The organism is Pseudoruegeria sp. SK021, from assembly GCF_002119405.1.
GTDB lineage: Bacteria > Pseudomonadota > Alphaproteobacteria > Rhodobacterales > Rhodobacteraceae > Meridianimarinicoccus.
The window spans coordinates 1-56938 of the sequence record NZ_MTBG01000016.1 but is presented as its reverse complement, the minus strand read 5'-3'; the positions used below and the strand labels follow the sequence as shown (position 1 = coordinate 56938).

Sequence of the window (56938 nt, the reverse complement as noted above, 5' to 3'; positions counted from 1 at the left end):
GCCGATTACAATTAATGCGGAAAAGACGAAGCCGGGAAACCGTGCTTCGACTTTTTCTGTGTCGTGACGGCCACGGCTGCACCCAGACTGAAATTGGGCAGATTTATTTATCTTAAATCGAGTAAATCTTTGATTTCAGATGATAAAAACAACCACTCTCGGATTCGGTCGATTTGATTCACAGTGTCAATACGATTGATCTGTTGCGCAGATTGAAGCCGGATTGCTAATGTCAGCAAGCGATTCACATCGTCTTTGGGGGACATGAGATACGCGCTTCTTGCAGACTCTGGCCGGTTGCACCCAACCAGCCCGAGCAATCACGACATCTGCGCAGGAAGCACTGTGTACGTATCGGAAACACGAGGGGCAATTCGTGTGTCCGAAATCTGTCTGGTCAGGCTGTCCTGATCCGACAGAGCATGTCCAATTCTCCGCTGTCAGCGGGGCTGCGGTTCTGAGGGATACCTCTGCCGCGCCACGTTTGGCGACAGCACGCGTTAAGTCTGTTTGGACGTAGGGGCACCCGGCTCTTGCGCACAAACAAGGCGTGCCGCAAGGAGGTCCCCCCGAAGATGGTCGTGGACCGAGGCACACAGGGGCAAGCCGGCGATCTTTTTGGGCCGGAAATTTGGATGAGCAGGAATGACAAACGACACTTGGGGGGAGGTTCAGGACGCGCTTCTGAAATCCATGGGCGAAGACAACTACAAGACCTGGATCCGCCCCCTGAAATTTGATGCCTGCGAAAATGGCGTTGCCATGTTCAATGTTCCGACAAATTTCATTGGCACGTGGGTGAACCGGAATTACGGCGACCAAATTCTGCGCCATCTGCACAAGGCTGGCGCCGATGTGCGCCGCATCCAGTTTGAAGTCTCGACCGAACCCCGGCGGCGCGAGTCGCCCGCAGCGGCCCCCGATCAACCGGCTGCGGCCGCCGCCCCCACATCCGCCATATCGGCACCGGCGCAGCCCGCCGCTGACCGGGTCGCATCGGCAATGATTCAACCCGCCTCCGAGGCCTCCGGTGACAACCAGCTTCCCGGTGGCTCGCTTGATCAGCGGTTTACCTTTGACAGCTTCGTGGTCGGCCCGCCGAACGAATTGGCCCACGCCGCCGCCCGCCGGGTGGCCGAAGGCGGCCCCGTGACCTTTAATCCGCTGTTTCTGTATGGCGGCGTCGGTCTGGGCAAGACCCACCTGATGCATGCGATCGCGTGGCAAATGCGCCTGCGCGATCCCGAGCTTCGCATCGTCTATTTGTCCGCCGAGCAGTTCATGTATCGCTTCGTGCAGGCCCTGCGCGATCGCGATATGATGACCTTCAAACAGCTGTTCCGCTCGGTCGATGTGCTGATGGTGGATGACGTGCAATTCATCGCCGGGAAAGACAGCACTCAGGACGAATTTTTCCACACGTTCAATGCTTTGGTTGACCAACAGAAGCAGATCATCATTTCGGGCGACCGCGCCCCGGGTGAGATGAAGGACATGGAAGACCGGATCAAATCGCGCCTGCAATGCGGCCTTGTCGTCGATCTGCACCCCACCGATTATGAACTGCGCCTTGGCATCTTGCAGCAGAAGGTCGATCTGTACTCCAAGCAATATCCCAGCCTTGCCATCGCCAATGGGGTGCTGGAATTTCTCGCCCATCGCATCTCGACCAACGTCCGGGTCCTTGAGGGTGCGCTGTTGCGTCTCTTCGCCATGGCCTCGCTGGTCGGGCGTGAGATCACGCTGGAAATGACCCAAGACTGCCTGTCCGACATCCTGCGGGTGTCCGAACGCAAGGTCACCGTCGAAGAAATTCAGCGCCGGGTGTCCGAGCATTACAACATTCGCCTCAGCGAATTGATCGGGCCAACGCGGGTTCGGACCGTGGCCCGGCCCCGGCAGATTGCCATGTATCTGTGCAAAACCCTGACCAGCCGCTCCCTCCCGGAAATCGGGCGGCGCTTTGGCGGCCGCGATCACACCACCATCATGCATGGGGTGAAGCGGATCGAGGAACTTAAAGGCAAAGACAGCCAAGTCGCCGAGGATCTGGAGCTTCTGCGCCGCAGCCTAGAAGCCTGATCTCGCAATTCAAACCCGCTGTCTGAAATCCTGCATTTTGGTGCAGGAAAGGGCTTGTACCCCGGACAGAATCAAGTAGCGTCACAGTCCCTTGTGACTGAAGGAACGGCCGCATGAAACTGAGTATCGAGCGTGGAATTCTGTTAAAAGCCGTAGCTCAGGCACAATCCGTGGTCGAGCGCCGCAACACCATTCCGATCTTGGCCAATGTCCTGATCGAAGCCGAAGGCGACAAAGTCCGCTTCCGCGCCACCGACCTCGACATCGAAGTGGTCGATGCCGCCCCGGCCATGGTGCATCAAGCTGGTGCCACCACCGTGGCTGCGGTCACCTTGCACGAAATCACCCGGAAATTGCCCGACGGCGCACTGGTGGAACTATCCGCCGACCCGCAGACCGGCATTCTGACCGTCGCGGCTGGACGGGCGCATTTCAAACTGGCCACCCTGCCCCGCGAAGATTTCCCGGTCATGGCCAATTCGGAATATTCGGCGACCTTTACCGCCCCCGCGCCCATGCTGCGCCGCTTGTTCGACAAGTCGAAATTCGCCATTTCGACCGAAGAGACCCGCTATTACCTTAACGGCGTCTACCTGCATGTCTCGGAAAATGAGGGCGATCCGGTCCTGCGCTGCGTCGCCACCGATGGTCACCGTCTGGCCCGAATCGACGCGCCCCTGCCGCAAGGTGCCGACACCATGCCCGGCGTAATCGTGCCCCGCAAAACCGTGGGCGAATTGCGCAAATTGCTTGATGATGACGAGGCCGAGATCGAAGTGTCGGTGTCCGACACCAAGATCCGCTTCGCCACCCCGGCGATCACCCTGACCTCAAAAGTCATCGACGGCACCTTTCCCGACTACACCCGGGTCATTCCGGTGGGAAACACCCGCAAGATGGAAGTGGATGCCGCCGATTTCGCCCGCGCCGTCGACCGGGTTGCCACAGTGTCCTCAGAACGCTCGCGCGCGGTCAAGCTGACCTTGGATGAAGACCGTCTGGTCCTGTCGGTCAACGCCCCTGACAGCGGTGCCGCCGAAGAGGAACTCTCGGTCGCCTATGCCGATGAGCCGTTGGAAATTGGCTTCAACGCCAAATACCTGCTGGAAATCGCCAGTCAGGTGGATCGCGAAAATGCCGTCTTCCTGTTCAACACGGCCGGCGATCCGACCCTGATGCGCGAAGGCACCGACCTGTCCGCAGTCTATGTGGTCATGCCGATGCGGGTCTGACCCCGCATCCGCACCGCCTTTGGGGGCCCGGATGAGCCTTGCCCTCACCCGTCTTGATCTGTCGCATTTCCGGTCGCATCGCCGGACCACGCTGGATCTTGATCCGCGCCCGGTGGCGATCTTCGGACCGAACGGGGCCGGAAAAACCAATCTGATCGAGGCAATCTCTTTGCTTTCGCCGGGCCGGGGCCTGCGCCGCGCCACCAGCGATGATCTGGCGCGAAGCCCGGACAGAATCGGCTGGCGCATCGTTGCCGACCTGACCCACGGCCCCCGCCAGCATCAGATCGACGCCCGGGCCGAGGCCGGCAGCCCCCGCCAAACCCGTATCGATGGCAAAGCCGCGCCGCAAAATGCGCTTGGCAGCCTGCTGCGCATCCTCTGGCTGGTGCCCTCCATGGATCGGCTTTGGTCCGAAGGCGCCGAGGGCCGTCGCCGGTTTCTTGACCGGATCGCCCTCAGTTTTCAGCCCGGCCATGCCGACGCGGTGCTGGCCTATGACAAGGCGATGCGCGACCGCAACCGGCTGTTGCGCGATCAGATCACCGACACCCGCTGGTACGCCGCGCTGGAATTTCGCATGGCCGAGGCCGGAACCGCCCTTGCCGCCAACCGCGCCGCCGCCATCGCCCGCCTGCAACAGGCCCAGACTGGCGCGATCACCGCGTTTCCGGCCGCCGATCTGGCCCTGTCCGATCCCGCGCCCTTTGCCGATGCCGCCGCCTTTGCCGCTGCCCTTGCCGACGCGCGCCCGGGCGACTTGCGTGCCGGACGCAGCCGGGTCGGGCCGCACCGCGTCGATCTTGACGTCACCTTTGCCGCCAAGGCGATGCCCGCCGCGCTGTGCTCCACCGGCGAACAGAAAGCCCTGCTGATTTCCCTGATCCTCGCCAATGCCCGGGCGCTGGCCGAAGATACCGGAACCGCGCCGATCTTGTTGTTGGACGAGGTCGCGGCCCATCTGGATGCTGACCGCCGCGCCGCCCTTTATGACGAGGTTTGCACCTTGGGCGCCCAAGCCTTCCTGACCGGCACCGGCGCCGAATTGTTCGACAGTTTGGGCAACCGCACCCAGCGGCTTGAGGTCACCGAAGTCGACGGCGAAAGCCGGGTCCGGTGCCCAGATCGTTAAACAGCGCGTTATGTGTACAGCACCAAATAGCGCCCAATCCCATAGACATAGAGCAGCGTGAACATCACGTTAATATATTTCAACTGCGGCTCGTTGCGCAGCCACGCGCAGTAAATCCAAATCAAACAAAACGGCAGACTGAAGACCATCGCGCCAAACTGCCAGCCTTGCACCACACAAATTGTACTGCACAGGCCCAATGCGAAGGCAAGCCACTTCAACTGCTGCTCAAAAGCCGCAAATCGGGTTAAAAACATCGTCAAAAACTTTCCGGAGATCGGCGCCGTGAACCCGGCGTTCCGATGCCTATGCGATACCGCAGTCCCCGGCGCAGAACAAGTTCAGTGGCACCGCATCTCAGAGGCCAGCCATGACCATCGCGCGAATTTTCACCGCCTTTTCAAAATGATCCAGTCGGTGCTGCCGGATCCACCACTCCGCAGCCTCCATCAGCAACTCGGGATCATCGTTACGGTTTGCGAAGAACGCATAGAACGATACCCCGACCCCCTCGCCCTTTGCCGCGATCTTGGCCGCGCAGACGGTGGTGATCTTGGCTCTCAAACTTGGCTGCATTTGGCGTCCTCCGCAGGGTCTGCGCCTGCTAACACGGTCCAAGCCGGTGCGCCAATTGACAGAAATTAACCTGCGCCCTAGCGTGCCCCTCCCGATTGCCGCGCCAGGAGCCTCAGAATGATCTTTAAGGATAAATTGCACACCACCACCGATCGTCTGAGCATGATGATGGTCGCCATTCCTTCGGCGACCGTGGTTCAGGCCGTGGCCGCCGGCGGCGCCGATTGCGTCATGCTGGATCTGGAGCACGGCGCAATCGACTATGGCGCGCTGCATGCCATGATCGCGGCCACGGCGGGCACCGATTGCGCGCCGCTGGTGCGGATCACCAAATTGGACGACGCCCATGTCAAACGCGCCCTCGATCTGGGGGCCGAAGGACTGGTCTTTCCGCTGATCCGGACCGCAGAAGATGCCGCTTGGGCGGTGTCCTCCATGCATTATCCGCCCAATGGCCACCGCAGTTTCGGCCCGTTCATGGCCGCGGCCCGCTATGGTCAAGACATGGCCGGCTATGCGGCGGACTTTGCCAAGCGCGGGGTCTGCATCCTGCTGGCCGAAACGCTGGAGGCGGCCGAGAATATTGAGGCGATCTGCGCTGTGCCCGGGATCGATGCCATCATTCCGGCCCCCTATGACCTGTCGACCGCCTTGGGCATTCCCGGTCAGTTCGATCACCCCGACTTCCTAGCGCTGATCGGGAAGATGGAGGCCGCCGTCCTCAAAGCTGGCTTGCCTATGGGCACCATCGCCATGGACCCGGACCGCGCCGATGCGGCCTTCGCCAAGGGCAACCGGATCATCGCCGGAGTTGATGTGTTGATGCTGCGCACCTTGGCCACGCAGATGCAAGGCTGGTGCCGAGACTGACCCGCCCGGCCTCACCCCGACACTTGGTCCGACGAAAGTCCGATAAAAGTCCGACAGAGTTCCGACGCTGTTTGTCTCACCTTCAGGCGTGGCTCCAAAGTGATTTAGGTAAGCCCGAATGACGGTCACATTTGCCGATCTCGGGCTTTATGCTGCGGGCCTGTTTGTCCTATTTCTGACCCCCGGCCCGGTCTGGCTGGCCTTGATCACGCGCGGCATGTCCGGCGGCTTTCATGCGGCATGGCCGCTGGCCTTGGGGGTTGTGATCGGCGATGCGCTCTGGCCGCTTCTGGCAATCCTCGGCGTGTCGTGGATCGTATCAGAATTCAATGGTTTCATGACCTTACTGCGCTTTGCCGGGGCCGCGATGTTTTGGTTCATGGGCCTCAACTTGCTACGCCATGCGGATCGGCGCATCTCAGCCGATAGCCGCCTGACTCAACCGGGAATGCTGGCCGGGTTTCTGGCGGGGGTCGTCGTCATCCTCGCCAACCCGAAGGCGATCCTGTTTTACATGGGGATCTTGCCGGGCTTTTTTGACCTCACCCGGGTCACTGTCCAAGACATTACCGCTATCGTCCTGATTTCAATCGCAGTTCCACTGATCGGCAACCTAATTTTTGCCGCGTTCATTCACAAGATCCGGCGTTTTCTGACCACGCCGCGTGCCTTCCGGCGGACCAATCAGGTGGCCGGGATCCTCATGCTTTTGGTCGGCTGCATCATCCCCTTCACGTGACGCCGATTTCTGCCGCCGACCGCGTGACATTCCCGCCGCCTTGGCCTATAAAATGACGATCTTATGAAGGGCGTTTTTCATGGCTGAAGCAGCACCGATCCCCGAAGAATACGGAGCCGATTCGATCAAGGTTCTCAGGGGCTTGGAGGCCGTCAGAAAACGGCCCGGCATGTATATCGGGGATACCGATGACGGCTCGGGCCTACACCATATGGTCTATGAGGTGGTGGATAACGGCATCGACGAGGCGTTGGCAGGTCATGCCGACGCGGTGAACGTAAAAATTCACGCCGACAGCAGTGTCTCGATCTCAGATAACGGTCGCGGGATCCCCGTCGGCATCCACGAAGAAGAAGGCGTCAGTGCCGCCGAGGTCATCATGACCCAACTGCACGCGGGCGGTAAGTTCGACCAGAATTCCTATAAGGTTTCCGGTGGCTTGCACGGCGTCGGCGTGTCAGTGGTCAATGCCTTGTCCGATTGGCTGGAACTGCGCATCTGGCGCGACGGCAAGGAACACGTCGCCCGCTTTGAAGGCGGCGATACCGTCGAACACCTGCGCGTCGTCGCCGAAACACCCGGGCGCACCGGAACCGAAGTTCGTTTTCTCGCCTCGACGTCCACGTTCTCCAACCTGGAATTCAGCTTCAAAACGCTGGAAAATCGCCTGCGCGAACTGGCGTTCCTGAACTCTGGCGTGCGCATCATCCTCGAGGACGAGCGACCGGCCGAGCCCTTAAGATCCGAGCTGTACTACGATGGCGGCGTCAAGGAATTCGTCCGCTATCTTGATCGCTCCAAGACCGCGCTGCTGCCAGAACCGATTTATATCACTGGCGAACGCGACGGCATCACCATCGAAGTCGCGATGTGGTGGAACGACAGCTACAATGAGATGGTGCTGCCGTTCACCAACAACATCCCGCAACGCGATGGGGGCACCCATCTGGCCGGCTTCCGCGGCGCGCTAACCCGGACCCTCAACCTATATTCCAGCGCGTCCGGTCTGGCCAAGCGCGAGAAGGTCACCTTTACCGGCGACGACGCCCGTGAAGGCTTGACCACGGTGCTATCCGTCAAGGTGCCGGATCCGAAATTCTCGAGCCAAACGAAAGACAAACTCGTCAGCTCCGAGGTTCGACCAGCCATCGAAGGCCTGCTGAACGAAAAGCTGTCCGAATGGTTCGAGGAGCATCCGGCCGAGGCGAAAATCGTCCTGACCAAGATCATGGACGCCGCTCTTGCCCGTGAAGCCGCCAAGCGCGCCCGCGAACTGACCCGCAAGAAATCCACGCTCGATATCGCGTCTCTGCCCGGCAAACTGGCAGATTGTCAGGCCCGAGATCCCGAAAGCCGCGAAGTCTTCATCGTGGAGGGAGACAGCGCCGGAGGCTCTGCCAAACAGGGCCGCAGTCGCGTCAATCAGGCGGTTTTGCCACTGCGTGGTAAGATTCTCAACGTCGAACGGGCCCGCTTTGATCGGATGCTGGGCAGTCAGGAAATCGGAACCCTGATCACCGCCCTTGGCACCGGCATTGGCCGCGATGAATTTGACATCACCAAGCTACGGTATCACAAAATTATCATCATGACCGATGCGGACGTCGACGGCGCCCACATCCGGACCCTTCTGCTGACCTTCTTCTTCCGGCAAATGCCGCAAGTGATCGAAGGCGGATATTTGTATATCGCGCAGCCGCCCCTGTTTAAGGTGGCGCGTGGCAAGTCCGAGGTCTATCTGAAGGATCAACCCGCGCTCGATGACTACCTGATCGAGATGGGCGTCGATGGCGCGATGCTGCGCTTGGGCAACGGCGAAGAAATCGTCGGGCAAGATTTGCGGCGCGTGGTGGAAGATGCCCGCAACGTCCGCCGAGTTCTGGCCGCCTTCCCGACCCATTATCCCCAACATATCCTCGAGCAGGCCGCCATTGCCGGCGCATTTCTGCCCGGTCAGGTCGATGCAGACATTCAAGGCACCGCCGACGCGATCGCGGCCCGGTTGGACATAATTTCAACCGAATATGAACGCGGTTGGAAAGGGCGCCCCACCCAAGACCGCGGCTTGCGCCTGATCCGGGCCTTGCGCGGCGTGGATGAAGTGCGGACGCTCGACGGTCCGGTGCTTCGCTCGGGCGAAGCGCGACGACTGGGCGGCATGACCCAAGCGTTGCAGGATCTCTACCAGCAACCAGCCACGCTGATGCGTCGCGACCGGGGCTTGCCGATCCACGGCCCCATCGACCTGCTGACCGCCATCTTGAACGAAGGCGAAAAGGGCCTGTCCTTGCAACGATACAAGGGCTTGGGCGAAATGAACCCGGATCAATTGTGGGAAACCACCCTCGATCCGGAAGCGCGCACCTTGTTGCAGGTCAAGATCGAAGACGTCGCAGAAGCTGACGACATTTTCACCAAGCTGATGGGCGATGTGGTCGAACCGCGTCGGGAATTTATCCAGACCAACGCTCTCAACGTCGAGCATCTGGACTTCTGAGGGCTATCAGAACAGATCAAAATCAGCGACGCGCAAGACCCGTGCGCGTCGCTGCGTAAGGCTGGATTGAGGCCTCATAAGGTCGCGACATTGCAATCAACCCGACACGCAAACAAAGCGCCGGATGACGGCACTAAGTTACTGACACTTCGGCCTTTTCGATCAGATCAGGGCGCGACACTTCGTTGGTCGCCACCCTGACAATGTCGCTTACTCGGCTGAAAGACCGTGCATCAATTGACGCACGGCATCCACATCCCAGCGCAGAAGATCTGAGTCAGCCGCATCCTTCCGCATCAGCGATGTACTGACCACGATGCCGTCGGCAATTTCCAGCGCGCGCTTGGCGTTGTCACCGTTGATGCCGCCGCCAATATACAATGGGCGCTTCACCCCGGCCTGACGGACAGCGGCGATCTTGGCGCAGCTGTCGTCAAACGAGTCGCCGGTCAGGACAATAGCATCTGCGCCCATCCCCTGCGCCCATCCAGCCGCGGTCGCGTCATTCACTCGGCTCAGCGCGACCGAGGTGCGGTCATGAACGTCGGCCATGATGGCAATGTCACGGCGGTTCAGATCTTCCCGGCAGGCCTCAGCTTGTACGGACAACGCATTGCGGGTTCCTTCCGCGTTCACCGACGTCCCGACGAAAACCTTGAGACGCACGAAATCCGCGCCACAAGCATCGGCGATGCACAACGGCGCGACGGCGTCATGCGCCTGAACGATTATGCCCAGCATAACATCCGGGTGCGCCTGCTTGAACACGCGCCCCAGCGCCGACATCCGCGCGATCGTCTGCGCGCTGGCGGATCCTTCCTGCCGGGTTTCGTCCTGAATCTTGATCGCGGTAATCCCGCCGGTCACAAAGGCTTCGGCATTCGTCAGCAGGTAATCCTCATACCATGACATGGGCATCACGTCCGGGCCACGGAATGGCGGAAATTGCAACGCGGCCACAACGGACGGAAGACGGGCGGGAACACAAGTAGACGACATTAAAACCTCGATCAGGGTGAAAGGGCGCGCCGAAAATGAATGATGTACGGTGCGCGACTATCCGTTAACCTGACATCGATCGCTCTTGAGTCAATCCCTAAAAGGTTTTTTCAATGTCCACTTTGAAAGCAATAACAAGACACCGCCAGATCGTAGAAATGCTGGGCACGGATGGGCGGGTGGACGTCATCAACCTCAGCGAAACGCTGGGTGTCTCGACGGTGACCGTGCGCGCCGACCTACTTATATTGGAAAAATCCCAGATTTTGCGCCGAGTACGCGGCGGTGCGATTGCGATGCGACCAAGCAGATATGAACGCCCGGTCGATCTGAATGCGTCGTTGCGCGGGGCTGAGAAGACGGCGATTGCTGCCATCGCCGCCGACATGATCCGCGACGGTGAAACCATCCTTATGGATACAGGTTCGACCATCGCAGCCCTTGCGGGCCTTATTCCTGACAAGCTGACGGACCTCGCAGTGGTCACAAATTCGCTTAATGTGGCAATAGAACTGTCTCCGCGCCCAAATATTACGGTGATTGTCACCGGCGGCACAGTGCGCCCCAAGCTGAATTCGTTGGTGTCGCCGTTCGGAACGCTGCTTCTGGATCGGGTCAACGCGGACGTTGCTTTCATCAGCTGCGCGGGGGTGGATACCGTTAAAGGTTTTACCAACAGCAACTGGCACGAAGCCGAGATCAAACAAAAGATGATGGCAGCTGCGAGCCGTGTGGTGATGCTAGCCGATCATTCCAAACTCAAGCACGTGGCCACCGCAAAGATTGCCGACCTTGACCAAGTAGATCTTCTGATCACCGACCAAGGCGCATCTCCAGCCGCGGTCAAAGAGTTGCGCGCCGCCGGACTGGAAGTGGTATTGGCATAATAGCTCTGCTAATAGTAAATTTTCGAAAGAAATTTCTTATCGAGACTTTTCTTGCCACGGCAGGTCATTGCCCGACAATATGACGGCGCTGGACCTCGGGCGTGCCGCTCTGAAATTCAGCCCGAAATACACTCTCCGGCAAAGGACCCCCCCATGCCTCTGGATACTCCGGCTGCAACGCCGATGCTTGACGATATTGTCCGGCAGCCCGATCTTCTGGCCGATCTTCTGGCCCGCCAAGACGAACTCACCCAATTTGCCCGCGCCCATCTGCACCCAAAGGGGAACGGCGCCGTCCATGCCTATGGCAGCGGCGACGGATGGTTCGCGGCCCGTGCGGCCCTGCCCGGCCAGACGATGGGCGGATGCCGAACATATGCCTCGGCCAGCATGGATTTCCTGCTGACCGTCGCGCCGACCCTGACACAGAACGACCGTGCCCTCGGCATCACCATGTCAGGCGGGGTGGATCGCAGCCTGCAATCGGCCGAAGCTGCGCTGGAAGTCGGCCCGATTGCCGCCCTGCTGACCAATCGCGATGGCGGACGCGTCGGCGCCTTGGGCCTTCCGCGCCTTCAGCTGGGCATTGACGATATTGGCAAGTTCCTCTGCGGCACGTCCAGCTACACGGCGACCGTACTGGCCCTGTCGATGCTCTGCGACAACGCGCCCTTGCCCGCCGCCCTATCCAGCGCCTTGCCAGACCTGCCGGACTTTATCCGCACCACCACCGCTCAGACCGCAGCGATCGCCGATCAAGATGGAGAATCCCTAGCCGGAATACGGTTCCTTGGCACGGGACATGCGGTGGCAACCGCCGATTACGGTGCCGCGAAAATGGTTGAAGTAACCACCGTCCACTCTTGGAGTGACGAGTTGGAAGAGTTTGCGCACCGGCAGTACTGGTCGCTCGATCGCGGCGAAATGGTCGTTTTACTACCGCATTCCGCCCGCGCGGCCGAGTTTGCCAATTCTGCCGCCGACGCATTGGCGCGGCTGGGCGTCATCACCGTGGCGATCGAAAGCTCTGACACGCCGGTACCCGCTGCAACACACCGCATCCAAACACCCGGCGGCAGCGCTGCACTGCCTGTCACTCAGGCCATCGCGCTGCAATTACTGGCGTATCACTTGGGTCGCACCAATGGCACCGACCCCGACCGCCGACTGCATCTGAAAGACGATGTCGATAAGTTCACCGTGTCGCGCCTGCTGACCCGCAGATCGTTGCTCGGCACCGGAGAATAGCGTTATGACCCGCCCCTCCGTCGACATTGTCGGCTACGCCTCGATTGATGACGTCGAGACAGCCGACGGAAGCCGCCACGAAAGCATCGGCGGAGGGGCCATTTACGCGGCGCTTTCTGCGGTGCGCCTTGGGGTCACGCCCCGGCTGTGTATCGCCATCGGGGACGACTTTCCCGATGCTTGGCTCGACCGGTTGTCCGCCCAAGGTCTTGACGTGTCCGCGGTCGAACGGCGGGCCGGGCCGTCCAGACGCACACGGGTCGTCTATGGTCAGAACGAAGCCCGCCAGGATAGCGCCGCCCGGTCGCCGGAATGGTGGGACCGCACGGCGGCATTGGCGCCGCCATTGCCACCGGGCGCCGAGACCTGCCTGTTATGCCCCCTCCCGCTTCACCTTCTTCCCCAGATGCGCGCAGCGGCACCGGGCCTTTTAATTGCCGATACCAGCGAGGCCTTCGCCGCCCCCGGCCCGTCAGCCCTGCCACAGTTCGCCGGGATTGATGTGTTTGCGCCCAGCTTGGACGAGGCGCAGCTTTTAACCGGCGAAACAGATGAGGCCCGGATCATCGCCTGCCTGACCACTGTTGCCCCACGCCTGCTTCTCAAACGCGGCGTGCGCGGACTACTGCACTGGCAGGACGGCGAAACCCGCATCTGTGCGCCGCCACCACGCACCGCAATTGATCCCACCGGCGCAGGGGATGCAACGGTCGGGGCAATCACAGCAGCCATCGCCCTTGGATGCAGTGTGGATGCCCAACTTCGCGCCGGCGCGGCGGCCGGCGCGTTAGCGGTCAGCAAGACTGGCCCCGACGCGCTGTGGTGAGAAAGCACAGCTTTCTGCTTTCGCTTTATTCTGTCACAAAAGTACATAGCGGTAAGATAAGTTTGTACAAAAATTAGGCATAGCGAACATAAAGACTTATAAACGTGATTTATTTTATGAGTTAATTCACTCAACACTCCGTCATTTCGATGTCTTATTTTCTTCACATCAACTTTCGTTTTCTTTTTTTTATTACAAAGCAAAAAATTTTCTTGCCGCGAACCGAAAGTTCTCGAACAGTTCGGGTTACGCAAGTCGAGAGAATCCATGATCGAAAAATTGACCGCCTCTTGGGTGCTGGATGGCACCAGCAACACCCACAGTCTAATCCGCAACGGCGAGGTCCTGTTCGAGGGCGACACCATCTTGCGTGTGGGTCCGCAAAGCAATCGTCCGGCAGACAAGACGACCGATTGCGGACGCGCGTTGATCGCACCGGGATTTGTCGATTTGAATGCCCTCGCCGATGTTGACACGACCGTCCTCGGCGTCGGCGCTCCCCGCGACCCAAGAGACACCGCATGGAGCCGGGACTATGCCGAGAACAACCGCGCCACCGTTCTCAGCGCCGTTGACCGGGAAACCTCGGTCAGGATCGTTTTCTCCCAACTGCTGACCTCGGGCATCACGACGGCCCTGCCGGTCACCTCACTTCTTTTCCGGGACTGGGCCGAAAGCGGCGAAGAGTTTCAGAGCATCGCCCAGATCGGCCAAGACATCGGCCTGCGGCTTTGCCTAGGTCCCAGTTTCCGAAGCTCTGTCAACGTGGTCGAGCGAACCGGCGATTTTGGCCAGTACGCCCGGGACGATTTGGGCCGTCACGGCTTGGAAGATGCCATCTCATTCATTCGCGACTGCCAAGACTTCGGTCCGCTGATCTCGGGCTTGTTGGTTCCCTCGACCATCGACACCTGCTCTGACGACCTGATCCGCCGCACCGTTGATGCCGCCAATGACCTTGACGTGCCGTTCCGTCTGCACTGTTGCCAGTCATTGCACGAAGCGAACATCATCTGGGCGCGATCCGGACGGTCCTCCATCGCGCATCTGGCGCATTTGGGCGCACTCGGCCCCAAGGCACTGCTGCCGCATGCGGTCACGCTAGGTGGGCCCGAGGCCGACCCAGATCTCACGCGCGCCGATATCGATCTTCTGGCAGACAGCGGGGCCGTGGTGGTGCATTGTCCCCTTGTGATGGGACGGGGCGGTGGCCGACTTCAATCGTTCGGAGCTTTCAAAGACCGCGGCATTGCCATCGGCCTCGGCACCGACACGGCACCACCAAACATGCTGATGAACCTTCAGATGGGCTTGGCGATGGGCCGGATCGACGGCAAGGCCGAATGCAACCCCGCCGATTTGTATCATGCCGCCACGATTGGCGCCGCTGATGCCATCGGGCGGCCTGATATCGGACGGTTAGCGGCAGGCCACAGAAGTGATATCGTCGTATGGGATATGGCCGCACCAGAGGTCCAGCCGGTCTTCGATCCGCTGGAAGCGCTGTTTCTGATGCCGCCGGGCCAACGTGCGCGCCACGTCTGGGTCAATGGCGCAGCCTCGGTCACGGATTTCGCCCCGGTGGCCGCCCTGCCCGACGATCCAGTCGGCCAGATGGCGCGTATATTTGACACGCTTTTACACAGCTACACCGAACGCAACTGGCGCGGACACACGTCCGCCCAGATTTTTCCGCCCGCACGCAGCTAACCAAAAAAAACATCAACAGAGAGGTATAAAAAAATGACCCTGCACACCCCATCGCGATTGGCCCGGCAGTTGATGCTGTCTTCGGCGATTGCTCTGTCCTTGGCCGCCACCGTGCCCGTTGCGGCCATGGCTCAGGACAACGAGACCATCACCATCGCTTCTGCCAATGACATCACCAGCCTCGATCCGCATATGCTGGACTCCAACCATCCCACCGGGTCCGTGATCTGGTCGATTTTCGACAGTCTGGTGCGCCGCGCCCCCGATGGCAGCACAGAACCCCGGCTTGCCACCTCATGGGAACGGATCGACGACGTCACGTGGCGGTTCAACCTGCGCGAAGGCGTAACGTTCACGAATGGCGAGCCCTTCAATGCCGAAGCCGTCAAAATCAACATGGAGCGGATGAACACCACGCCTTGGGCAACCGTCCAACAGTTGCACGACCAGACCGGCCTGATCGAGGTGAACGTTGTCGACGATTACACCATCGAACTGGTTACGGAAGCCCCAACCGTCAATATGCTGTATTGGCTGGCCGAGGCTTTCATCGGCGCCCCCCAGTATCTGACCGACACCGCCGCAGACAAGGTGGCCTCTGAACCGGTCGGATCAGGCCCATACAAGCTTGATTCATGGAACCGCGACGACCGCCTGACCTTGGTTGTGAACGACACCTATTGGGGCGACGCGCCTGACGCCGAAACAGTGGTGTTCCGGGTGGTGCCAGAGACATCGTCCCGCCTGAACGAACTTCGTGCTGGCACCGCAGATGTCATCGTGGACATCACCCCCGACACCGCCGGTCAAGCCGACAGTGACATCAGCGAAGCGGTCTATGTTGAGGGCCTGCGCAAGATGCACATGGGCATCAACATTGAGGGCGAGCAACCGGCTTTGAAGGACATCAAGGTCCGCCAAGCGCTGAACCATGCCGTCGACGTGGACACGATCATCACGGCGTTGCTTGACGGCAAGACCGTGCCGATCCCGTCGATCGTCAATCCCCCCAACAACAACCCGGACTTGGCGGCGTTTGATTACGATCCCGAAAAGGCCAAAGCCCTGCTTGCAGAGGCTGGCTATGCCGATGGCTTTCCTCTGACCATCCAATATTCCACCCGCTTCGCCGGCGGCAAAGAAGTGTCCGAGGTCGTCGCATCCTACCTTCAGCAAGTCGGCATCGAGCCCACGGTTGAAGCGGTCGAGCTTGGCCAATTCCGCCAAATGCTGTCCGGCAGCAGCACCAAAGGCATCTACTTCATGGGCTGGGCCGCGCTGATCAACCCCTCGGTGGAACTGGTGATCCTGACCTGCGGCCATGTCGACAATTCGTCCGGCTATTGTAACGAAGAGTATGATGCGCTGGTGCACGAAGCCGCACAGACACTGGATGATGACGCGCGTCTGGCACTGGAATTTGAGGCCCAGCAGACGGTCTGGAATGACGCGCCTTGGCTCTACATGTGGCGTCTGCCGGTGGTCTTCGGCAAAGCCAACAACATCACCTACGACTTCCGGGCCGACAACTATGTCGAGCCCTATCTGATGACCACGGAATAAGGTCCTTCCCCGCTTACAGACCAACAGGCCGAGCGGCCGCTTCGGCGCCGCTCGGCCCTTCCCTTCGACAAGGATTCTCCCGAAATGTTCCGGTTCCTGATCCGACGCCTTGCCATGGCCGTCATCGTCCTGTTGATCGTGTCCTTCACGACCTTCATCGTCGGACATATGACCGGCGACCCGGTGGAGTTGATCGCCCCCGAAAACGCCACCCGTGAAGCCAAAGAACAACTGCGTGAGTATCTGGGCCTGAACCGCCCGTTGTTGGTGCAATATACCAGCTATATCGGCAATGCGCTGCAGGGCGATTTGGGATTTTCCTTTGTCCAGCAGGCTGCGGTCAGCGATCTGATCATGGAACGCCTTCCAGCCACGCTGAAACTGGCGTTTACCGGCTTCATTCTGTCCCTTGTCATCGCGGTTCCGCTGGGCATCTTCATCGCCCTCAATCGCAATTCCGTCTGGGATTTTTTGGCAACCAGTGTCGCGATGATCGGGCAATCCGCCCCGAATTTCTGGATCGGCCTGATGCTGATCGCATTCTTTGCGGTGCATCTAAAAATCCTTCCGGTGTCCGGCTATGGCGGCGTCAGCTATATTATCCTGCCCGCCATCACCATTGCGCTGCAATCGGCCGCCCGCCTGACCCGCCTCATGCGCGCCAGTATGCTGGAAGTGTTGAACGCTGATTACGTCCGCACCGCGCGATCAAAAGGGTTGCGTCAAAGAACTGTTCTTTGGGTGCATTCCTTTCGCAACGCCATGATCCCCATCGTGACGATGGCCGGTCTTGAACTGGCCGAACTGATCGGCGGCGCGTTCATCACCGAGACAATCTTCGCTTGGCCCGGCGTTGGGCGGCTTGCTGTCAACGCGGTCTATCAACGGGACTTCCCGCTGGTTCAGGGCGTGGTCTTGTTTGCCGCAACAGCCTTTGTTGTCATCAACTTACTTGTCGATCTGCTGTATGTCTTGATCGACCCGCGGGTGAAACTGTCATGAGCGTTCTGCGTCGCCTGATCCCGGGAAAGCGGGATATGTTGGGAACCATCGGTGCGGGCATCCTTCTGTTTGTTGCGCTTGGCGCCGTGCTGGCCCCCATGATCGCCCCCTATGATCCCACCGCGATCAGCCTGCTGGACCGGATGCAGCCGCCGATGTGGCTGGAGGGCGGATCCTTGGCACATCCGTTGGGCACCGACAATCTGGGGCGCGACATGCTGTCCCGGGTCATTTACGGGTCCCGGATTTCGCTGGCAGTTGGGGTCGCCGCCGTCATCGTCGGGGCCGCCATCGGATCGACCATCGGCATTGTCGCCGGGTACTTCGGGGGCTGGGTCGATTCCATCCTGTCGGTGGTGATCAACGCCCAACTGTCGTTTCCATTCATCTTGCTGGCGATCTTTATCCTGTCAACATTTGGCGGCGGCTTTTGGCCCGTTGTTCTCGTGCTCGCACTGGGGGCATGGGTCAACTACGCCCGGGTGGTGCGCGGCACGGTGATGTCGGTCAGAACCCAAGATTATGTTCACGCCGCAATCAGTGTCGGCGTGCCGACGCTGCGCCTGCTGCGCACCACCGTGCTGCCAAACACCTTGTCGCCCATCATCGTGGTGGCCAGCTTTTCCATGGCTCAAGCCATTCTGGCAGAGGCAGCACTGTCGTTTCTTGGGGTCGGCGTGGACGGCGCGAACCCCTCATGGGGTGTGATGCTGAACGACGGCCGCGCCTATTTGCAAACCGCATGGTGGCTGACCGCAATGCCGGGCCTTGCCATCGCCATCACAGTGCTGGGTGGAAACTTATGCGGCGACTGGCTTCAGGACCGCTTCAATCCGAGGATCGGAAATTGACCGCGCCAATTCTAGATATCGACGATCTCAAGGTTGCATTCAGCCAAGGTGGCCGCACCATCCATGCCGTGCGCGGCGTCTCCTTGACGCTCGCCCCCGGCGAGGTGGTCGGGGTTGTCGGTGAAAGTGGCTCTGGAAAATCGGTCGCGATGATGTCGGTTGCCCGACTGCTGGACGAAAAGCAGGCAACCATCACCGCCGCACGGCTGGATCTTGACGGCCATCCCATTCTCGGGATGAAGCAGCGCCAGCTGGAAAAGCTGCGGGGCCCGACCGTGTCCTACGTCTTTCAAGACCCGCTCAGTTCCCTCAACCCCGTCCTGACCGTCGGTCGGCAGATCTCGGAAGGTCTGCGCCGCCATCGCGGCATGAGCCGGACCGAGGCGAAAGACGCCGCGATCGAACTGTTGCGTCAGGTGGGAATTCCCGCCCCGGAACTGCGGGTTAACCAACATCCGCACGAAGCCTCGGGCGGCATGCGGCAACGGATGATGATCGCCATGGCGCTGGCGTTGCGGCCCAAACTTCTAATTGCGGACGAACCCACCACGGCGTTGGACGTCACCGTTCAGGCCGACATCATCCGCCTCATTCAACAGATTCAACGCGACATCGGCATGGCAATGATCTGGGTGACCCATGATCTGGCGCTGCTGGCCCGCGTGGCGAAGCGGATTGTGGTGATGTATGGCGGCCGCATCGTCGAGGATGCGCCCAGCTCGCGCCTCTATTCTGCACCGGCGCATCCCTATACGCGCGGGCTGTTGGATTCGACCTCGCGGTTTGACGTGTCCTTTCGCGAGCAAACCCCAATTCCTGGCACGCCCCCCGATCCGTCCCTTCCCATCACCGCCTGCGCCTTCGCGCCGCGCTGCGCCCGCGCGACCGACATCTGCCGCACCAAAATCCCCACGTTGGACCAATGCGGTGGCGGGCAAAGCGTCGCCTGCTTTCATCCTCTGATCGGATCTGCGTCATGACCCACCCCCCACTGGTCGAAGCCCGCAACCTGTCCGTCGAATTTCACATGCGCCGCGGCCTGTTCTCACGCGGGCCCGCTCCGGTGGTTCAAGCCGTTCGCAATATGAACCTGTCGATCCAGCGCGGCGAAACCCTTGCCCTTGTTGGTGAAAGTGGTTGTGGCAAATCCACCCTCGGACGCGCCATGATCCGGACCGCGCCGATTGCGCACGGCGAGTTGATCTTTGACGGCAAGGACATCACGACCTTGGCGGGCGAGACATTGCGCCGGGCGCGGTCCCGGTTTCAGATGATCTTTCAGGATCCGTATTCGTCGCTCAACCCGAAGGCGCGGATTTTCGACACCTTGGCCGAACCATTGCGGGTTCACACAAGCGAGTCGACCGCTCAGATCCGAACCAAGGTGTCTGAGATGCTGGAGGCCGTGGGTTTGGACCCGACCTTTGCCGCCCGCTACCCGCACGAATTTTCCGGCGGTCAGCGCCAGCGCATCGCCATTGCCCGCGCCGTCATCGTACAGCCCGATTTCATTGTCGCGGATGAACCGCTGTCGGCGCTGGATGTCTCAATGCAGCTTCAGATCCTGAAGTTGTTTGACGATTTACGCGACCGGTTTTCGCTGACCTATTTGTTCATCTCCCATGATCTTGCCCGGGTGTTCAGCTTCGCGGACCGGGTGGCTGTCATGTATCTGGGCAAGCTGGTGGAAATCGGCACTGCCGCCGAGATCACCACCAACCCACGCCATCCCTATACAAAAGCGCTGCTGGCCGCGGCGCCGTCGCCCGACCCCACCATCGAAGCCGATCGCGAGGTGCCGATGCTGAGCGGTGATATTCCAAGCCCGGCCTTCCCGCCTCCGGGCTGCCGGTTCCATACCCGCTGCCCGATTGCCATGGAAATGTGCAAGCGCATCGACCCCGAAATGACCCACTTCGGGAACAGCCACATGGCGGCCTGCCATGCGGCTGCACCCGGCCTCTCACATCTGAACACTCCCGAGCCCGAAAAGGACCTCCTTCCGTGACCCAGCTTCCATTCCCGCCGCACGCCGAAGAAATTGCCACCGCGATGAAGACCGCGCTAAACCTCGAAGCCCTGACAGAGACCATTGATGCGACCGTCGCCGCCGCGCTGGAAAACCCAGACATCGCTGGCGCGAAACGCTTGTTCCTCGCCGGATCGGGTGACAGCTATTTCGCCGCGCTATCGGTAGCCCCGGCTTTGGAACGCTGGACAGGCATCCCAGTGCAGGCCCTGACCGCGATGGAGTTGGCCCGGTATCAAATGCCCGTCTGCTCGGACGGCGATGTCATTGTCAGCGTCTCCAATTCCGGGTCGTCGTCGCGAGCGCGGGAATGTGTGGCCCTTGCGAAAAGCCGCGGGCTGGCCACCCTTGGCATCACCGGCACGATGGAAGGACGTTTGGCCAAAAGCGCCGATGCGGTGGTCCACCGCCCCGTTGGCGACATTGCCGACATCCCCGAAGCCTATGGCCGGTGTTTCTTGAACTTCGCCGAATACGTCGCCGTGTTGCAGGCGCTGTACAACTTCGGGATTGCGCTGGGTGTGGCGCGCGGCCATCTGTCCAGCGACACCGCGCAGGCCTTGCGCGCCGATCTGACCCGGTCGATCGACTGCCTGCCGCAAGCCGCAATGGCAATTGACGAACAGGCCCGGGATGTGGCGCAAAAGATCCTCGGCGCACATACCGTATTTTCCCTCGGCGCTGGTCCCAGCCGCGGCACCGCCGCCTACAGCGCCGCTAAGTTCCACGAGCAGATGCCCATCAACGGTGTCCATCAGGATCTAGAGGAATGGGCGCATCTGGAATATTTCCTGACCTATTTCAACTGGCGCGAACAATCGGTGGCGTTCATCATCGCCCCTCCCGGCAATTCCGCAGATCGCGCTTCCGAAATCGTGTCCGGCATGGCTGGGGCGGGTGGCCGCGCTTTGCTGGTCGCGCCCGCGTCCGTGGACGGGTCCGGTGCGTTTGCCCATTTCGCCATGCCGGACGATATTGGCGATCTTCTGTCGCCCATGGTCTACCACCTTCCGGCACAGCTTGTGGTGCTCTACATGGCGCATCTGTCCGGGATCACGTCGATCCCACTGCGACGCACCGATGGGTTTGAGCTGATTTCAAACAGCTTGATCCGCGAAGACGTGGCGGCACTGGCGTGAGCGGCGGCCCCGATCTGATTCTGCTTGGTCAGGTCACCATTGACCATGTGGTGCCTGCAACCCCGGGGCCGTGGCGGGCCCAGATGGGGGGCAACGCGATTTATTCCGCGGCTGGCGCACGGCTCTGGCTGGATCCGGCACGGATTGGGGTCACTCTGCGGCGCGGGACCGGGTTTGATTTTGACGTCGAAGCGATGCTGGCCCGCGCTGGCATCGACCACGTCCATTGTCGCGACGTCCCGCTGCCGCATCTGACGGAATGGATTGTCTATGAGACCGACGGGTCGCGCCGCTGCCTGCCCCGCAATACCGGACTGACCCATATCGGGTCCGAAGGGGATCCCGGCGATGCGGACACCTATCTGGATTATTTGCTCAACTTTTCCCCCGAAGCGTCGGACATTCCGGCCGCTTGGCTTCCGGCGAAGGCGGTGCACTTGAATCCGCAAGTCCGGGATCGCAGCCCCTGCAGTCTGGCGGCGCTGCGGGCGCAATCGGGCTACATATCGGTGGATCCGTCGCCCTATGTCGCCAAGGGGCTGGACGCCGCAGGTCTGGCCGCCCGCCTGCCGGGGGCTGATGCGGTGTTGCCCAGTGAAATGGAAAGCGCCCATATCGCCTGCGGCGACTGGCACGGGGCCGCTTTGGCCTTGACCGATGCCGGTTTTGGCGAGGCGATCATCAAGCGCGGCAGCCAATCGGTCGTGTTGGCCTCTGACGGGGTCGTCACCGAAATCCCGGTACCCCCGGTTCAAATCGCCGACGTGACCGGCGCGGGCGACAGCTTTGGCGGTGCCTATTGTGCCTGCCGGATGATGGGGATGCCCCCGGCTGAGGCCGTGCGCCGTGCCATCGTTGCCGCCGGAATGGTCATCGGATGCAGCGGCTCTGACGCCGCCTTGGCCTTGGACCCAGCAGAAGCCGCCCGCCGACTTGCCGAGATGTCATAACGGATGTCGCCGATGCCAGTCCTCGACCACCCGTTGTGCGGCGGCGTCCAGATCTGCGGCAGGGTCGCGCAGCGCGGCGCGTATCTGGGTGTCCGCGACCGCAGTCCAGTCCAAAGCATGGCGGTCCTGCGTGACCGGCGAGGTCACGGCGTGGGCGCGGTCCGCCATGATCCGGGCCACGGCCGACGGTGCGCAGGTGGGGGGAAACACCCGTTCCGCCGCGGTGACGTCAGCCTTGGAAACTGGGAAGGCCACCGGGAAGAAATGCGCGCTGTACCAGCGGGCATGCACCTGCGGCCCCCCCAACCATGCCATCAGCGCCAGCGCCTGTTCCAGACGGGGGCCACTCAACCCGGCACGGACGCAGAGCAAGGCATGCCCAGGCATCAGCGCAGTCCCGTTCGAGCCGGGCAATGCCACCGGGACACCGAGGGCGCGACCGGCCAGCCGAAACACGTCATCGGCCAAATAATCCATGGTGAAGGTCGCGCAATGGGCACCGCTTGCCCAGCGGGTGACCGCCGCCTGATCGCCGGTATCGTCCAAGCTACCCGACGGCACCAAATCTTCGGCCAGCAGAGCCGCCCAGATCGACAGAATCTCTGCGACAACCTCGGCCGCACCAGCTTCAGTCAGGTCCTGCACACCTTCCGTGCTCAGGTGGCACAGCAGGCTCCAGATCAGTCCGGTCTGGCTTTGATGCCAGCGCGGAACAAAGGGATGGTCCGACAGCCCCTCGTGTTTGCAGCGCCGCATCAGATCAAGAAAGCCGCGCCACGTTCGCGGTGCCGTCAGGCCGTCGCGCAAGAACAGCGCGAACGGCCCGCCATTGTAATAGGTCAGGCCCAGAAGCCCCCCGTCCGCATCGCAGGCACCGGCGACAAGACGCGGGTCCATACCGGCAATGACCGGCGCAAGGGCGGTATGATCCGGGTCCAAGCCCAGGATGTGGCCCTCTGCGCCCCACAACGCCGCTTCGGCGCGCTGCGCATAAAACACGTCCGGCCCCTGACCTTGGGCAAATTCCGCCCCCAAAATATGATGATACGCCCCGTCGACAATCCGCGCATCGACCTGAATACCTGTGTCACCCCGAAAGCGCCTCAGGTTGTCCTCGACGGTAGCGGGCTGGACATTCCAAAGGGTGAAATCCAGCGGTGCGATCGACCGATCCATGAAGGGAACCTCTATGCATGATTTGATTCTGAAAGGCGGTCAGGTTCTGGCCGATGCGGCCAGTGACACGCTGATACGTGCGGACATAGCGGTTCAAGGCGGCCGGATCAAAGCGATTGGCCCCGATCTGCCCCAAGACATTGTGCCGGGGGCTGAAATCTTGGATGTCACGGGTCAGTTGGTGATCCCGGGTCTGATCAATGCGCATGTCCACTCGCCGGGCAATCTGATGCGCGGCACGCTCGACGGGCTGCCGCTTGAGGTGTTCATGCTGTACGAAGTCCCCCAGCAAGAGGGCGGCACCGAAGACGCCGATCTGTTGCGCATGCGGACCCTGCTTGGCGCGGCCGAGATGCTGCGCCTTGGCATCACCACCGTCGCCGATGATGCCTTCTTCGTGCCACTGACCACACCCCAAGCCATCGATGCCATCGCCGGGGCCTATGCTGATAGCGGGATGCGCGCCACGCTCGGCCTCGATCAGCCTGTGGTCGTCGAATACGAAAAATACCCCTTCCTTGCTGATCTGCTGACCGAAGCCCAAAAGGCAAAGATGCGGGCGTTGCCTCGGGAAACCCCCGAGGGGATGTTGGCGCATTATGATTATCTGATCTCGCGCTGGCATGGCGCAGCAGACGGGCGCATCGGTGCCGCGGTATCCTGCTCGGCGCCGCAGCGCGCCACCCCTGATTACCTGCGGGCCCTAAGCGCGCTGGCCAATCAGCACGATCTTCCATTTTTCTGCCATATTCTTGAAACCCGAACCCAAAGGGTGCTGGGCGACATCAAATTTGGCAAATCGCTGGTTCAGTATGTCCATGACGAGGGTGTTCTGGACCAGCACATGCAGGTCATTCACGCCATCTGGGTGGATGACAATGACATCGCGCTTTTGGCCAAGTCTGGGGCAACCGTAGCGCATAATCCGGTGTGCAATATGCGCCTCGGCAGTGGGGTAATGCCGTTCCGTGCCCTCCGGGATGCGGGCATCCCGCTATGCCTTGGCACGGACGAGGCCATCAGCGATGATAGCCACAACCTGTGGGGCGCGATGAAAGCTGCGGCCACCGTCCATGCCCTGACCGATCCCGACCCGGCGCGATGGCCAAAAGCAGACGAGGTTCTGACGGCAGTGTGGGACGGCGGCAATCAGGTTTTGCGCCGTCCGGCCCCCTTGGGCCGGATTGCAGTCGGGGCCGCCGCCGATTTCGCGGTTCTGGATCTGGATGCCCCGCCCTACCGGCCCCTGCACGACATCCGCCGCCAACTGGTCTTGTGCGAATCCGGGGCCTCGGTGCGCCATACGATTGTGGCAGGCAAGGTCGTTCTGCGCGACGGCGTTCTGACCACCATCGACGAGTCAGCCTTGTTGCGGCAGTTGCGGGCGCAGGAACCGGGGTTACGCGCCGCCGCCCAAGCCCTGACCGACAGCGCCGCCGAACTGGAGCCCGCCTATAGGGAAATGGTGCGTCTAGCATTCGCCACCGATGTCGGCATGGAACGGCGGATCGGGCGATGACGGACGGACGTGATTTCCTTGGCTATGGCGCGTGCCCGCCGCGGGTGGTCTGGCCCGGCGATGCCCCTGTTGCCGTCTCCTTTGTGCTGAACATCGAAGAAGGCGCCGAACGGGCCATCTCATCGGGCGATGATCGCAACGAATCCGCCTATGAGGTGGTGGACGAGGTGATCGGCCAGCGCGATTTCTGCATGGAAAGCCATTTCGAATACGGCCCCCGCGCCGGGTACTGGCGCATCGCCCGCTTGTTTGCCGAATACGGCGTGCCTTTGACCCTGAACCTCTGCGGTCGCGCCTTGGTCCGCACCCCTTGGCTAGGCCGCCATGCCATCGCCGCCGGGCACGAAGCCATGTGCCACGGCTGGCTCTGGCAGCATCACAACCACATGGACGAGGCCGAAGAACGGGCCACGATCCAGCGCTGCGTCGACACCTTTCAGGACATCCTCGGCACCCGGCCCCGCGGCTGGCATGTCAAAAGCCACCCGTCGCCCCAGACCCGGCGCTTGCTGATGGAAGAGGGTGGATTTCTATACGACAGCAACGCCTATAACGACGATCTGCCGACAATTCTGCACCGTGATCCCGGCTATGTGGTCCTGCCGTATTCGTTTGATACCAACGACATGCAGTTCTTCAACACCGGGCGCTTTGTCCATGGCGCAGACTTCGCCCGCTATTGCTGCGATGCCTTCGACTGGCTGGCCAGTGAGGACGTGCCGAAGATGATGACCGTTGGGCTGCACACCCGGATCATCGGTCGCCCCGGACGGATCGGCGGCCTGAAAGCGTTGCTTGAGCACATTTCCCGCCGCAACGGATGGATTGCCCGCCGCGACGCCATTGCACAGACTTGGCTAACCCAGTTGGCCTGACGACAGAAAGCCCCCATGCACATCCACATCATCAACCCGAACACCACCAAGGCGCTGTCGGCGCTGGATCTTGCCGCCGCGCAGGCCGTCGCGGCCCCGGGCACCACCATTACCGTCAGCGAACCCGCTCAGGGCGTTCCCTCAATCGAATGCAGCTTTGACGAGGCGATCGGCGCCATCGGTGTGCTGGCGGAAATCGCTCGGCTAAAGGATCAGCCCATTGATGCGTTCGTCATCGCCTGTTTCGGCGATACGGGCCTCGCCGCCGCGCGCGAAGCGGCGGGTGTGCCGGTCATCGGCATGACCGAGGCCGCGCTAATGGCCGCGGCCCTTGTGGCGCAGAACTTTTCCATCGTGACCCTGCCCGCCCGCACCCGGGTGCATGCCCACCGCGTCGTGGCGAACCTTGGGCTTGGGCTGGCCGGGCGCTGCCTGCCGATCCGGGCGGTCGATCTGCCCGTCCTGCACGGACACACCGAAGAGGCCACGGTGATTGACACCCTTACCGCCGAGGCACGCCGTGCGATTGACCTCGACGGCGCTGAGGCCATTATCTTGGGCTGTGCCGGGATCGGCCACCACGCCGCCCCGATGCAGGCCAGCCTAAATGTGCCGGTGATCGACGGCGTCGCCACCGCTGTTGGCATGGCTGAAATGCTGGTCCGTTGTCATCTGTCAACCGCACGCGGGGGCAGTTTCGCGCGCCCCCTGATCAAGCCGATTGATGCCGAATTTGCGCATCTGATGCCCAAGGAAAACCCATGCTGACTCGCCAAACCCGCTACGCTTATTCGCCAATCACCCGGCGGCCGAAATTCAGCTGGCCCGGCAACAAACGGCTGGCCGTCTACGTGGTCATGGGGGTGGAGGAATACAATTTCGGCCCCGGCATGACCGAGGACATTTTCCCCGGTGCGCCGAAACCAGATTACGTCAACACCTCTTGGCGCGATTATGGCAATCGGGTGGGGGGCTTCCGTCTGATCGACCGCTGCAAGGCCCTTGGTGTGCAGTTGAGCATCCTGCTGAACACCGACGTTTATGACAGCGCCCCCGATTTGACCGACCACGCCCGCGCTGCCGGTTGCGAAATCGTCGGACACGGCCTCAGCAATTCCGACACGCTGGTCGGGATGGATCGCGCCGCCGAGGCCGATTATCTTGAGGCCGTCGCCGCCCGCATTGAGGGTGCGGAAGGCGATCGGCCCGGCGGCTGGTCGTCGCCTTGGCTGGCCCAGACCGAGGCCACGGTCGATCTGTTGAAACAGACCGGGTATCGCTATCTTCTGGACCTCAGGCTGGATGATCAGCCGGTCTGGTTGACCACCGAAACCGGGCCGCTTTTGGCGTTGCCTTACGCACTGGAACTGAACGATTCCACCACGATCATTGGCCGGCAGACCACCGCTGACGCCTTCTCAAAGATGATCATTGATGAGTTTGATGAATTGCGCCTCGCGGCCGAGGACACCCCGTTGGTGATGTCGATCGTGGTTCATTCGTTCATCTCTGGCCAACCCTTTCGCCTTGCCGCACTGACCCGCGCCTTGCGGCATATCACGGCCGGCCATCCCGATGTGTGGTTGACCACGCCGGGGGACATTGCGGCCCATATCGAAGCGGACCCGGCCCGCGCCGTCTGAGCGCACCGGGTCTGACCCGGTGGCCGGGCGCGTCAGGGCATCCAGCCACCGTACAAAGGGTGGTCGCCAGTCAGCGGCAACTGCACCGGGACACCGGACCGGGACGAGGCATAGGCGGCGGTCACCAATTCGATGGCGTTGCGCCCATCCTGCAAGGTGACCGGCCCATTCAAGGCGGTGGTGTCGCCATCCAGCGCATCGGCCAACGCCTGAAACAGGCCAGAAAACCCGATCTCTTGCGGTCCGACTTGGGCCAGAACGGCATCGATGGCCGCCTGCGTCCCCGGTGCCCGCGCTGTGAACGTCCATGCCTTGGCCGCAGGTTGATACGGGGCATGATCGCTTTCGACCGTCAGCCGATCATAGACCAAGCGCAGACGACTGGTATCCTCGGCCGCGCCCAGCGTGACCGAACTGGTCACCAGCGCACCGCTGGTCATCCGCAGGGCAAGCGCAGCGCAGTCCTCGACCTCAATCGTATTCACCCGGGTCGCCAGTTCGGCATGCACCGAGGCCACCGGGCCGAAGACGCTGGTCAGCAGATCATGACTGTGGATCGCATGGCCCAAGATTGCGCCGCCCTGTTCCCCCGCCCACGTCCCCCGCCACGGAATGTCGTAATAGGCGGCAGATCGGTTCCAGTGGGTCTCCAGCGTGCCGACCAAGGGCTTCCCCGTCAGGCCCGCCGCGATTAACGCATGCAACTGCGCCGTGCCCAACCCATAGCGATATTGAAAGACGCCAAAGACCGTCCGCCCCGTTTCTGCCGATTTGGCCTTAACGGCATCCGCTTCGGCCAAACTGGTGACGATGGGCTTTTCGCAAATCACATGCTTTCCGGCGGCAAGCGCGGCCATGGTCGCCGCGAAATGCAGATGCGGCGGCAGGCAGATATCGACCAGATCGATGGCGGGATCGCGCAGCACCGCATCCATATCGCCGACCCAATCAAGCCCCGGCACCGTCGCCGCCAATGCCCGCCCGCGCGCCTCGTCCCGGTCGCAGATACAGCGCACCCGAAATCGCGCCGGATGCGACCGATAGCCTGCCAAATGTTCAGCCCCGATCCCGGCACCGACTATGGCAACCGACCATCTCAATTGGCGTCGGCCTTTTCCTGCGCCTTGATCGCCACATCCATGGTCAGGAAGGTGTGCGCCTGCGTCACCGCAGTTTCCGTCCGGTCCTGCACATCGGCAATGAGGCGGCCAAAATAGGGCAGAGCCACATCATCACACGCGATCATCCGGTTCTCGGTTCCGTTCACTAGAAACAGGGTATTGGCCACATGCGGCCGACCGATATCGGTGTATTTGCGCAATTCAATGGTGCCCTCGGTGCCCAGAAGGAACAGCCGTCCGTCGCCCCATACCGGCAGGCCATCGGGGGTGAACCAGTCAACCCGAACAAAGCCGTGGCCCTTATCGCCGACCAGCGTGATCTCGCCATAATCTTGAAAGCCGGGATGCTCAGGCAGCGACGTATTTTCCGCCAGCGCGTGACCGATGCTGACCTCGGTCGAGCCGGTGAAATGCAAGAACTGGTCGATCTGATGCGAGCCGATGTCGCACAGGATCCCGCCATAGCGCTGGCGCTGAAAGTACCAGTCTGGCCGGGTTTTCAAGTTCTTCTTGTGTGGGGCAAGATTGACGGTTTGCACCACCCGTCCGATCGCCCCCGCCGCAACCAATTCTTCGGCCTTGGCCACGGCAGGCACCTGAAACCGTTCGGAAAAATTAACTGACCAAATCCGGCCGGTTTTGGCAACGCAGCTTTTGATCCGCTCCAATTGCGCAGCGGTGGTGCAGCCGGGCTTGTCGACCATCACGTCCTTGCCCGCCTCCATCGCCTCGATCGCCAGATCGGCACGGTCTTCAGGGACAGCCGCGATCAACACCATTTGAACCGCAGGATCGTCCAGAATGCGGCGCCGGTCATCCACCCGGCTCAGATCGGGAAATTGCGTACGGAACTTGGTTTCGGTGACGGCGGCGCCATCGCTCCACCAGTGATCACAGGTGCAGCCTTCGGCCAGCATATTGGTCAACATGCCGAAGATGTGGCCGTGATCGATGCCAAGAATTCCCAGTTTGATGGTCATGTCACTGTCCGCCTGTCATGTTGCGTACCGCGACGGTTTTGCCGTCACGCGCCGAGATTTCAATGGCTTCGATCAGGCCATGTACCATCAATGCATCGCGTCCGGTGACCACAGAGGGCCGCTGGTCGCGCAGCGAGGTTGCGAAATCCTCAATCAGGGCGCGGTGACGTTCCGACGAATAGGCCATCGGATCGGCCCCTGCCCCTGAGGGGGCGTCTTGGCCAAACACGTCCTTGCGGCCGTCCTGCCAATCCAATTCCAACAAGTCCGACTGCAGCCGCGCTGTCCCGTTGGCACAATAGAACACAAGTTCGTCCGAGCGGCCGGGGAATGCCGCCGTCGTAGCGAAGATCGATCCGACCGCCCCATTGGCAAAGGTGACCCCCGCCGACACGAAGTCTTCGGATTCCATGTTATGCAAGGCCGTCGTCGCCGCCAGCGCCGACACTTTGTCGACCGGACCGGTCAAGCTGAGCATCAGGTCCAACGGGTGAATCGCCTGACTGAGCAGCACGCCGCCGCCATCGCGTTCATAGCTGCCGCGCCCGGGTTCGTCGTAATAGGATTGCGCCCGCCACCACGGAATCCGCGCCTCGACTGCGGCCAGTGCCCCGAGCGATCCATCAGCCAGAAGCGCCGCCAGTCGCTGCGCCGACGGCCGCATCCGGTGTTGCAGCACGATCCCAAGCGGCACCCCGCCAGCGTCACAAAGGTCGCAAATCTCGACCGCAGCGGGCAACGTCCGCTCTACCGGCTTTTCCATCAGGATCGGCTTCCCGGCCGCAACCAGACGCCGGACAATATCCAGCCGGGCATTTGGTGGGGTGGCAAGGATGACGAAATCCAGATCGGGGTCTTCGGCGATCTCATCGATCGACCCGTAAGACTTGCATCCTTCGGGAAGTTTGGCGGCGAATTCGCGCAGAAACGCGTCACGGCTGTCGGAACTCCGAGCGTAAATCCCGCTCAGGGTCACATCTGGAGCCAAGTTCGACAAGGCGTCCGCATAGGTGCCGCCGACCATGCCCAAGCCAATCAGTGCAGTTTTCATAAACTCGTCTCCTTCATGAGAAGCGCGGTTTCGGCCTCGCCTGCGAAAATGTGGAAGGCATCCTGCGGGAAGCTCACACCAATCTTCTGGCCGCGCGTTAGGGAAATTTGACGTGCCAGTTGAACGGTCAACGGCTCGCCATTGTCGAATGTCGTGTAGATGTAGGTGATGGCGCCAAGCTGTTCGAAATTGCGGACCGTGACGGTCATGTCGCCGGGGGTGTCCACCGATACGTCAATCGCTTCGGGACGCAGCCCCAAGGTCACCGCTTGGTCCTCTGCACTTGCAACCAGCGGCAATGTTCGGATCATCCCAGAGTCCAATGTAACGGTCACCGCCCCGGCCGGTCCCGCGATCCGGCCCCGCAAAAAGTTCATCTGCGGCGCCCCGATAAAGCCAGCCACGAATTTGTTGACCGGGCGATTATACAGGTCCAGCGGCTTGCCAATCTGTTCGACCTTGCCGCCGCGCAGAATGACAATCCGGTCGGCCATTGTCATCGCCTCAACCTGATCATGGGTGACGTAGATCATGGTATTGCCCAACTGCGCGTGCAGGTTCGAGATTTCGACCCGCATCTGCAAGCGCAACTCGGCGTCGAGGTTGGACAGCGGTTCGTCAAACAGGAAGATGACCGGTTCGCGCACAATCGCCCGGCCAATCGCCACGCGCTGGCGCTGTCCGCCGGACAATTGCCCCGGCCTGCGATTCATCAGCATGTCGATCTGCAAAAGCTGCGCTGCGTGGGTGACGCGCCGATCAATCTCGGCCCGGGTCATCCGCAGGTTTTCCAGGCCAAAGGACAGGTTCTTGCGCACGCTCATATGCGGGTACAGCGCGTAAGATTGAAAGACCATCGACAAGCCGCGCTCGCTTGCTGGCACCGCATTCACCCGTTTTCCGCCCAGCATAATGTCGCCGCTGGTCGGGTCATCCAGACCCGCAATCAGCCGCAGCAGGGTGGACTTTCCGCAACCTGATGGGCCAACGAAGACCACAAATTCGCCCTCGTCGATGGCCAGATCGATCCCGTGAATGACCTCTGTCTCGCCAAAGGATTTGCGAATCCCGTTCAGTTCAAGCGCCTTGGTCATTTCAGCCCCGTCGTGGCAATGCCGGTTGTGATGAAGCGTTGCAGCCAGACAAAGACCAGCGTCACCGGGATCAGCGAGACCACGGTCATCGCCAGAATATAGTTCTGGTCGGTATTGAACTCGCCCGAGAAGGTCGTCAATCCGATCTGAATGGTGTGCTGGCTGGGGTCCGAGATCAGAACAATCAGCGGCCACAGAAAGTCATTCCAGCGCCAGATCACCGACAAGATCGCCAGAACCGACAAGGCAGGAAGCGATAAAGGCAACACGATGCGCCAATAGATCCGCCATTCCGAGGCCGCATCCATCCGGGCGGCCTCTAGCAATTCATCGGGGATGGTCAGCATATACTGCCGCAGCAAAAACACCCCCGTGGGGGTCGCCGCCGCAGGGATGATCACCCCCCAGAGCGAGCCGAAGATGCCAAAGGACCAGACAACGAAAAACAGCGACACAAGGATGATCGTCGACGGGATCAACAACGTGGCGATGATTAGAATGGTGCAGGTCAACCGCCCCCGGAACCGATATTTCGACAGGGCGAACGCCGCCATAGAGTTGATCAGCAGGGTGATCAGTGTCGCCGTGACCGTGACAAAGACCGTATTCCAAAGCAGCAGATTGAAATTAAAATACTTCTGATCGCCCCGTTGCAGCAGGGGATTGAGGTAATTTTCAGTGGCAATCCGGATTTCCTCGGACGGTTTCAATTCGGTGCGGGGCACCTCTAGGATGGTCTCAGGATTGGCCACCGGTGACACCTCGGTCACTCGTCGGGTCGGCCCCTGCTTAAAGACCTCTTGGGTTTGGCCATCCTCGGTCAGGGTGTAGATCGGTTTCTCGCCAATGCCGGGAATGTCTTTCACGATCTGGCTATAGGGCAACAGGCGCGTATCGAACCCGCTTAGCGCCTCTTCGGATTTGATCGAGCTGAGCAAGGTCCATGACACCGGGATGAGGATGATCAACACCCCCAGCAGAAGATAGCCATAAGCCAGATAATCTTGTGCGCCAAAGCGGTGCGCCTTGTCGGCAGAGCCCTTGGTTCTGGTCAGAAACGTGACGATGCGGGTCATATCAGAACTCCGACTGGCGACGGGTGACGAACAACTGGAAGAAGGTGAACACCGCGATCACCACTGCCATCAGCACCGACCCAGCCGCTGCTTCGCCATAATCTGGGTTGTCCGACGCGAACGCCACTTCGAAAATGTTCTGGACCACCATGAAGGTTTCGCGCCCCGGCCCCCCGCCGGTCAGCAGCCAAACCTCATCGAAGACCTGAAAGCTGCGGATCAGGCACAAGACCAGCACGACGGTGAAGGTCGGCATAACCAGCGGCAGGGTGATCCGAAAGAACACCCGCAATGGCCGCGCCGCATCCATTTTGGCCGCTTCATACAGATCCGACGGGATCGCCTGAAGCCCGGCCAGCAGGATCAGCATATAGAAACCCATATGCGACCAGGTGAATACAAAGATCAGCCAGAAGAACGGCCAACCGGTGCGCGGCGTCACCAACCAGTTCACCGGCCGGAAATCGCTGAAATCAAAGACCGCATCGAACTGAATGGTCAGCAGCAACAACACCGCAACCACCCCCAGCCCCACGATCGCCGCCCGCGCCAACCGCCGCCCAGTCGACACCAGCCATAACAGCCCCCCGGCAAGGATCAGCGCCGGATAGAGGCTGAGGCGGGTATCGGTCTGCCAGATCAATTGCAGCGGATCGGCCCAGACGACGACCGCCACAAACAACAGGGAAAACAGCGCGGCCCATAACATGGAAGGCTCAGCCCCCGCGCGCAACGCCCGCTCACTGCAAATCAGCAGCAGGACGGCGAACAGAATGGTCGCGAAAATGTCGAAACCCGCCATCCCGGCCAATGCCGTCACCGTCTCGGCACTGTTGTCCAGACCGGCATTCAGAATGCCCTTCCGGTTCAGGATCCACTTCCAGATATTTGCGATCACCACCGGCGACAGCATCACCGGATAAAAGAACATCGCGCGCCAGAACCCGCGCCCCGACAGCGATTTATTCACAACCAAAGCCGTAATCAGGGCCACGGCGCACATGACGGGCACCTGAATCAACACAAAGAACAGCGTGTTGAACATGCCGGTCCAAAAGGTGAACCCGGCATTGCTGCAGGTTTTTGGCACCAGCATGTCAGAACAATTGAAAATATCGCGGTAGTTCGCGATGCCAATGAAGGGCCGGGACAACAGCGCGATTGAATCGCCGCCGGTCAGCGAGACCCAGAAATTCAGCAGCATCGGCGCGAAGGTAAAAAAGCCGAAAATCATCATATTGGGCAACAGGAACGCATAGGGAACCCCGCTGCGTCCCCAGAGGCTTTGGGCGATCTCAACCGGAAAACCCAGCAGATCCATGGCGAATTCGCCGACGTTGCGCACCCCATACCGTCGACGCGCCAGCAGCCAGACAGAGCCACCGACGATCCACAACAGGCAGATCGCGTAAAGCAAAAGTGCAGCCGGCGCCATCGCCCAACCTCGCATTGCAAATCCGAAGGCCTCAAGGACCTTCGGACGACTTCAAGATCGGGACTTAACGGGCGTTTTCCGTCAGCTCGGCTGAAATTTTGTCCAGCGCTTCATCCATCGTCAATTCCCCGTTCATGACCCCCGCAAGATATTGCGTCGTGGCATTGTAGATCACGAAATTGAACGGGCTGCCCTGCAATTCAAAAGCCTGCGGCGTTTCCTCGGCGGCGACCGCAACGGATGCGGCGAAGGTGTTCAACCCTTCGGAAACGGCCTCGGTCGCGCCGTATGCGGTATAATCGATGCCTTCGTCTTGAATTTGCGCATTGGCCGGAATGGCGAAGGTCCGTCCATACCATTCCTTGGCGTTATCATAGGCGCCCATCCACGCCACGAACTTTGCCGCTGCGCCTTCTTGCGCGGCATCACCGCTTTGAAACGACACCAGACCGGTTCCGCCCGGCATCACGCCACAGCCTTCGGGACCGCAGGGCGCCGGAACCACCGCCCAATCGAACTTGTCCCCGACACTGCTTTGCACATTGGCAACGTTCCAAGAGCCCGACATGTAGAACGGCACATCCTGCCCAAAAAACATCTCATTGCCATTGGCATATTTCGACCCGGAAACCGCAGGCCAGATGTCGGGTGGCATCAGGCCGCTTGCGTGCCAGTCGACCATCATCTGCGCGAAGGTCTGGAACCCGTCATCGACAACGATGTTCCCGTCAGCATCGAAATATTGTGCGCCATAGGACATGGCCGGACCAGCAAAACGGTGCCCCGAGCGGTCCATGACCATTCCGGCATATGCCCCGGCATTGTCCATGACAGCCTGTGTTGCCTCAGCCCAATCCTCCCACGAGGATCCGGGGGGTGGCAGCTCAACCTCGGCTTCATCGAACATCGTCAGGTTGGCATAGGGTCCGGTCGCGGTCATTTCGGTGTGGAACCCGTAAATCCCTTCCGCCTGCCCGGCGCGATACCACGGCAACACATTGCCATAAGCCTCTTCCCAAACCGCAGCATCCACGTAGGGGGTCAGATCGACGTAATACGGCTGCAACGCCCCCAGATTGGTCACGAACGCCAGATCAGGGCCGACACCGGCCTCTAATTGACTGGGAAGCTGTTCGCGGATCACGCTGTAGCCAACCAGATTCATCCGGATATTGACGTCGGGTTCAATTTCTTTGTAGCGATTGACGAACTCTTCGATGATCCCAGCCTTGCCGTCGACGTCGCTGACCATCATGTCCAGATCAACGGCGAATGCGGGCCCCGAGGCACCAAAGCACAACAGTGAGGCCGACCCAAGCGCGAGCTTCCTCAGACGTGACGTGCATCCCAACATTTCTTCCTCCCGTGAATTCCGCCATTTTTTCGCGGTTATGCCTGAACCTGCGCAAGTCTGACCAGCGCAGTCAAGGCATACCCGGCGTTTCGTTACAGAATTGCGACACCGGAAAATGCGGACGCCGACCGCGCAATTCGTCACGATCTGGCACGCCCCCTTTATCCGGGTGTGCAACACCGCCGTGCGCTTGGATCGATATCGTCTTGCTGGTCGGCGGCTGCATCAAGCTGGGGGTTGACCGGCACACAACATATCCATACATCATGAATTATGGATAGATTAACTGCCCTCTCGGCCTTCGCCTGCCTCAGCCAACCCATGCGGTTGGATGCGTTTCGGTTGCTGATCAAGGCCGGAGAGACCGGCATGATCGCAGGCGAGATTGGCGCAGCGCTGACGGCCCGCCAGAACACGATGTCGGCCAATCTTTCGGTGCTGATCCAATCCGGATTGGTCCGCAAAGAACGGCAGGGCCGCACCATTCGGTATTTCGCCGATATGGACGGGGTTGGCGGGCTTCTGGCCTTCTTGGTCGAAGATTGCTGCGGCGGCCAAGCCGAACTGTGCCAGCCGCTGATCGACCAGATCGCCTGTTCCTGCTCGGTCGGAAAGACCGCGCCGCCGCGTCCCCTGACGCCCCCGGTCGACCATTGATCGGGGATCCCGCCCCTCGCCCACCTGTTGACGTCGACCAGAAAGATGCGCGTATGAGTAACGCTTCCGATCCTCCCGCCGGCCTTGGCGCTTTTGAACGCGGCCTTTCCATTTGGGTGGCGTTGGCCATCGGGGCGGGCCTGTTGCTTGGCAACATCTTCCCCGGCGTGTTCGCGGCCTTGGCGGCCATGCAGATCGCCTCGGTCAACTTACCGGTCGCCATCCTAATCTGGGCCATGGTCTATCCGATGATGGTTGCCGTTGATTTTGGATCGCTGCGCAAGATCGGTGAACGGCCAAAGGGCTTGGTCATCACACTGGTGACCAACTGGCTGATCAAACCGTTCACCATGGCAGCGCTTGGGGTGCTATTCTTCAAGGGCATTTTCGCCGGATTGATCCCACCGGACGATGCCCAAGCCTATTTGGCCGGGGTGATCCTGCTTGGTGCGGCACCCTGCACTGCCATGGTCTTTATCTGGTCCTCGTTGACCCGCGGCGATGCCACCTACACGCTGGTTCAGGTCAGCCTGAACGATGTGGTTATGGTCTTTGCCTACGCCCCCATTGTCGCCGTATTGCTGGGCGTGACCGATATCGTGGTGCCGTGGGCGACCTTGATCCTCTCGGTTGGGCTGTATGTCATGCTGCCGCTCCTGGCTGGGCTTGTGACCCGGCAACGCCTCATCCGCCGTGGTGGCGAGGCAGCCGTCGATGCCTTCAAATCCAAGGTGCAACCGGCCTCGATCATGGGATTACTGATCACCGTGGTCCTGCTGTTCGGCTTTCAGGGTGACGTCATCCTGACCAATCCATTGGTCATCGTCCTAATCGCCATACCCCTGCTGATCCAATCCTACGGCATCTTCTTCCTAAGTTATTTCGCCGCCCGAATTTGGAAGGTTCCATTCAACGTGGCGGCCCCCTGCGCCATGATTGGAACGTCAAACTTCTTCGAACTGGCCGTGGCCGTGGCCATCAGCCTGTTCGGTCTTGGTTCGGGGGCGGCGCTGGCGACGGTGGTCGGCGTGCTTGTCGAAGTTCCGGTTATGTTGTCGCTCGTCGCATTTGCCAACCGAACCCAGCACTGGTTTCCTGAAAGCGGACACAGATCATGAGTATCGTCATCCACCACAACCCAAACTGCGGCACCTCGCGCAACGTGCTGGCCCTCATCCAAGCGGCCGGGGAAACGCCGGTTGTGATTGAGTATCTTGAGGCGGGCTGGACCCGGCCACAGCTTTTAGCATTGTTTGCAGCGGCCGATCTGACCCCTCGCACGGCACTTCGGACCACCCATTCCCCAGCCGCCGAACTGGGGCTGCTGGAACCGTCCGTCAGCGACGACGCCCTGATCGACGCGATGCTGTCGCACCCGATATTGGTCAATCGCCCCATCGTCTGCTCGCCCAAGGGCGTGCGCCTATGCCGTCCCGCCGACACCGTTCTGGGGTTGTTGGACCGCCTGCCGCCCGACCTGACGCAATCAGAGGCAGGCGGCACCCCACCCAATCATGAAGGCGGACAGCACCGTGACTGAGACCCCACAACTCGACGAAGCCCATTTTCGCCCGATCGACAGCACCACGCTGCAAACGCCCCAAGATGTTTCGGACCACGCGCCCCGCATTCTGTTGCTGTACGGATCGCTGCGGGCGCGGTCGTTCAGCCGCCTGATGGCCGAAGAGGCTGCGCGCCTTCTAACCCGGTTCGGCGCTGAGACCCGGATTTTCGATCCATCAGGCCTGCCGCTGCCGGATGACACCGACGACACCCACCCGAAAGTGCAGGAATTGCGCGACCTTGTGCTGTGGAGCGAAGGCATGGTCTGGTCTTCGCCCGAACGCCATGGGGCAATGACCGGCATCATGAAGGCGCAGATCGACTGGATTCCGTTATCGCAAGGGGCAGTGCGTCCGACCCAAGGAAAAACACTGGCCCTGATGCAGGTCAGCGGCGGCTCACAAAGCTTCAACGCCCTCAACCAGATGCGGATCCTCGGCCGCTGGATGCGGATGCTGACCATTCCCAACCAGTCCTCGGTGCCGAAAGCCTTTCAAGAATTTGACGAGGCTGGGCGCATGCGGCCGTCCTCCTATTTCGATCGCCTTGTCGACGTCATGGAAGAATTGGTGAAATTCACCCTCCTGACCCGGGACCGATCTGACTATCTGACCGCGCGATACAGCGAACGCAAAGAAAGTGCTGCCGCGCTGTCCCTCAGGGTGAATCAGCCTAAAATCTGATCCGCCAGAGAAAATCTGTCACCGGTTATTGAATTTCGGAATGATCAGTCCAAAATAGAGGGGATGGAAACCGAAACCCGCCCCTCACCTCCTCAACCCGGCCGCCCGCGCGGGTTTGACCGGGACCACGCCCTAGAGAATGCCCTCACGACCTTTTGGCGCAACGGGTTTGAGGCGACATCGGTTGAGGATCTGACCTCGGCCATGGGCATCAGCCGGTCCAGCCTCTATGGCTGTTTCGGACCAAAACGCGATGTGCTGCTGGCGGCCCTGCGTCATTATTCGGCAGAGCGTCTGACCGCGTTCACCCAGATGGCCGATCAAGCGGACGCAAGCACCATGCGCCGCCTTCTTTCGTCCTTGGCCGAAACAAGCGGCGGGTCGCAGGGCTGTCTTTTGGTCAACTGCATCACCGAACTGGCACCGCATGACCCAGAAATCGCAGCGTTGGGCCGGCAGCATATCGACCAGCTTGGAACTGTGTTGGCGACCGCCCTCGCCCGACTGGGCACTGCGGATGCACCCGCGCTGGCATCTACGTTTGTCACCCTCGCATTGGGAACGGTCACGCTGCGCAAGGCCGGATTTCCGGCAACTCAGATCGAAACGACGCTCGATCACGCCTATGCCCTGCTGTCCCGCCGCAGATAACACCACACCCCGTTGGCGCTGAGCCAGACTGGCCTCAGGAAGCGTCGCCGGGAACCATCCTGATCATCCCGAATTCCCCCCTATTGGAGTGTACTATGTCTCTTCCTAAAATCTTCACCCCCGTGACCGTCGGCGCCATCGAGCTTACCAACCGCATTGTAATGGCCCCTCTGACGCGCAATCGCGCCCGACCAGAAGATGATGCGCCGGTCGACATGCATGTGGAATACTATTCCCAGCGTGCAGGCGCCGGTTTGATCATTACCGAAGCCTCGCAGATCATGCCGGAAGGCAAAGGCTATGCGTGGACGCCCGGCATATACAGCGCGGCGCAAATTGCGGGCTGGAAGGCTGTCACCGATGCGGTTCATGCCAAGGGCGGCAAGATCGTCATTCAGCTTTGGCACGTAGGCCGGGTGTCCCACACGTCTTTGCAACCGAACGGGGCCGCGCCGGTCGCGCCGTCCGCGATGGCGGCTGCGACTCGCACCTTTGACGGCAAGGAATTCGTTGAAACCTCGACACCGCGTGCCCTTGAGACGACCGAGATCCCCAGCATCGTCGCGGCCTATGCGCTGGCGGCGCAAAATGCGATGGCCGCCGGGTTTGACGGCGTCGAAGTCCATGGGGCCAACGGGTATTTGATCGACCAGTTCCTGCGCGACGGCTCCAACACCCGCACCGATTCCTACGGTGGCTCGGTCGAGAACCGCATGCGCCTTCTGTTCGAGGTTCTGGATGCGGTCACCAATGCAATCGGCGCGAAACGCACCGGCTTGCGTCTCAGCCCGTTTTCGAACGCGAACGATGTCAGTGACAGCGACCCGTTCACGCTGTTCTCAGGCGTTGTGACCCGCCTGAACGATTACGGCCTTGCCTATCTGCATCTGGTGGAAGGACAAACGGGCGGCGCGCGCGACACCCCCGAAGGCGACGAAATCACCCGCCTACGCGCCCTCTATAACGGCATCTATATGGGCAACAATGGCTATACCCGCGACATGGCGATCGATGCGGTCGAAAGCGGCGCGGTGGACTTGGTTGCTTTCGGACGGCCCTTCATTGCCAACCCGGACTTGGTCGAGCGTCTAAAGCAGGACGCAGCGCTCAGCGATCTGGACCGTGACACGCTCTATGGCGGCGATGAAAAAGGCTATGTCGACTATCCCACATTGGAAGAACAGAACGCAGCTTGATGTAAGTGCCCCCCGGCCGAAGCAGCCTTCGGCCGGGACCGCACCAAGGATGCGCCCCCACTTGCTTGGGGCGCGTCAGCCACGGCGGGTCAGATTCCGTCGATCCCATGCCAGATTCCGGCAAGAACGCCCAACATCACAAGTCCCATAACGATCAAGGGGCGAATCGCGAATTGCCGCTTCCGCGACCGCGGCGGACCAGCGGCTTGGCGCAACAACTCGGGCGCGTCGAAAAGGCACTTAAGATTGTCTTCCTCTTTTCCGGTCAGAAAATAGCCGATAGGCAATTTGCCCGTCAAAAAGTGACTGCCCGGCTTCGAGATTTGCGTCTGCATGGCCTTGCCTCTTTGTTACAGCGGAGAAAGCGACGATTGCTTGTTATCGGCCAGAAACGGTTAATTTTGACTGAAGGCGCACCCAGCCCATCAGGTCAGCGCCTCAGCGCATGAGGTAAGCGTTGCATCCGGGCCTTAGCGCCCTGTAGACAGTCGCCGACGGCGGCAGATGGGCAATCCCCAGACGAAGGAACACCTCTTGGCGAACCACCTCTACCAAAACGATCTGCCGGATGGCCTGGACTTGGGGCCAATCGTGGCGATCGATTGCGAAACGATGGGCTTGAACCCACACCGGGATCGGCTGTGCGTCGTACAATTGTCCGGTGGCGACGGCAACGCCCATATGGTTCAGGTCACCCGCGGGCAGACCGAAGCCCCGAACTTATGCCGGCTTTTGCGGGATCCAACGGTGCTGAAACTGTTCCACTACGGTCGCTTCGATATTGCCGTTATGTATCACGCGTTTGGGGCCTTGGCAGCGCCGGTTTATTGCACCAAGATCGCGTCAAAACTGGTGCGCACTTATACGGATCGCCATGGCTTGAAGGTGTTGTTGCATCAGATGCTGTCGGTCGACGTGTCCAAGCAGCAGCAAAGCAGTGATTGGGGGGCCGAAAAGCTGACCGATGCGCAGCTTGATTATGCGGCGTCTGACGTGTTGCACCTGCACGATCTCAAGCGCAAGCTGGACGAACATTTGCGTCGTGAAGATCGGGTCAAACTGGCCACTGCCTGTTTTGACTTCCTGCCCACTCGCGCCCTGCTGGATCTTCAGGGATGGCCCGAAACGGATATATTCGCTCACACATGACCGATTCAGAAAATTTCCTCGCCGCTGGACGGCGTGTCATCACCACCGAAGCAACCGCATTGGACGCCCTCGCCCAATCGCTGGATGAACGCTTCGCGGCAGCCGTGCGTCTGATCCTTGAGACCAAAGGGCGGGTTATCCTGTCGGGGATGGGAAAATCAGGCCACATCGCCCGCAAAATTGCGGCCACTTTCGCCTCGACGGGCACCTCTGCCCACTTTGTCCATCCCGCCGAAGCCAGCCACGGTGATCTGGGGATGCTGTCATCGGGCGATGTGGTGATGATGCTGTCGAACTCGGGCGAGACCCCTGAATTGGCAGACATGATCGCCTATACCCGGCGGTTCGGGATCCCGTTGATCGGCGTTGCCAGCCGCATTGACAGCACCTTGCTGCGCCAAGCTGATATCGCCTTGGTCTTGCCTGCACAGCCCGAAGCGTGCGGCACCGGCGTGGTTCCGACCACATCCACGACCATGACCTTGGCACTCGGCGATGCGCTGGCGGTGGCCCTGATGGACTATCGCAAGTTCACCCCGCAAGATTTTCGGCAGTTTCACCCCGGCGGCAAGCTGGGTGCCCGGCTGTCCAAAGTGTCGGACCTGATGCATCGCGGCGATGAGTTGCCCTTGGTCCCACTGGACGCGCCAATGAGCGACGTTTTGGTGACCATGAGCCAGAAGGGCTTTGGTGTGGTCGGTGTGACGGGCCCGAACGGCAATCTGCGCGGCATCATCACCGACGGGGATTTGCGGCGCCATATGGACAAGCTGTTGGACCGCAACGCCGCTGAAGTCATGACTGCGAACCCGACAACCATCGCCCCCGACGCCTTGTCCGAAGAAGCCGTCGCCGTGATGGAAACTCGCAAGATCACCTGTTTGTTCGTCGTACCCCATGACGGCACCAGCCCGGCTGTCGGCATCCTGAACATCCATGACTGCCTGCGCGCAGGCGTCGTCTAGGGCGTGGCCAAATACGACAATACCTATTCCCGGGCTGTGAACGCAGTCAAAGTGATCTTGCCGCTTATGGCGCTTGCCATTCTGGCAACCTTGTTTCTTGTGTCGGAACCGACGCCACAAGGGGAACCGATCCGCGTTTCCGATAGTACATTGCAGGATTTGGCGTCAGAACAACAACTTGGCGGTGCTACCTACCATACGGTGACCGACAAAGGCACCAAGGTCCGCCTGACCGCAGATATGGTGCGCCCGGACCGTGATGTTGTTAAGCTGACCCGAGCGACCAATCTGGCGGCGCAATTGGTCACGCCAGACGGGCTGGTCTATGATATCCGATCCGATAACGGCATGATCGACGAAACCGCCATGCGGACCACAATGTCCGACAACGTCCAGATCGAAACCTCGTCGGGCTATACAATCACGACCGACGCGGTGTCGATCACGACGGACCTGACATTTCTGGAAACACTCTCTCCGGTCACTGCTGACGGGCCCCTTGGCACGCTGACGGCGAACCGAATGGAGGCCACCAATTCCCCTGAAACCGGCACGGACGCGCGTCTGGTCTTCACGGGCGGCGTACACCTGATATATCGTCCCCAGACGGCGAAGGAGTGAGTTTATGAAACGGCTATCCGGACCAGTTTTTGCTCTGGCGCTGCTTGGGATGGCCGTGTCAGCGTCGGCGCAGCAGACCGGCGTCGCATTGGGCGGCTTCAAATCCGATCCCGACGCACCGGTCGAGGTCGCCGCAGATAAGCTTGACCTTGCCCAATCCGAGGGAACCGCCATCTTTTCCGGCAATGTCGTCGTGACCCAAGGCGAAATGAAACTGACCGCACAACAGATCGTCGTGACCTATCTGACCCTGCCGGATGGCAGCCTTGGCACGGATGTCGACACGATTGCAGCGACCGGTGACGTTGTCATGGTGACCCCCTCCGAAGCTGCCGAAGCCGATAAGGCGGTCTATACCCCCGCCCGGAACGAGGTCGTGATGTCTGGCAACGTCCTGCTGACCCAAGGCGTCAACACCCTTGCCGGAGAGCGGCTGATCGTCGATCTGGTGACCGGCACCGGCCAAGTCGATGGGCGTGTTCGGACATTGCTTCAGACCGGCGGGACAGAATAGATGCAAGATCAGAACCCAGACCTGACCGTGACCGAAGGCTCCTCTGGCCTGCAGGTCATCGGCCTGCGCAAAAATTACCGTAAGCGCGCGGTTATTCAGGACGTGTCACTCGACTTGCACCGGGGCGAAGTCGTGGCCCTGCTCGGCCCCAATGGGTCGGGAAAAACCACCTGTTTTTACTCCATCGCGGGCTTGGTCACCGCCGATGGTGGGCAGGTGTTGATCGATGGTCGCGACGTGACCTTACTGCCGATGTATCGCCGTGCAAAACTGGGGATCGGCTATCTTCCGCAAGAAGTCAGCATTTTCCGTGGCCTGAATGTCGAAGACAATATTCTGGCCATTCTGGAAATTGCGGTGCCCGACCCGACCTCGCGGCGCGAACGGCTGGAAGAATTGTTGAGTGAATTCTCAATTGGCCACCTGCGCCGCGCCCGGGCATTGTCCCTGTCGGGCGGCGAGCGACGCCGGGTCGAAATCGCGCGCTGTCTGGCGGCTAATCCCAGATATATCCTCATGGACGAGCCCTTCGCCGGGGTCGACCCCATTGCAGTGGGCGACATCCGCAACCTTGTCTCAGATCTTAAAACCCGCGGCATCGGCGTGTTGATTACCGATCACAACGTCCGTGAGACCCTCGAAATCGTCGATCGCGCCTATATATTACATAGTGGCAAGGTTTTGATGAGCGGGACGACCGATGAAGTCATTCGCAACGAAAACGTCCGGAAGGTCTATCTCGGCCAAAGCTTTTCGATCAGCTGAGATCGGTGCGCAGATTCCTGCGCGACCGTCCGACCTGATTTCTTCCAATTATAACCGTAGGGTCCGGGAACTCTCGGCAACATCACGCCCGCGGTCTGGCCCGGCGAAACGTGTCTCGGCGGCCGAAAAACATTTCCACCGGCGACAGTTGACATCGCCCCCTGAACTGGCCCCAAATGGAGTCATGCACCCGGAATTGATCATCCCGAGAAAACCTTCAGACTGCCAAGACGACTGGCAGTGGCGCACAGCACGCGCGCCACAGTCGTCCCGCACATAACGCATTCCCGGACCGCAACCCCGGCAGGGCAATTTGCCTTGGCGGACGTGGTCATAACAAACGACGGAGGTAACATGCGCTACCAGATCAGTGGACGTCAGATTGATATCGGTGAAGCCCTTCAGACTTATGTGAAAGATGCCGTTAACGGTATTGTCGAAAAATACGCCGAACGCCCCACCGACGCGATGATTGTATTTTCGAAGCAAGCGCAGGAATATCAATGTGAAGCCACGGTCCATTTATCCACAGGCCTGACGGCCCAGGCCAAGGCCCGCGCGTTCGAGATTTACGCCGCATTCGATCAATGCAGCGAAAAACTGGAAAAGCAGCTGCGCCGGTACAAGCGCCGACTGAAGGATCACCACAAGGAACGCGCACAACCGGTTGAAGCTTCCGGCGGTTCCACGTATGTGATCGCCGCGGGAGACTACGATGGCGAAAATGAGCCGGATACGCTCCAACCTGTAATCGTAGCTGAAATGGAAACAAAGATTCCGTCAATTTCTGTTGGCGAAGCCGTAATGCAAATGGAATTGGCAGAAGCCTCGGTATTGGTGTTTCGCAACGAAAAAACCGATGGATTAAGCGTCGTGTATCGTCGTGATGACGGCAATATCGGGTGGATTGACCCCAGCATCTAGTCTAGGCCGAGATACTGGGAACTTCAGGAAAGACAAACCGGATGAACCTTGGATCTCTTCTGAAACCAGAGGCCGTGAAACTTGTTGGCAGTATCACGAGTAAAAAACGCCTGATGCGAGATCTGAGTGAGATCGCATCAAGCTGCTACGGGATTTCTGTCGATGATGCGGTCGACGCACTGCAAGATCGGGAGAGCATCGGCCCTACGGGCGTTGGGGATGGTGTTGCCCTGCCCCATGCCCGTATCGACAGCTTGGACCGGGTTGTTGGCGTATTCATGCGCCTCGAACGTCCCTTGCCGTTCGAAGCCGTGGACCGGCAACCGGTCGATCTGATCTTTGCTTTGTTTGCACCAGAGGACAGCGGCGTTGCGCATCTGCGGGCCCTTGCGCTGGTGGCGCGGGCGTTGCGCGACGAAGACGTGCGCCGCAAATTGCGGTCCAACGACGACGCCGCCATCCTTCATGCCATCCTGACGGGCGAACAAGCAATAAAGGCCGCCTGAGCGACCTTCATTGACCGTGTGACATGGAGCTTTACGAGCTGGCATCATCCGTTATTTTGGTGCCCCCGACGCATCAGCGCGGGGGCTGCCTGACGCCGTTATTGCGCAGCGTTCTGCATACCAAGATACTCCCGCAGGAACATCGAGAACTCTTCGCTCAATTCCTCGCGGGCAAGACCGAACGCCACGGTTGCCTGCAAATAGCCCGACTTTGAGCCGCAATCGAACCGCTGACCACGGAACCGGAAGCCATAGACGCCTTCTTCGGTGTCGATCTGGTCGGCAATCGCATCCGTCAACTGAATCTCGCCACCCGCACCGGTCTTCATCTTGTTCAAATTATCAAGAACGCTTGGCGTCAGGATGTAACGCCCGATCACCGCAAGGTTCGACGGCGCTTTGTCGGCATCCGGCTTTTCCACCATGCCTTTCACAGACACGATTGAGCCATGATCCTCTTTGACGTCAAGAACGCCGTAGGACGAGATCATGTGCTGAGGGACTTCCATGGACGCAACCATGCAGCCGCCGGTTTCCTCATAGGCTTCTGCCATCTGCTGAAGGCAGGGCTTTTCGCCGGCAATGACGTCATCCGGCAAAACCACAGCAAAAGGTTCGTCGCCGATCAGACGGCGCGCACACCAGACCGCATGGCCCAGACCCAGCGCTTCGCGCTGACGGACATAGGCGATGGCGCCGCTTTGCATATCGGTTCGCTTCAACGCGTCCAGCAACTTGGTCTTGCCCTTGCGCTGCAGCGTTTCTTCCAACTGCGGTGCCGCGTCGAAATAATCTTCAAGCGCAGACTTTCCGCGCGAGGTAACAAAGATAAACTCTTCGATTCCAGCGTCGCGCGCTTCATCAATCGCATATTGGATTAACGGCTGATCGACCAATGTCATAATTTCTTTTGGAATCGACTTCGTCGCAGGCAGGAACCGCGTTCCCAGCCCTGCGACAGGAAAAACGGCCTTTGTTACCTTGCGTTTCATGAACACACCCATTCAGTTACAGTAAACTATTATTGAAGACATGATGACCCCTCCCTACAGTACAAGCAACAGTCGAGCCATTAGTTCCCTCGTCACCGGTCAATTTCACGCATGGCATCTGCAATATTGGGCGCGCTTGGGCGGTTTGCCGCCTGTGCGCGAAGCTTTTCACGAGAAATCGAATGGGTGATGGGGTCACATTGCCGAAAGATCAGCCTGTGCCGATTTCGGCCAACATAGTTTCTATCCTCGGAATATCCTCGGGGTTGTTCAGTTCCCAAAACTGACGCCCACGCCCATCGACTTCGACGCAAAGGATCGAACGGCCGTTTTCCAAAAACCGCAATTGCTCCAGCCCTTCGAGCGTTTCCAAGGGGCCCGGTTCCAGACTGCCGTAATAGGACAATGCCGAGGGGCGATAGGCATACACGCCAACGTGGTGGAACACCGGCGTCGTGCTGTCCGAAGGGTAGTCCCGACCGGTATACGGGATGACCTCTTTCGAGAAGTACAGCGCCCGCATCTTGGTGCTGAAAATCGCGGTCGTGCCACCCACCCGGCCAGCAAGGCGATCCTCGCGAAAGCCTGACAACGCCCGCCCATCACAGCGCAAGACCGGCGTTGCGACATCAGCGTCCGGATCGGCCCGCAGCCCCGCCACCAGTTCTTCGATGAACCAATGCGGCGTCAGCGGCGCATCCCCTTGCAGGTTCACCACAATTTCTGGCGAGATATCGAGCCGCTTCAAGACATCAGCACAGCGTTCAGTGCCATTGCGGCATTCGAGGGCCGTCATGCAGACTTCCGCGCCAAAGCTTTCTGCCTCAGCGCGGATGCGGTCATCATCGGTGGCCACGACCACCCGATCAGCCCCTTGCACCGTCATCGCCGCCTCCCAAGACCGACGGATCAGGGATTTGGCCATGCCATCCGGGCCGGTCAACATAGCAAGCGGCTTGCCGGGATATCGGGTCGACGCATAACGTGCGGGAATGACGATCAGGACAGACATGGGACCCTTTCAGGCTGGTTTCAAATCAACACCCGGCGCGTAGGCAATGAAAAACGGGTTCTCGTATCCCGGTTTGCCATAAACCAAAGGTTCGTGTGTGTCGAACCGAACCGTCTTGCCGCCTGCGCCCATCAGAACTGCCTGACCAGCTGCGGTATCCCATTCCATTGTCCGGCCCAGCCGGGGATAGATATCGGCTTCGCCGGTTGCCACCAGACACAGCTTCAAGGACGAGCCGGCGCTTTTCATGTCGGCGACATCATATTTGGCGATATACGCGTCCGTTGCCGCATCCCGGTGACTTTTCGAGGCCACGACCATCAAAGCCGAATTGTCAGGCCGGGACACCGAAACCGGCACAGTCTCACCCTTGACGTTCCAGTCGAAGGGCGCCGTTTCTTCGACCGTCTCACCCGACGCGGTGGTGTAAAACAGCCGATCTTTCGCCGGGGCATAGACGACACCCCGAACCGGAACGCCGCTTTCGACATAGGCGATATTGACCGTGAAATCGCCCCGACGCTGAACGAATTCTTTAGTCCCATCCAGCGGATCGACAATCAAGAAATTCTCAGACGACTTTCCGTGGGTCCCGGCTTGTTCCTCGGTCACGATCAAAATATCGGGAAAGGCTTCGGCCAATCCTGCGGAGATATGCGCATCGGCTGTTTCATCCGCAGCCGTGACCGGGCTGTCGTCACTTTTGGCCCGGACTTCGAAGTCCGCGCTGTTATAAATATCCATGATCAGCTCTCCGGCCTCAAGGGCCAGCCGCCGCATCACTGTTTCAAGTTTGTCAAAGTCCACACTGAACACTCCTGCACGCCGGGGCGCCCGGGACCTTATCGCCACCTTCGCCCAAACGTCAGTTATCCCGGTCGGCTCGGGAAACTGCAAGTCCTTCACCGCTATTCGCCCCCAATAGTAAGCTAGACTAAGCGCCACAGCCAGAGGATGCTGGTCAGCCGAACCGCGCGCCCTTAAACTGGCAGTACCCTATTCGTCAGCACAGGCCCCCCATGACCCGCCGCAGTTTCGCGCTTCTGATTGCCGTTCTCCTCGCTTGCCCACAGGCGCAGGCCGAGACCGCAGCCACCTACTCTGGCTTTCCCAACCTCTTCAACGTGACGGGCGTGTCGGCCGATGATGTCTTGAACGTCCGGGCGCAACCGGATGCCAGCGCACCGATTTTGACGACGTTGCCCCCTCAGCGCACCGGGATCGAAGGCTTAGGTCTGTCGGACAGCGGCACATGGGTGCACGTGGCCTTCGGCGAGACCACAGGCTGGGTCAATGCGCGCTTTTTGTCGGCGCAGCCCCCCCGCCCTGCCGGGGCTCTGCCAAGCCCGATGCGGTGCCACGGCACCGAGCCGTTTTGGGGTCTCAATTTTCCGAACGGGTCCTTCGCTGAATTTGAACGGCTTCCCGACCCCGAAATTCCATTCAGCGTCACGTTTCAATCGACGGCAATCGGGCGCCAGTCGGGAGACATCGTGGCGCGCTTGACCGGCACCGGCGATCCGCAACCGCCCGTGCAAGGCACGCTCACCCTGCGGCATGAGATGTGCAGCGATGGAATGAGTGATCGCAGCTTCGGCCTATCCATTCTGTTTTTGCTGGAACGCGGCGACACCCCAGAACTTTATAGCGGATGTTGTAGCCTGACCACGCCGTGAGACCTTACGTGACCACCCGCAGGGTGAGGTTCAGGCGCCCACCCTGTGGCAGCAACCGAGACGATCCAAACCGAATCCGATCAACCCCGTGATACGCCAACCGACCAGCCCCCTCTAGGACCACAACATCGCCGGACCGAAGCCAAACCGAGCGCGTCGACCCACCGCGTTCCAGACCTCCCACGCGAAACAACCCCTCATCACCCAACGAAATTGACAGGACGGGCTGCGTCAGATCGGCTTCGTCGCGATCCTGATGCAGCCCAAGCCGCGCCCCTTCGCCGTAAAAATTCACCAAGCAACATTCTGGCTGGCGTTCCGTCCCTGACAGCGCCCGCCAGACCGCAAGCACCGTTTCCGGGATCGGTGGCCAGGGCATTCCTGCCGGGTGATGCCCCTGATACCGATATCCGCGCGGGTCAGAGACCCAGCCAAATTGCCCTGCTGCGGTCATCCGCACTGACATCTTTTTTCCGCGCGCGGTTTCAAGCCGCATCAAAGGGGCCTGCGCGCACACCTGCCGGATATCTGCGACAATAGCGGCCTGTTCCTCTGGCCCAAGAACGGCCGGCATCACCCGGACCCCGTTGAGATCGACCGCGTTTTTTTCGGAACCGATCTGCATGTTTCGCCTCCTTTGGTGCTGCAATGGGTAAAAATCGATCTTTCGTCTCGGCCCTGCGGCTTGCAGGTGCCAGACCACCCACTTATATATCCCGCAGTTCGCCGGGTAGACCCGGCATTCATGGGATCGAGGAGTGGTGCCGCATCGACTGGGCCCTCCTCCTAATATCGCCGAAAGAGAAGGTTCAGATAATGGCTAAAGTCATCGGTATCGATCTTGGGACCACCAATTCTTGCGTCGCCATCATGGACGGGTCGCAAGGACGGGTCATCGAGAACGCAGAAGGGGCACGTACGACCCCATCCATCGTGGCATTCACCGACAGCGAACGTCTGGTCGGTCAACCTGCAAAACGTCAGGCCGTGACCAACCCGGAAAACACCGTATTCGCCGTCAAGCGTCTCATCGGCCGCCGGTTTGATGACGCGGACATCGCCAAAGACAAGAAGAACTTGCCGTTTGAGCTGGTCGACGGCGGCAATGGTGACGCATGGGTTGAAGCGCGTGGCGAAAAATACTCGCCCTCGCAAATCTCGGCCTTCATCCTTCAGAAGATGAAAGAAACTGCCGAAAGCTACCTCGGTGAAGAAGTCACTCAGGCCGTCATCACGGTTCCGGCCTATTTCAACGACGCACAGCGTCAGGCGACCAAAGACGCTGGCAAGATCGCCGGTCTGGAAGTCCTGCGCATCATTAACGAGCCGACGGCAGCGGCCTTGGCTTACGGCCTCGACAAGAAAGAGACCAAGACGATCGCGGTCTACGACCTTGGCGGCGGTACGTTTGACGTCACCATTCTGGAAATCGACGACGGCCTGTTCGAAGTGAAATCAACCAACGGGGACACGTTCCTTGGCGGCGAAGACTTCGACATGCGCATCGTCAACTATCTGGCAGGCGAGTTCAAAAAAGAGAACGGCGTCGACCTGACCAAAGACAAGATGGCCCTTCAGCGGCTGAAAGAAGCTGCCGAAAAGGCCAAGATCGAACTGTCGTCCAGCCAGCAGACCGAAATCAACCAGCCGTTCATCTCGATGGCCCCCAATGGCGGCCAGCCGCTGCACATGGTCATGAAACTGACCCGTGCCAAGCTGGAGTCGCTGGTTGGTGACCTGATCAAAGCGTCGATCAAGCCCTGCCAAGCCGCGCTGAAAGATGCCGGCATGACCATCAAGGATATCGACGAAGTCGTTCTGGTCGGCGGGATGACCCGGATGCCGAAGGTCATGGAAGAAGTGACCAAATTCTTCGGCAAAGAGCCCCATAAAGGTGTGAACCCGGACGAAGTCGTGGCACTTGGTGCCGCAATTCAGGCTGGTGTGCTTCAGGGCGACGTCAAGGACGTGGTTCTGTTGGACGTGACGCCGCTGTCTTTGGGCATCGAAACTCTGGGCGGTGTTTTCACCCGCTTGATCGACCGCAACACGACGATCCCGACCAAGAAGTCGCAGATTTTCTCGACCGCGGAAGACAACCAGAACGCCGTGACCATTCGCGTCTTCCAAGGCGAGCGGGAAATGGCTGCCGACAACAAGATGTTGGGTCAGTTCAACCTTGAGCAAATCCCGCCCGCACCGCGCGGCATGCCGCAGATCGAAGTCACCTTCGACATCAACGCGGACGGCATCGTTGCTGTGGGCGCCAAGGACAAGGGCACCGGCAAAGAGCAAAAGATCACCATTCAGGCGTCGGGCGGTCTGACCGATTCCGAGATCGACCAAATGGTGCGCGATGCCGAAGCCAACGCCGAGTCGGATAAAGAGCGCAAGGAACTGGTGGAAGCCAAGAACCAAGCCGAAAGCCTGATCCACTCGACCAAGAAAGCGATGGAAGAGCACGCTGACAAGGTTGATCCAACCACGGTTGAGGCAATCGAACTGGCGATCGGGGCACTCGAGGAAAATCTGGAGACTGAAAATGTCTCTAAGATCAAATCGGGCATCCAGAACGTGACCGAAGCCTCCATGAAGCTGGGTGAAGCGATCTATAAAGCGCAGCAGCAGGACGCAGGCGAAGAAGCCCGTGACACGGAAGAGCCCGGTGGCGTTGACGACGATATCGTCGATGCCGACTTCGAAGACCTGGACGACAACAAGCGCGCCTCCTAAGCGCGGTGACATGCGTAGACCGGCCTCGTCCTAGACGGGGCCGGTTCTGCGTTTTCACGAGGACATGCGCACATGGCAAAACGTGACTATTACGAAGTACTTGGGGTTACCAAAGCGGCGACACCCGAGGAAATAAAACGCGCTTATCGCAGCAAAGCGATGGAGCACCACCCAGACCGCAACGCCGACAATCCGCAGGCTGAGTCGCGCTTCAAAGAGGCGAACGAGGCTTACGAGGTCTTAAAGGACGCTGAGAAGAAGGCGGCCTATGACCGCTTCGGCCACGCGGCCTTTGAAGGTGGAATGGGTGGCGGCGGCCGAGGCCGACCGGGCCAACAAGGCGACTTCACTTCGGCATTCTCGGACGTGTTCGACGATCTGTTCGGCGATTTCATGGGTGGCGGACGCGGCGGCGGCAACCGGCAACGTGCGTCGCGCGGTTCTGACCTGCGGTATAACTTGCGGATTACGCTGGAAGACGCGTTTCGTGGGATGCAAAAGACCATCAACGTCCCTTCGGCGGTCAGTTGCACCGGCTGTAACGGCACCGGCGCCGAGGGCGGGTCTGAACCCGTCACCTGCCCGACCTGCTCGGGAATGGGGAAGGTCCGGGCACAGCAGGGCTTTTTCACGGTGGAACGGACCTGTCCGACCTGTTCGGGGCTGGGCCAGATCATCAAGAACCCCTGCGACGTCTGCCACGGCCAAGGGCGGGTGGAACGCGACCGGGCGCTGTCTGTCAACATCCCACCCGGGGTCGAGACCGGCACCCGCATCCGCCTTGCCGGCGAAGGCGAAGCCGGAATGCGCGGCGGGCCGACCGGCGACCTCTACATCTTCCTAGAGGTGGCGGAGCACGCCCTGTTCCAACGGGACGGCATCAACCTGTTCTGCCGGGTTCCGGTATCTATGGCCTCGGCAGCATTGGGCGGCGATATCGAGGTTCCGACCATCGATGGCGGCAGAAGCCGGGTGAAAATCCCATCCGGCAGCCAATCTGGCCGTCAGATGCGCCTTCGCCATAAGGGGATGCCCGCCCTGCGCGGTGGACCGTCTGGGGACATGTTCATCGAACTGGCAGTAGAAACTCCGGTCAATCTGACATCGCGTCAGAAGGACTTGCTGCGTGAGTTCGACAAACTCAGCGAAGACAACCATCCCGAAGCGTCCAGCTTCTTTTCGAAGGTCAAAGGCTTTTGGGACGGAATGAAGAGTTAAGGCAGTACGCTTAACTCTAAATTTAGTAAAATTGCACAGGGTCGGCCCATGACCGACCCGCGCGCCTTCAACGAACCGTTCCTGCCCCTGTTCGAGGGGCAGGAACTGGTTATCACCGACCCGCGCGGTCGAAAGCTCCCGTCATATATCAAAGATCACCGGCAACGGCTGCGGGAACGCTTTCTCACTGGCGGCGGGCAGGCGATGCCTGATTACGAACTGTTGGAACTTCTGTTGTTCCGCGCCCTGCCCCGCTGTGACGTGAAACCGGTGGCACGCCGCCTGCTGGAAGAATTCGGCGATTTTGCCCGGGTATTGTCCGCACCGAAAGATCGGTTGATGCAAGTCCGCGGCGTGGGCGATGCCGTAATTCTTGAGCTGAAGATCACAGAGGCGGCGACCCATCGCATGGCCCGGTCCAAGGTCATGAAAAAGCCGGTGATTTCCAGCTGGGATGCGGTGCTGGATTATTGTCACACCACGATGTCCCACCTCGAAACCGAACAGTTCCGCGTCCTTTACCTTGATCGAAAGAACGTCTTGATCGCCGACGAAGAACAGGCGCGCGGCACGGTTGACCACGTGCCGGTTTATCCACGCGAAGTGGTGAAGCGGGCGCTTGAACTGAACGCATCAGCCTTGATTCTCGTCCACAATCATCCATCGGGAGACCCGACCCCATCGGATGCCGACATCGCCATGACGGGGCGCATCCAAGAAGCGGCAGAGGTGCTGGGCCTGTCGTTACACGACCATCTGATCATCGGAAAATCCCGGGAACTCAGCTTCCGCGGCGCCGGCTACCTATAAGCCGGGCTTCCTGTTGTCTGCATTCTCAGGCATACCGACACCAAAGCGCAGGGAGTATCCGATGAAAATTGCAATGCTGGCCGTCAACGCCAAACTCTACTCGCACCAGCGCCTGAAAGCCGCCGCTGAAGAGCGCGGTCATGAGCTAACAATCATCAACACCTTACAATGTTACATGAATATCGCCAGTCGGCGGCCAGATGTGTACTACAATGGTGAGAAACTGCCGACGTTTGACGCCGTAATCCCGCGGATCGGCGCATCGGTCACCTTCTATGGCACCGCCGTTTTGCGCCAGTTCGAGATGCAGGGTGTGTTCCCCCTGAACGAATCAGTGGCCATCGGTCGGTCCCGCGACAAGTTGCGCTCGATGCAGCTTCTGGCGCGTGAGGGCATCGGCCTGCCGGTGACAACCTTTGCCAATGACCCGAAACAAACGGAAGAGGTCTTGAAGCTGGCCGGCGGTGCGCCGCTTGTGGTCAAACTGCTGGAAGGGACCCAAGGCATCGGCGTGGTGTTGGCAGATACCGACCGTTCGGCCAAATCGGTCATCGAAGCGTTCCGCGGCGCCAATGTCCACGTTCTGGTGCAGGAATTTATCAAGGAAGCCGGCGGCACCGACATTCGTGCCCTTGTGGTCGGAGGCAAGGTCATCGCCGCAATGAAGCGGACCGGCGCTGAAGGGGAATTCCGATCCAACCTGCATCGTGGTGGCAGCGCGGCTGCGATCAAAATCTCGCCCGAAGAACGCTCGACCGCGATCCGATCTGCGCGCGCCATGGGATTGAATGTGTGCGGGGTTGATATGCTGCGCTCGAACCATGGGCCGGTGGTGATGGAAGTGAACTCCACCCCCGGTCTTGAAGGGGTTGAGAAGGCAACGGGGATAGACGTGGCCGGTAAGATCATCGAATATCTGGAAGGCAACGCGCGCCCGAACAAGACCAAAACCCGAGGAAAAGGCTGAATGCAAGATCGCGCCCCGTTTCAAATCGGCACAAAACGGGTCGCACCCGGCGCGCGTCGGACAGTTGAACTTCCGGTTAGTGTTCTGTCAGATCACACGCCGGTGTCAATTTCCGTGCATGTGGTGCATGGGCGCCGGCCCGGGCCGACGATGTTTGTCAGCGCGGCGGTACATGGCGATGAGGTCATCGGCGTGGAAATCGCACGGCGGCTGATGCGGGCGCCCTCGCTCGACAATCTCAAGGGGACATTGTTGATTGCTCCGATCGTGAACACGTTCGGATTTCTGAACCATTCCCGATATCTACCAGACCGGCGCGACCTGAATCGGTCTTTCCCCGGCAGTCCGAAAGGATCGCTGGCCGCGCGACTGGCCCGGCTCTTCATGGTCGAGATCGTCGCCAGATCGGATTTCGGCATCGACCTGCACTCCGCCGCGATCCACCGGACCAATTTGCCGCAAATCCGCGTTTCGCCATCAAAACCCGAGACAATGGAACTGGCGGAAGCCTTTGGTGCCCCGGTCATCCTCACCGCCCCCTTGCGTGAAGGCTCCATGCGCCAAGCGGCTCAAAAAGAGGGAGTCGACATGCTTCTGTTTGAAGCTGGTGAAGGCTTGCGCTTTGATGAATTTGCGGTCCGATCCGGCGTCAGCGGCATCCTTCGGGTAATGCGTAAGCTCGATATGGTGCCAGCAAAAGGCATCGCCCGACCAACCTCGGCGCCGATCAAAGCCACGTCCAGTTCTTGGATGCGAGCGCCAGCAGGTGGCCTGGTGCGGATGTACAAGACCACAGGCGAAGCCGTCCATCAGGGCGATTTGCTTGGGGTGGTCTCAGATCCATTCGGCGAGGTGGAAAGCGACTTGGTCGCGACCGAGTCCGGCTTGATCATCGGCCGATCAAACCTTCCAATCGTGAATGAAGGCGACGGCCTGTTTCATATTGCAACCGTATCTCGGCCCGATCAGAACGAAGAAACGATCGGTGACATGGCCACACAACTCAGCGCAGATCCTCTGTTTGATGAAGACGAAATCATCTAAGCTGTATCGATGATACGATCGCCTCAGAGGCCGATTGGCACGCTATCAACACCGCTCTCCCTGAGAAATAGCTAAAAGTTGGTGATGGCCCGTGAGGGCTGCATATCATGGCGGTGTTGAAGACGCCGTCAGTTCTCCGCAGAGAAAATGATATGCCGTATGACCCAGACTAGCATTCCAAGCTTGCCCGATCCATCTGGATTATCACGTGATCCGCTGACCGAACTGCTTCGCTCTGGCGCGCGCACCCTGATCCAGCAGGCGGTGGAGGCTGAACTGGCTGTGCTGCTCCGCGCCCATGCCGGTGAGATGACCGACGACAGAAGTGTTGCCGTTTTTCTGAACAGGACGGGGTCGTTTTCTAAGTGGATTTCCGCCTTTGCTACGCAACCGCCATGAACCGCGCCGGGTTTGCCGGAGGCTGAATTGTCTTAGTTACGCGGCCATATCTGATCTTTCCATAGCAGCATAGAAGTTTGCTTCTGCCTCAGCGGGCGGGATATTCCCGATAGGTTCCAGCAGGCGGCGATTGTTGAACCAGTCGACCCATTCGAGGGTGGCATATTCGACGGCTTCAAAGCTGCGCCAGGGGCCACGGCGATGAATGACCTCAGCTTTGAATAGGCCGTTTATCGT

General features: G+C 60.1%; 57 protein-coding genes and 1 pseudogene. 41 read left to right on the top strand and 17 right to left on the bottom strand.

Annotated elements, in window-relative coordinates; all coding sequences use genetic code 11:
* Positions 1 to 645: 645 nt before the first annotated feature.
* From dnaA to recF, 3 genes are all read left to right on the top strand, one after another.
* Positions 646 to 2082, top strand: a complete 1437-nt coding sequence (gene dnaA / locus BV911_RS11230; protein WP_086053710.1) for a chromosomal replication initiator protein DnaA — start codon at positions 646 to 648, stop codon at positions 2080 to 2082.
* Between the two features lie 113 nt (positions 2083 to 2195).
* The gene (dnaN, locus tag BV911_RS11225) at positions 2196 to 3314 is read left to right on the top strand and encodes a DNA polymerase III subunit beta (RefSeq protein ID WP_086053709.1); all 1119 of its coding nucleotides are present in this window, start codon (positions 2196 to 2198) and stop codon (positions 3312 to 3314) included.
* 31 nt (positions 3315 to 3345) lie between these two features.
* Positions 3346 to 4446, top strand: coding sequence for a DNA replication/repair protein RecF (recF, locus tag BV911_RS11220; protein WP_086053708.1), 1101 nt, complete (start codon positions 3346 to 3348; stop codon positions 4444 to 4446).
* A gap of 8 nt (positions 4447 to 4454) precedes the next feature.
* Here recF and BV911_RS11215 read toward each other — a convergent pair whose 3' ends face one another.
* The gene (locus tag BV911_RS11215) at positions 4455 to 4703 is read right to left on the bottom strand and encodes a peptidase (protein WP_086053707.1); all 249 of its coding nucleotides are present in this window, start codon (positions 4701 to 4703) and stop codon (positions 4455 to 4457) included.
* 100 nt (positions 4704 to 4803) lie between these two features.
* Positions 4804 to 5022, bottom strand: a complete 219-nt coding sequence (locus BV911_RS11210) for a DUF6500 family protein (RefSeq protein WP_086053706.1) — start codon at positions 5020 to 5022, stop codon at positions 4804 to 4806.
* Positions 5023 to 5139: 117 nt separating this feature from the next.
* On the opposite strand from BV911_RS11210, the gene BV911_RS11205 reads away from it, so the two are divergent.
* The 3 genes from BV911_RS11205 (at position 5140) to gyrB (ending at position 9128) form a co-directional block, all read left to right on the top strand.
* Positions 5140 to 5892, top strand: a complete 753-nt coding sequence (locus BV911_RS11205) for an HpcH/HpaI aldolase/citrate lyase family protein (RefSeq protein ID WP_086053705.1) — start codon at positions 5140 to 5142, stop codon at positions 5890 to 5892.
* Positions 5893 to 6010: 118 nt separating this feature from the next.
* The gene (locus BV911_RS11200) at positions 6011 to 6631 is read left to right on the top strand and encodes a LysE family translocator (protein ID WP_086053704.1); all 621 of its coding nucleotides are present in this window, start codon (positions 6011 to 6013) and stop codon (positions 6629 to 6631) included.
* A gap of 79 nt (positions 6632 to 6710) precedes the next feature.
* Complete coding sequence (gene gyrB, locus BV911_RS11195) at positions 6711 to 9128, top strand: DNA topoisomerase (ATP-hydrolyzing) subunit B (protein WP_086053703.1); 2418 nt, start codon at positions 6711 to 6713, stop codon at positions 9126 to 9128.
* 210 nt (positions 9129 to 9338) lie between these two features.
* On the opposite strand, the gene BV911_RS11190 is transcribed toward gyrB, so the two are convergent.
* Positions 9339 to 10040, bottom strand: a complete 702-nt coding sequence (locus tag BV911_RS11190) for a BtpA/SgcQ family protein (RefSeq protein WP_205963846.1) — start codon at positions 10038 to 10040, stop codon at positions 9339 to 9341.
* A gap of 200 nt (positions 10041 to 10240) precedes the next feature.
* Between BV911_RS11190 and BV911_RS11185 the strand changes: the two genes are divergently transcribed.
* From BV911_RS11185 to BV911_RS11135, 11 genes are all read left to right on the top strand, one after another.
* The gene (locus BV911_RS11185) at positions 10241 to 11014 is read left to right on the top strand and encodes a DeoR/GlpR family DNA-binding transcription regulator (RefSeq protein ID WP_086053701.1); all 774 of its coding nucleotides are present in this window, start codon (positions 10241 to 10243) and stop codon (positions 11012 to 11014) included.
* Positions 11015 to 11167: 153 nt separating this feature from the next.
* Positions 11168 to 12262, top strand: a complete 1095-nt coding sequence (locus BV911_RS11180) for an SIS domain-containing protein (protein WP_086053700.1) — start codon at positions 11168 to 11170, stop codon at positions 12260 to 12262.
* A gap of 4 nt (positions 12263 to 12266) precedes the next feature.
* Positions 12267 to 13088: a carbohydrate kinase family protein gene (locus tag BV911_RS11175; RefSeq protein ID WP_086053699.1), complete on the top strand. Its 822-nt coding sequence runs from the start codon at positions 12267 to 12269 to the stop codon at positions 13086 to 13088.
* A gap of 267 nt (positions 13089 to 13355) precedes the next feature.
* Complete coding sequence (locus BV911_RS11170) at positions 13356 to 14798, top strand: chlorohydrolase family protein (RefSeq protein WP_086053698.1); 1443 nt, start codon at positions 13356 to 13358, stop codon at positions 14796 to 14798.
* A 33-nt stretch (positions 14799 to 14831) separates the two neighbouring features.
* Complete coding sequence (locus tag BV911_RS11165; RefSeq protein ID WP_086053697.1) at positions 14832 to 16361, top strand: ABC transporter substrate-binding protein; 1530 nt, start codon at positions 14832 to 14834, stop codon at positions 16359 to 16361.
* An 84-nt stretch (positions 16362 to 16445) separates the two neighbouring features.
* Entirely contained in the window at positions 16446 to 17363 is a 918-nt protein-coding gene (locus BV911_RS11160; RefSeq protein WP_086053696.1) for an ABC transporter permease, read from the top strand.
* A complete protein-coding gene (locus BV911_RS11155) occupies positions 17360 to 18214 on the top strand; it encodes an ABC transporter permease (protein WP_086053695.1) in 855 nt (284 codons plus the stop codon). Before BV911_RS11160 ends, BV911_RS11155 begins: the two co-directional genes overlap by 4 nt.
* On the top strand, positions 18211 to 19194 hold the full coding sequence (locus BV911_RS11150; protein ID WP_205963845.1) for an ABC transporter ATP-binding protein: 984 nt from the start codon (positions 18211 to 18213) through the stop codon (positions 19192 to 19194). The genes BV911_RS11155 and BV911_RS11150 overlap by 4 nt, the downstream gene beginning before the upstream one ends.
* Positions 19191 to 20222, top strand: a complete 1032-nt coding sequence (locus BV911_RS11145; RefSeq protein ID WP_168184047.1) for an ABC transporter ATP-binding protein — start codon at positions 19191 to 19193, stop codon at positions 20220 to 20222. Before BV911_RS11150 ends, BV911_RS11145 begins: the two co-directional genes overlap by 4 nt.
* Positions 20219 to 21382: an SIS domain-containing protein gene (locus tag BV911_RS11140; RefSeq protein ID WP_086053692.1), complete on the top strand. Its 1164-nt coding sequence runs from the start codon at positions 20219 to 20221 to the stop codon at positions 21380 to 21382. The genes BV911_RS11145 and BV911_RS11140 overlap by 4 nt, the downstream gene beginning before the upstream one ends.
* Positions 21379 to 22332, top strand: a complete 954-nt coding sequence (locus BV911_RS11135) for a carbohydrate kinase family protein (protein ID WP_086053691.1) — start codon at positions 21379 to 21381, stop codon at positions 22330 to 22332. Before BV911_RS11140 ends, BV911_RS11135 begins: the two co-directional genes overlap by 4 nt.
* On the opposite strand, the gene BV911_RS11130 is transcribed toward BV911_RS11135, so the two are convergent.
* Positions 22327 to 23508, bottom strand: a complete 1182-nt coding sequence (locus BV911_RS11130; protein ID WP_086053690.1) for an extracellular solute-binding protein — start codon at positions 23506 to 23508, stop codon at positions 22327 to 22329. The two genes, BV911_RS11135 and BV911_RS11130, sit on opposite strands and share 6 nt — an antisense overlap.
* A 13-nt stretch (positions 23509 to 23521) precedes the next feature.
* On the opposite strand from BV911_RS11130, the gene BV911_RS11125 reads away from it, so the two are divergent.
* Genes BV911_RS11125 through BV911_RS11110 form a run of 4 tightly spaced genes read left to right on the top strand, consistent with a single transcriptional unit; the run spans position 23522 to position 27545 of the window.
* The gene (locus BV911_RS11125; protein WP_086053689.1) at positions 23522 to 25027 is read left to right on the top strand and encodes an amidohydrolase family protein; all 1506 of its coding nucleotides are present in this window, start codon (positions 23522 to 23524) and stop codon (positions 25025 to 25027) included.
* The gene (locus BV911_RS11120; protein ID WP_086053688.1) at positions 25024 to 25902 is read left to right on the top strand and encodes a polysaccharide deacetylase family protein; all 879 of its coding nucleotides are present in this window, start codon (positions 25024 to 25026) and stop codon (positions 25900 to 25902) included. Before BV911_RS11125 ends, BV911_RS11120 begins: the two co-directional genes overlap by 4 nt.
* Before the next feature lie 15 nt (positions 25903 to 25917).
* A complete protein-coding gene (locus BV911_RS19990; RefSeq protein WP_086053687.1) occupies positions 25918 to 26670 on the top strand; it encodes an aspartate/glutamate racemase family protein in 753 nt (250 codons plus the stop codon).
* Positions 26664 to 27545 carry a polysaccharide deacetylase family protein gene (locus BV911_RS11110; protein ID WP_086053686.1) on the top strand — a complete coding sequence of 294 codons (882 nt, stop codon included), beginning with the start codon at positions 26664 to 26666 and terminating at the stop codon, positions 27543 to 27545. The genes BV911_RS19990 and BV911_RS11110 overlap by 7 nt, the downstream gene beginning before the upstream one ends.
* A 32-nt stretch (positions 27546 to 27577) precedes the next feature.
* Here BV911_RS11110 and BV911_RS11105 read toward each other — a convergent pair whose 3' ends face one another.
* The 7 genes from BV911_RS11105 to BV911_RS11075 form a co-directional block, all read right to left on the bottom strand.
* Positions 27578 to 28645 (bottom strand): Gfo/Idh/MocA family protein, encoded by a 1068-nt coding sequence (locus tag BV911_RS11105; protein ID WP_086053685.1) that lies wholly within the window; start codon positions 28643 to 28645, stop codon positions 27578 to 27580.
* Positions 28642 to 29646 carry a Gfo/Idh/MocA family protein gene (locus BV911_RS11100; RefSeq protein WP_086053684.1) on the bottom strand — a complete coding sequence of 335 codons (1005 nt, stop codon included), beginning with the start codon at positions 29644 to 29646 and terminating at the stop codon, positions 28642 to 28644. The genes BV911_RS11105 and BV911_RS11100 overlap by 4 nt, the downstream gene beginning before the upstream one ends.
* A gap of 1 nt (position 29647) precedes the next feature.
* Positions 29648 to 30697, bottom strand: a complete 1050-nt coding sequence (locus BV911_RS11095; protein ID WP_086053683.1) for a Gfo/Idh/MocA family protein — start codon at positions 30695 to 30697, stop codon at positions 29648 to 29650.
* Positions 30694 to 31791, bottom strand: coding sequence for an ABC transporter ATP-binding protein (locus tag BV911_RS11090; RefSeq protein WP_086053682.1), 1098 nt, complete (start codon positions 31789 to 31791; stop codon positions 30694 to 30696). Before BV911_RS11090 ends, BV911_RS11095 begins: the two co-directional genes overlap by 4 nt.
* Complete coding sequence (locus BV911_RS11085; RefSeq protein ID WP_086053681.1) at positions 31788 to 32867, bottom strand: carbohydrate ABC transporter permease; 1080 nt, start codon at positions 32865 to 32867, stop codon at positions 31788 to 31790. Before BV911_RS11085 ends, BV911_RS11090 begins: the two co-directional genes overlap by 4 nt.
* Position 32868: 1 nt before the next feature.
* Positions 32869 to 34302: a carbohydrate ABC transporter permease gene (locus BV911_RS11080; RefSeq protein WP_240512220.1), complete on the bottom strand. Its 1434-nt coding sequence runs from the start codon at positions 34300 to 34302 to the stop codon at positions 32869 to 32871.
* 64 nt (positions 34303 to 34366) lie between these two features.
* On the bottom strand, positions 34367 to 35557 hold the full coding sequence (locus BV911_RS11075) for an ABC transporter substrate-binding protein (protein WP_205963844.1): 1191 nt from the start codon (positions 35555 to 35557) through the stop codon (positions 34367 to 34369).
* Between the two features lie 372 nt (positions 35558 to 35929).
* Between BV911_RS11075 and BV911_RS11070 the strand changes: the two genes are divergently transcribed.
* From BV911_RS11070 to BV911_RS11045, 6 genes are all read left to right on the top strand, one after another.
* Positions 35930 to 36313 carry a helix-turn-helix transcriptional regulator gene (locus tag BV911_RS11070; RefSeq protein WP_086053679.1) on the top strand — a complete coding sequence of 128 codons (384 nt, stop codon included), beginning with the start codon at positions 35930 to 35932 and terminating at the stop codon, positions 36311 to 36313.
* 53 nt (positions 36314 to 36366) lie between these two features.
* On the top strand, positions 36367 to 37431 hold the full coding sequence (arsB, locus tag BV911_RS11065) for an ACR3 family arsenite efflux transporter (RefSeq protein ID WP_086053678.1): 1065 nt from the start codon (positions 36367 to 36369) through the stop codon (positions 37429 to 37431).
* Complete coding sequence (gene arsC / locus BV911_RS11060) at positions 37428 to 37853, top strand: arsenate reductase (glutaredoxin) (protein ID WP_086053677.1); 426 nt, start codon at positions 37428 to 37430, stop codon at positions 37851 to 37853. The genes arsB and arsC overlap by 4 nt, the downstream gene beginning before the upstream one ends.
* Positions 37828 to 38559 (top strand): arsenical resistance protein ArsH, encoded by a 732-nt coding sequence (gene arsH / locus BV911_RS11055; protein WP_086053676.1) that lies wholly within the window; start codon positions 37828 to 37830, stop codon positions 38557 to 38559. The genes arsC and arsH overlap by 26 nt, the downstream gene beginning before the upstream one ends.
* 63 nt (positions 38560 to 38622) lie before the next feature.
* The gene (locus BV911_RS11050) at positions 38623 to 39210 is read left to right on the top strand and encodes a TetR/AcrR family transcriptional regulator (protein WP_086053675.1); all 588 of its coding nucleotides are present in this window, start codon (positions 38623 to 38625) and stop codon (positions 39208 to 39210) included.
* Between the two features lie 95 nt (positions 39211 to 39305).
* Positions 39306 to 40406 (top strand): alkene reductase, encoded by a 1101-nt coding sequence (locus BV911_RS11045; protein WP_086053674.1) that lies wholly within the window; start codon positions 39306 to 39308, stop codon positions 40404 to 40406.
* A gap of 89 nt (positions 40407 to 40495) precedes the next feature.
* Here BV911_RS11045 and BV911_RS11040 read toward each other — a convergent pair whose 3' ends face one another.
* Positions 40496 to 40741, bottom strand: a complete 246-nt coding sequence (locus BV911_RS11040; RefSeq protein WP_086053673.1) for a hypothetical protein — start codon at positions 40739 to 40741, stop codon at positions 40496 to 40498.
* 199 nt (positions 40742 to 40940) lie between these two features.
* Between BV911_RS11040 and BV911_RS11035 the strand changes: the two genes are divergently transcribed.
* From BV911_RS11035 to BV911_RS11005, 7 genes are all read left to right on the top strand, one after another.
* Positions 40941 to 41555, top strand: coding sequence for a ribonuclease D (locus tag BV911_RS11035; RefSeq protein WP_086053672.1), 615 nt, complete (start codon positions 40941 to 40943; stop codon positions 41553 to 41555).
* Complete coding sequence (locus BV911_RS11030; RefSeq protein ID WP_086053671.1) at positions 41552 to 42520, top strand: SIS domain-containing protein; 969 nt, start codon at positions 41552 to 41554, stop codon at positions 42518 to 42520. Before BV911_RS11035 ends, BV911_RS11030 begins: the two co-directional genes overlap by 4 nt.
* A gap of 3 nt (positions 42521 to 42523) precedes the next feature.
* A complete protein-coding gene (lptC, locus tag BV911_RS11025; RefSeq protein WP_086053670.1) occupies positions 42524 to 43141 on the top strand; it encodes an LPS export ABC transporter periplasmic protein LptC in 618 nt (205 codons plus the stop codon).
* Between the two features lie 4 nt (positions 43142 to 43145).
* Positions 43146 to 43655, top strand: a complete 510-nt coding sequence (gene lptA, locus BV911_RS11020) for a lipopolysaccharide transport periplasmic protein LptA (protein WP_086053669.1) — start codon at positions 43146 to 43148, stop codon at positions 43653 to 43655.
* Positions 43656 to 44420: an LPS export ABC transporter ATP-binding protein gene (gene lptB, locus BV911_RS11015; protein ID WP_086053668.1), complete on the top strand. Its 765-nt coding sequence runs from the start codon at positions 43656 to 43658 to the stop codon at positions 44418 to 44420.
* Between the two features lie 354 nt (positions 44421 to 44774).
* Complete coding sequence (gene hpf / locus BV911_RS11010; protein ID WP_086053667.1) at positions 44775 to 45344, top strand: ribosome hibernation-promoting factor, HPF/YfiA family; 570 nt, start codon at positions 44775 to 44777, stop codon at positions 45342 to 45344.
* 41 nt (positions 45345 to 45385) lie between these two features.
* Positions 45386 to 45850 (top strand): PTS sugar transporter subunit IIA, encoded by a 465-nt coding sequence (locus tag BV911_RS11005; RefSeq protein ID WP_086053666.1) that lies wholly within the window; start codon positions 45386 to 45388, stop codon positions 45848 to 45850.
* 98 nt (positions 45851 to 45948) lie between these two features.
* Here the strand turns inward: BV911_RS11005 and galU are convergent, their stop codons facing one another.
* From galU to cysQ, 3 genes are all read right to left on the bottom strand, one after another.
* Positions 45949 to 46842 (bottom strand): UTP--glucose-1-phosphate uridylyltransferase GalU, encoded by an 894-nt coding sequence (galU, locus tag BV911_RS11000; protein WP_086053740.1) that lies wholly within the window; start codon positions 46840 to 46842, stop codon positions 45949 to 45951.
* Between the two features lie 211 nt (positions 46843 to 47053).
* Positions 47054 to 47854, bottom strand: a complete 801-nt coding sequence (locus tag BV911_RS10995; RefSeq protein WP_086053665.1) for a 3-deoxy-manno-octulosonate cytidylyltransferase — start codon at positions 47852 to 47854, stop codon at positions 47054 to 47056.
* Positions 47855 to 47863: 9 nt separating this feature from the next.
* Positions 47864 to 48661, bottom strand: a complete 798-nt coding sequence (gene cysQ, locus BV911_RS10990; protein WP_086053664.1) for a 3'(2'),5'-bisphosphate nucleotidase CysQ — start codon at positions 48659 to 48661, stop codon at positions 47864 to 47866.
* A 212-nt stretch (positions 48662 to 48873) separates the two neighbouring features.
* Here cysQ and BV911_RS10985 point away from each other — a divergent pair, with 212 nt between their 5' ends.
* A complete protein-coding gene (locus BV911_RS10985) occupies positions 48874 to 49530 on the top strand; it encodes a COG3650 family protein (protein ID WP_086053663.1) in 657 nt (218 codons plus the stop codon).
* Positions 49531 to 49534: 4 nt separating this feature from the next.
* On the opposite strand, the gene BV911_RS10980 is transcribed toward BV911_RS10985, so the two are convergent.
* Positions 49535 to 50155 (bottom strand): alpha-ketoglutarate-dependent dioxygenase AlkB, encoded by a 621-nt coding sequence (locus BV911_RS10980; RefSeq protein ID WP_086053662.1) that lies wholly within the window; start codon positions 50153 to 50155, stop codon positions 49535 to 49537.
* A 191-nt stretch (positions 50156 to 50346) separates the two neighbouring features.
* Here BV911_RS10980 and dnaK point away from each other — a divergent pair, with 191 nt between their 5' ends.
* The 6 genes and pseudogenes from dnaK to BV911_RS10950 form a co-directional block, all read left to right on the top strand.
* Entirely contained in the window at positions 50347 to 52263 is a 1917-nt protein-coding gene (dnaK, locus tag BV911_RS10975; RefSeq protein ID WP_086053661.1) for a molecular chaperone DnaK, read from the top strand.
* A gap of 72 nt (positions 52264 to 52335) precedes the next feature.
* Positions 52336 to 53481 carry a molecular chaperone DnaJ gene (gene dnaJ, locus BV911_RS10970; protein WP_086053660.1) on the top strand — a complete coding sequence of 382 codons (1146 nt, stop codon included), beginning with the start codon at positions 52336 to 52338 and terminating at the stop codon, positions 53479 to 53481.
* Between the two features lie 48 nt (positions 53482 to 53529).
* Positions 53530 to 54291 (top strand): DNA repair protein RadC, encoded by a 762-nt coding sequence (radC, locus tag BV911_RS10965; protein WP_086053659.1) that lies wholly within the window; start codon positions 53530 to 53532, stop codon positions 54289 to 54291.
* Between the two features lie 61 nt (positions 54292 to 54352).
* A complete protein-coding gene (gene rimK, locus BV911_RS10960; RefSeq protein WP_086053658.1) occupies positions 54353 to 55258 on the top strand; it encodes a 30S ribosomal protein S6--L-glutamate ligase in 906 nt (301 codons plus the stop codon).
* Positions 55259 to 56302: a succinylglutamate desuccinylase/aspartoacylase family protein gene (locus tag BV911_RS10955; protein ID WP_086053657.1), complete on the top strand. Its 1044-nt coding sequence runs from the start codon at positions 55259 to 55261 to the stop codon at positions 56300 to 56302.
* 159 nt (positions 56303 to 56461) lie between these two features.
* Positions 56462 to 56623 (top strand): annotated as a pseudogene (locus tag BV911_RS10950) (IS256 family transposase); the annotation flags it as partial.
* Between the two features lie 114 nt (positions 56624 to 56737).
* Here BV911_RS10950 and BV911_RS10945 read toward each other — a convergent pair.
* A partial coding sequence (locus BV911_RS10945; RefSeq protein WP_139840022.1) for an IS3 family transposase occupies positions 56738 to 56938 on the bottom strand: 201 nt, incomplete at its 5' end.

Excerpts from the sequence above, each read along its gene's own strand:
- BV911_RS11205 (WP_086053705.1), top strand. The coding sequence starts at position 5,140 with ATGATCTTTAAGGATAAATTGCACACCACCACCGATCGTCTGAGCATG.
- galU (WP_086053740.1), bottom strand. The coding sequence starts at position 46,842 with ATGAAACGCAAGGTAACAAAGGCCGTTTTTCCTGTCGCAGGGCTGGGA.
- BV911_RS11080 (WP_240512220.1), bottom strand. The coding sequence starts at position 34,302 with ATGGCGCCGGCTGCACTTTTGCTTTACGCGATCTGCCTGTTGTGGATC.
- dnaJ (WP_086053660.1), top strand. The coding sequence starts at position 52,336 with ATGGCAAAACGTGACTATTACGAAGTACTTGGGGTTACCAAAGCGGCG.
- BV911_RS19990 (WP_086053687.1), top strand. The coding sequence starts at position 25,918 with ATGCACATCCACATCATCAACCCGAACACCACCAAGGCGCTGTCGGCG.
- BV911_RS11165 (WP_086053697.1), top strand. The coding sequence starts at position 14,832 with ATGACCCTGCACACCCCATCGCGATTGGCCCGGCAGTTGATGCTGTCT.
- BV911_RS11005 (WP_086053666.1), top strand. The coding sequence starts at position 45,386 with ATGAACCTTGGATCTCTTCTGAAACCAGAGGCCGTGAAACTTGTTGGC.
- lptA (WP_086053669.1), top strand. The coding sequence starts at position 43,146 with ATGAAACGGCTATCCGGACCAGTTTTTGCTCTGGCGCTGCTTGGGATG.
- recF (WP_086053708.1), top strand. The coding sequence starts at position 3,346 with ATGAGCCTTGCCCTCACCCGTCTTGATCTGTCGCATTTCCGGTCGCAT.
- dnaA (WP_086053710.1), top strand. The coding sequence starts at position 646 with ATGACAAACGACACTTGGGGGGAGGTTCAGGACGCGCTTCTGAAATCC.
- BV911_RS11110 (WP_086053686.1), top strand. The coding sequence starts at position 26,664 with ATGCTGACTCGCCAAACCCGCTACGCTTATTCGCCAATCACCCGGCGG.
- BV911_RS11200 (WP_086053704.1), top strand. The coding sequence starts at position 6,011 with ATGACGGTCACATTTGCCGATCTCGGGCTTTATGCTGCGGGCCTGTTT.
- BV911_RS11175 (WP_086053699.1), top strand. The coding sequence starts at position 12,267 with ATGACCCGCCCCTCCGTCGACATTGTCGGCTACGCCTCGATTGATGAC.
- BV911_RS11050 (WP_086053675.1), top strand. The coding sequence starts at position 38,623 with ATGGAAACCGAAACCCGCCCCTCACCTCCTCAACCCGGCCGCCCGCGC.
- BV911_RS10980 (WP_086053662.1), bottom strand. The coding sequence starts at position 50,155 with ATGCAGATCGGTTCCGAAAAAAACGCGGTCGATCTCAACGGGGTCCGG.
- BV911_RS10985 (WP_086053663.1), top strand. The coding sequence starts at position 48,874 with ATGACCCGCCGCAGTTTCGCGCTTCTGATTGCCGTTCTCCTCGCTTGC.
- BV911_RS11100 (WP_086053684.1), bottom strand. The coding sequence starts at position 29,646 with ATGACCATCAAACTGGGAATTCTTGGCATCGATCACGGCCACATCTTC.
- radC (WP_086053659.1), top strand. The coding sequence starts at position 53,530 with ATGACCGACCCGCGCGCCTTCAACGAACCGTTCCTGCCCCTGTTCGAG.
- BV911_RS11155 (WP_086053695.1), top strand. The coding sequence starts at position 17,360 with ATGAGCGTTCTGCGTCGCCTGATCCCGGGAAAGCGGGATATGTTGGGA.
- BV911_RS11185 (WP_086053701.1), top strand. The coding sequence starts at position 10,241 with ATGTCCACTTTGAAAGCAATAACAAGACACCGCCAGATCGTAGAAATG.
- rimK (WP_086053658.1), top strand. The coding sequence starts at position 54,353 with ATGAAAATTGCAATGCTGGCCGTCAACGCCAAACTCTACTCGCACCAG.
- BV911_RS11145 (WP_168184047.1), top strand. The coding sequence starts at position 19,191 with ATGACCCACCCCCCACTGGTCGAAGCCCGCAACCTGTCCGTCGAATTT.
- BV911_RS11030 (WP_086053671.1), top strand. The coding sequence starts at position 41,552 with ATGACCGATTCAGAAAATTTCCTCGCCGCTGGACGGCGTGTCATCACC.
- BV911_RS11190 (WP_205963846.1), bottom strand. The coding sequence starts at position 10,040 with ATGTCATGGTATGAGGATTACCTGCTGACGAATGCCGAAGCCTTTGTG.
- BV911_RS11045 (WP_086053674.1), top strand. The coding sequence starts at position 39,306 with ATGTCTCTTCCTAAAATCTTCACCCCCGTGACCGTCGGCGCCATCGAG.
- dnaN (WP_086053709.1), top strand. The coding sequence starts at position 2,196 with ATGAAACTGAGTATCGAGCGTGGAATTCTGTTAAAAGCCGTAGCTCAG.
- BV911_RS11125 (WP_086053689.1), top strand. The coding sequence starts at position 23,522 with ATGCATGATTTGATTCTGAAAGGCGGTCAGGTTCTGGCCGATGCGGCC.
- dnaK (WP_086053661.1), top strand. The coding sequence starts at position 50,347 with ATGGCTAAAGTCATCGGTATCGATCTTGGGACCACCAATTCTTGCGTC.
- BV911_RS10955 (WP_086053657.1), top strand. The coding sequence starts at position 55,259 with ATGCAAGATCGCGCCCCGTTTCAAATCGGCACAAAACGGGTCGCACCC.
- BV911_RS11040 (WP_086053673.1), bottom strand. The coding sequence starts at position 40,741 with ATGCAGACGCAAATCTCGAAGCCGGGCAGTCACTTTTTGACGGGCAAA.
- arsB (WP_086053678.1), top strand. The coding sequence starts at position 36,367 with ATGAGTAACGCTTCCGATCCTCCCGCCGGCCTTGGCGCTTTTGAACGC.
- BV911_RS11085 (WP_086053681.1), bottom strand. The coding sequence starts at position 32,867 with ATGACCCGCATCGTCACGTTTCTGACCAGAACCAAGGGCTCTGCCGAC.
- BV911_RS11090 (WP_086053682.1), bottom strand. The coding sequence starts at position 31,791 with ATGACCAAGGCGCTTGAACTGAACGGGATTCGCAAATCCTTTGGCGAG.
- BV911_RS11215 (WP_086053707.1), bottom strand. The coding sequence starts at position 4,703 with ATGTTTTTAACCCGATTTGCGGCTTTTGAGCAGCAGTTGAAGTGGCTT.
- arsC (WP_086053677.1), top strand. The coding sequence starts at position 37,428 with ATGAGTATCGTCATCCACCACAACCCAAACTGCGGCACCTCGCGCAAC.
- BV911_RS11160 (WP_086053696.1), top strand. The coding sequence starts at position 16,446 with ATGTTCCGGTTCCTGATCCGACGCCTTGCCATGGCCGTCATCGTCCTG.
- BV911_RS11210 (WP_086053706.1), bottom strand. The coding sequence starts at position 5,022 with ATGCAGCCAAGTTTGAGAGCCAAGATCACCACCGTCTGCGCGGCCAAG.
- BV911_RS11180 (WP_086053700.1), top strand. The coding sequence starts at position 11,168 with ATGCCTCTGGATACTCCGGCTGCAACGCCGATGCTTGACGATATTGTC.
- hpf (WP_086053667.1), top strand. The coding sequence starts at position 44,775 with ATGCGCTACCAGATCAGTGGACGTCAGATTGATATCGGTGAAGCCCTT.
- BV911_RS11130 (WP_086053690.1), bottom strand. The coding sequence starts at position 23,508 with ATGGATCGGTCGATCGCACCGCTGGATTTCACCCTTTGGAATGTCCAG.
- gyrB (WP_086053703.1), top strand. The coding sequence starts at position 6,711 with ATGGCTGAAGCAGCACCGATCCCCGAAGAATACGGAGCCGATTCGATC.
- arsH (WP_086053676.1), top strand. The coding sequence starts at position 37,828 with ATGAAGGCGGACAGCACCGTGACTGAGACCCCACAACTCGACGAAGCC.
- BV911_RS11075 (WP_205963844.1), bottom strand. The coding sequence starts at position 35,557 with ATGATGGTCAGCGACGTCGACGGCAAGGCTGGGATCATCGAAGAGTTC.
- BV911_RS11120 (WP_086053688.1), top strand. The coding sequence starts at position 25,024 with ATGACGGACGGACGTGATTTCCTTGGCTATGGCGCGTGCCCGCCGCGG.
- lptB (WP_086053668.1), top strand. The coding sequence starts at position 43,656 with ATGCAAGATCAGAACCCAGACCTGACCGTGACCGAAGGCTCCTCTGGC.
- BV911_RS11095 (WP_086053683.1), bottom strand. The coding sequence starts at position 30,697 with ATGAAAACTGCACTGATTGGCTTGGGCATGGTCGGCGGCACCTATGCG.
- BV911_RS11070 (WP_086053679.1), top strand. The coding sequence starts at position 35,930 with ATGGATAGATTAACTGCCCTCTCGGCCTTCGCCTGCCTCAGCCAACCC.
- BV911_RS11170 (WP_086053698.1), top strand. The coding sequence starts at position 13,356 with ATGATCGAAAAATTGACCGCCTCTTGGGTGCTGGATGGCACCAGCAAC.
- BV911_RS10995 (WP_086053665.1), bottom strand. The coding sequence starts at position 47,854 with ATGTCTGTCCTGATCGTCATTCCCGCACGTTATGCGTCGACCCGATAT.